This is a genomic window from Bradyrhizobium sp. 195, assembly GCF_023101665.1.
In the GTDB taxonomy this organism is placed as follows: Bacteria; Pseudomonadota; Alphaproteobacteria; order Rhizobiales; family Xanthobacteraceae; genus Bradyrhizobium.
This window is the reverse complement of the sequence record NZ_CP082161.1, coordinates 7,049,571-7,105,441: the sequence shown is the minus strand read 5'-3', so window position 1 is coordinate 7,105,441 and position 55,871 is coordinate 7,049,571. Positions and strand designations below refer to the sequence as shown.

At 64.6% G+C, this 55,871-nt stretch carries 54 protein-coding genes and 1 tRNA gene (1 of these 55 only partly in view); 33 read left to right on the top strand and 22 right to left on the bottom strand.

Annotated features, from left to right (window positions below; all coding sequences use genetic code 11):
* Together IVB26_RS33095 and IVB26_RS33090 are read right to left on the bottom strand one after the other, a co-directional pair.
* Positions 1-329, bottom strand: the 5' portion of a protein-coding gene (locus tag IVB26_RS33095; protein WP_246930204.1) for a nuclear transport factor 2 family protein. The gene continues 112 nt to the left of window position 1, outside the view; 329 of the gene's 441 nt are visible here — the first part of the coding sequence; it begins with the start codon at positions 327-329; its stop codon lies beyond the left edge, outside the window.
* 233 nt (positions 330-562) lie between these two features.
* Positions 563-1,009, bottom strand: coding sequence for a nuclear transport factor 2 family protein (locus IVB26_RS33090; RefSeq protein ID WP_247969181.1), 447 nt, complete (start codon positions 1,007-1,009; stop codon positions 563-565).
* Positions 1,010-1,556: 547 nt separating this feature from the next.
* Between IVB26_RS33090 and IVB26_RS33085 the strand changes: the two genes are divergently transcribed.
* Complete coding sequence (locus tag IVB26_RS33085) at positions 1,557-1,943, top strand: hypothetical protein (RefSeq protein WP_247969180.1); 387 nt, start codon at positions 1,557-1,559, stop codon at positions 1,941-1,943.
* A 91-nt stretch (positions 1,944-2,034) separates the two neighbouring features.
* On the opposite strand, the gene uvrB is transcribed toward IVB26_RS33085, so the two are convergent.
* From uvrB to IVB26_RS33065, 4 genes are all read right to left on the bottom strand, one after another.
* On the bottom strand, positions 2,035-5,004 hold the full coding sequence (gene uvrB, locus IVB26_RS33080; RefSeq protein ID WP_247969179.1) for an excinuclease ABC subunit UvrB: 2,970 nt from the start codon (positions 5,002-5,004) through the stop codon (positions 2,035-2,037).
* 93 nt (positions 5,005-5,097) lie between these two features.
* Positions 5,098-5,328: a hypothetical protein gene (locus IVB26_RS33075; RefSeq protein ID WP_247969178.1), complete on the bottom strand. Its 231-nt coding sequence runs from the start codon at positions 5,326-5,328 to the stop codon at positions 5,098-5,100.
* A 42-nt stretch (positions 5,329-5,370) separates the two neighbouring features.
* Positions 5,371-5,595, bottom strand: a complete 225-nt coding sequence (locus tag IVB26_RS33070) for a hypothetical protein (RefSeq protein WP_247969177.1) — start codon at positions 5,593-5,595, stop codon at positions 5,371-5,373.
* 111 nt (positions 5,596-5,706) lie between these two features.
* Positions 5,707-6,624: a LysR substrate-binding domain-containing protein gene (locus tag IVB26_RS33065; protein ID WP_247973332.1), complete on the bottom strand. Its 918-nt coding sequence runs from the start codon at positions 6,622-6,624 to the stop codon at positions 5,707-5,709.
* A 163-nt stretch (positions 6,625-6,787) separates the two neighbouring features.
* Between IVB26_RS33065 and IVB26_RS33060 the strand changes: the two genes are divergently transcribed.
* Positions 6,788-7,567 carry a sulfite exporter TauE/SafE family protein gene (locus tag IVB26_RS33060; RefSeq protein ID WP_247969176.1) on the top strand — a complete coding sequence of 260 codons (780 nt, stop codon included), beginning with the start codon at positions 6,788-6,790 and terminating at the stop codon, positions 7,565-7,567.
* Complete coding sequence (locus IVB26_RS33055) at positions 7,564-7,794, top strand: hypothetical protein (RefSeq protein ID WP_247969175.1); 231 nt, start codon at positions 7,564-7,566, stop codon at positions 7,792-7,794. The genes IVB26_RS33060 and IVB26_RS33055 overlap by 4 nt, the downstream gene beginning before the upstream one ends.
* A 26-nt stretch (positions 7,795-7,820) precedes the next feature.
* Here IVB26_RS33055 and IVB26_RS33050 read toward each other — a convergent pair whose 3' ends face one another.
* Positions 7,821-8,645, bottom strand: coding sequence for an outer membrane protein (locus tag IVB26_RS33050; RefSeq protein WP_247969174.1), 825 nt, complete (start codon positions 8,643-8,645; stop codon positions 7,821-7,823).
* 230 nt (positions 8,646-8,875) lie between these two features.
* On the opposite strand from IVB26_RS33050, the gene IVB26_RS33045 reads away from it, so the two are divergent.
* The gene (locus IVB26_RS33045; RefSeq protein WP_247969173.1) at positions 8,876-9,574 is read left to right on the top strand and encodes a glutathione S-transferase family protein; all 699 of its coding nucleotides are present in this window, start codon (positions 8,876-8,878) and stop codon (positions 9,572-9,574) included.
* A 125-nt stretch (positions 9,575-9,699) separates the two neighbouring features.
* Here the strand turns inward: IVB26_RS33045 and IVB26_RS33040 are convergent, their stop codons facing one another.
* Complete coding sequence (locus IVB26_RS33040; protein WP_247969172.1) at positions 9,700-9,897, bottom strand: cysteine-rich CWC family protein; 198 nt, start codon at positions 9,895-9,897, stop codon at positions 9,700-9,702.
* A gap of 114 nt (positions 9,898-10,011) precedes the next feature.
* Between IVB26_RS33040 and IVB26_RS33035 the strand changes: the two genes are divergently transcribed.
* The 3 genes from IVB26_RS33035 (at position 10,012) to IVB26_RS33025 (ending at position 13,186) form a co-directional block, all read left to right on the top strand.
* The gene (locus tag IVB26_RS33035) at positions 10,012-11,562 is read left to right on the top strand and encodes a DUF1800 domain-containing protein (protein WP_247969171.1); all 1,551 of its coding nucleotides are present in this window, start codon (positions 10,012-10,014) and stop codon (positions 11,560-11,562) included.
* Positions 11,559-12,782 carry a DUF1501 domain-containing protein gene (locus IVB26_RS33030; protein WP_247969170.1) on the top strand — a complete coding sequence of 408 codons (1,224 nt, stop codon included), beginning with the start codon at positions 11,559-11,561 and terminating at the stop codon, positions 12,780-12,782. The genes IVB26_RS33035 and IVB26_RS33030 overlap by 4 nt, the downstream gene beginning before the upstream one ends.
* An 80-nt stretch (positions 12,783-12,862) precedes the next feature.
* A complete protein-coding gene (locus IVB26_RS33025; RefSeq protein ID WP_212080358.1) occupies positions 12,863-13,186 on the top strand; it encodes an antibiotic biosynthesis monooxygenase family protein in 324 nt (107 codons plus the stop codon).
* Positions 13,187-13,202: 16 nt separating this feature from the next.
* Here the strand turns inward: IVB26_RS33025 and IVB26_RS33020 are convergent, their stop codons facing one another.
* The 6 genes from IVB26_RS33020 to IVB26_RS32995 form a co-directional block, all read right to left on the bottom strand.
* On the bottom strand, positions 13,203-14,144 hold the full coding sequence (locus IVB26_RS33020) for an aldo/keto reductase (RefSeq protein ID WP_247969169.1): 942 nt from the start codon (positions 14,142-14,144) through the stop codon (positions 13,203-13,205).
* A 254-nt stretch (positions 14,145-14,398) separates the two neighbouring features.
* Entirely contained in the window at positions 14,399-14,854 is a 456-nt protein-coding gene (locus IVB26_RS33015) for a GNAT family N-acetyltransferase (protein ID WP_246931521.1), read from the bottom strand.
* A gap of 84 nt (positions 14,855-14,938) precedes the next feature.
* Positions 14,939-15,748: a PAS-domain containing protein gene (locus tag IVB26_RS33010; RefSeq protein WP_247969168.1), complete on the bottom strand. Its 810-nt coding sequence runs from the start codon at positions 15,746-15,748 to the stop codon at positions 14,939-14,941.
* Positions 15,749-15,876: 128 nt separating this feature from the next.
* Positions 15,877-16,035: a hypothetical protein gene (locus IVB26_RS33005; protein ID WP_247969167.1), complete on the bottom strand. Its 159-nt coding sequence runs from the start codon at positions 16,033-16,035 to the stop codon at positions 15,877-15,879.
* 73 nt (positions 16,036-16,108) lie between these two features.
* Positions 16,109-16,285: a hypothetical protein gene (locus IVB26_RS33000; RefSeq protein ID WP_247969166.1), complete on the bottom strand. Its 177-nt coding sequence runs from the start codon at positions 16,283-16,285 to the stop codon at positions 16,109-16,111.
* A gap of 156 nt (positions 16,286-16,441) precedes the next feature.
* Positions 16,442-17,092 (bottom strand): glutathione S-transferase family protein, encoded by a 651-nt coding sequence (locus IVB26_RS32995; protein ID WP_247969165.1) that lies wholly within the window; start codon positions 17,090-17,092, stop codon positions 16,442-16,444.
* Positions 17,093-17,742: 650 nt separating this feature from the next.
* Here IVB26_RS32995 and IVB26_RS32990 point away from each other — a divergent pair.
* The 7 genes from IVB26_RS32990 to IVB26_RS32960 all read left to right on the top strand — a co-directional run bounded on the left by IVB26_RS32990 (position 17,743) and on the right by IVB26_RS32960 (position 26,051).
* Positions 17,743-18,945 carry a pyridoxal phosphate-dependent aminotransferase gene (locus tag IVB26_RS32990; RefSeq protein ID WP_212080379.1) on the top strand — a complete coding sequence of 401 codons (1,203 nt, stop codon included), beginning with the start codon at positions 17,743-17,745 and terminating at the stop codon, positions 18,943-18,945.
* Between the two features lie 318 nt (positions 18,946-19,263).
* On the top strand, positions 19,264-19,746 hold the full coding sequence (locus IVB26_RS32985; protein WP_247969164.1) for a DUF992 domain-containing protein: 483 nt from the start codon (positions 19,264-19,266) through the stop codon (positions 19,744-19,746).
* 190 nt (positions 19,747-19,936) lie between these two features.
* Positions 19,937-21,985: an elongation factor G gene (locus tag IVB26_RS32980; protein WP_247969163.1), complete on the top strand. Its 2,049-nt coding sequence runs from the start codon at positions 19,937-19,939 to the stop codon at positions 21,983-21,985.
* Between the two features lie 317 nt (positions 21,986-22,302).
* Positions 22,303-22,575 carry a helix-turn-helix domain-containing protein gene (locus IVB26_RS32975; RefSeq protein ID WP_026201995.1) on the top strand — a complete coding sequence of 91 codons (273 nt, stop codon included), beginning with the start codon at positions 22,303-22,305 and terminating at the stop codon, positions 22,573-22,575.
* 112 nt (positions 22,576-22,687) lie between these two features.
* Positions 22,688-24,430, top strand: a complete 1,743-nt coding sequence (locus tag IVB26_RS32970) for a SulP family inorganic anion transporter (RefSeq protein ID WP_247969162.1) — start codon at positions 22,688-22,690, stop codon at positions 24,428-24,430.
* Between the two features lie 98 nt (positions 24,431-24,528).
* Positions 24,529-25,368, top strand: coding sequence for a shikimate dehydrogenase (locus IVB26_RS32965; protein WP_247969161.1), 840 nt, complete (start codon positions 24,529-24,531; stop codon positions 25,366-25,368).
* A 56-nt stretch (positions 25,369-25,424) separates the two neighbouring features.
* Complete coding sequence (locus IVB26_RS32960) at positions 25,425-26,051, top strand: hypothetical protein (protein WP_247969160.1); 627 nt, start codon at positions 25,425-25,427, stop codon at positions 26,049-26,051.
* 149 nt (positions 26,052-26,200) lie between these two features.
* Here IVB26_RS32960 and IVB26_RS32955 read toward each other — a convergent pair whose 3' ends face one another.
* Positions 26,201-27,337 (bottom strand): alpha-hydroxy acid oxidase, encoded by a 1,137-nt coding sequence (locus IVB26_RS32955; protein WP_247969159.1) that lies wholly within the window; start codon positions 27,335-27,337, stop codon positions 26,201-26,203.
* Between the two features lie 115 nt (positions 27,338-27,452).
* On the opposite strand from IVB26_RS32955, the gene IVB26_RS32950 reads away from it, so the two are divergent.
* The 12 genes from IVB26_RS32950 to IVB26_RS32895 all read left to right on the top strand — a co-directional run bounded on the left by IVB26_RS32950 (position 27,453) and on the right by IVB26_RS32895 (position 40,969).
* On the top strand, positions 27,453-27,620 hold the full coding sequence (locus tag IVB26_RS32950) for a hypothetical protein (RefSeq protein ID WP_246923528.1): 168 nt from the start codon (positions 27,453-27,455) through the stop codon (positions 27,618-27,620).
* 219 nt (positions 27,621-27,839) lie between these two features.
* Positions 27,840-29,183 (top strand): phosphoglucosamine mutase, encoded by a 1,344-nt coding sequence (gene glmM, locus IVB26_RS32945; protein WP_246923532.1) that lies wholly within the window; start codon positions 27,840-27,842, stop codon positions 29,181-29,183.
* 265 nt (positions 29,184-29,448) lie between these two features.
* On the top strand, positions 29,449-30,696 hold the full coding sequence (locus IVB26_RS32940; protein WP_247969158.1) for an MFS transporter: 1,248 nt from the start codon (positions 29,449-29,451) through the stop codon (positions 30,694-30,696).
* 227 nt (positions 30,697-30,923) lie between these two features.
* Positions 30,924-31,778: an outer membrane protein gene (locus IVB26_RS32935; protein WP_247969157.1), complete on the top strand. Its 855-nt coding sequence runs from the start codon at positions 30,924-30,926 to the stop codon at positions 31,776-31,778.
* Between the two features lie 168 nt (positions 31,779-31,946).
* Complete coding sequence (locus IVB26_RS32930) at positions 31,947-32,807, top strand: outer membrane protein (RefSeq protein WP_247969156.1); 861 nt, start codon at positions 31,947-31,949, stop codon at positions 32,805-32,807.
* A gap of 72 nt (positions 32,808-32,879) precedes the next feature.
* Positions 32,880-33,470 carry a glutathione S-transferase family protein gene (locus IVB26_RS32925; RefSeq protein ID WP_247969155.1) on the top strand — a complete coding sequence of 197 codons (591 nt, stop codon included), beginning with the start codon at positions 32,880-32,882 and terminating at the stop codon, positions 33,468-33,470.
* A 15-nt stretch (positions 33,471-33,485) separates the two neighbouring features.
* Complete coding sequence (locus tag IVB26_RS32920) at positions 33,486-33,950, top strand: GNAT family N-acetyltransferase (protein ID WP_247969154.1); 465 nt, start codon at positions 33,486-33,488, stop codon at positions 33,948-33,950.
* A gap of 158 nt (positions 33,951-34,108) precedes the next feature.
* Complete coding sequence (locus IVB26_RS32915; protein ID WP_247969153.1) at positions 34,109-34,315, top strand: hypothetical protein; 207 nt, start codon at positions 34,109-34,111, stop codon at positions 34,313-34,315.
* 81 nt (positions 34,316-34,396) lie between these two features.
* Positions 34,397-35,569: a phosphoserine transaminase gene (locus tag IVB26_RS32910; RefSeq protein ID WP_247969152.1), complete on the top strand. Its 1,173-nt coding sequence runs from the start codon at positions 34,397-34,399 to the stop codon at positions 35,567-35,569.
* Between the two features lie 169 nt (positions 35,570-35,738).
* The gene (gene serA / locus IVB26_RS32905) at positions 35,739-37,328 is read left to right on the top strand and encodes a phosphoglycerate dehydrogenase (protein ID WP_247969151.1); all 1,590 of its coding nucleotides are present in this window, start codon (positions 35,739-35,741) and stop codon (positions 37,326-37,328) included.
* 247 nt (positions 37,329-37,575) lie between these two features.
* Complete coding sequence (locus tag IVB26_RS32900) at positions 37,576-38,748, top strand: thiolase family protein (RefSeq protein WP_247969150.1); 1,173 nt, start codon at positions 37,576-37,578, stop codon at positions 38,746-38,748.
* A gap of 247 nt (positions 38,749-38,995) precedes the next feature.
* Positions 38,996-40,969: a methyl-accepting chemotaxis protein gene (locus IVB26_RS32895; RefSeq protein ID WP_247969149.1), complete on the top strand. Its 1,974-nt coding sequence runs from the start codon at positions 38,996-38,998 to the stop codon at positions 40,967-40,969.
* Positions 40,970-41,182: 213 nt separating this feature from the next.
* Here the strand turns inward: IVB26_RS32895 and IVB26_RS32890 are convergent, their stop codons facing one another.
* Positions 41,183-44,560 carry a sensor histidine kinase gene (locus IVB26_RS32890; protein WP_247969148.1) on the bottom strand — a complete coding sequence of 1,126 codons (3,378 nt, stop codon included), beginning with the start codon at positions 44,558-44,560 and terminating at the stop codon, positions 41,183-41,185.
* 679 nt (positions 44,561-45,239) lie between these two features.
* Here IVB26_RS32890 and IVB26_RS32885 point away from each other — a divergent pair.
* The 4 genes from IVB26_RS32885 to tenA all read left to right on the top strand — a co-directional run bounded on the left by IVB26_RS32885 (position 45,240) and on the right by tenA (position 48,141).
* Positions 45,240-45,674: a phasin gene (locus IVB26_RS32885; RefSeq protein WP_247969147.1), complete on the top strand. Its 435-nt coding sequence runs from the start codon at positions 45,240-45,242 to the stop codon at positions 45,672-45,674.
* 194 nt (positions 45,675-45,868) lie between these two features.
* Positions 45,869-45,945, top strand: a tRNA-His gene (locus tag IVB26_RS32880).
* A 463-nt stretch (positions 45,946-46,408) separates the two neighbouring features.
* Positions 46,409-46,972 (top strand): Abi-alpha family protein, encoded by a 564-nt coding sequence (locus tag IVB26_RS32875; RefSeq protein WP_247969146.1) that lies wholly within the window; start codon positions 46,409-46,411, stop codon positions 46,970-46,972.
* A 494-nt stretch (positions 46,973-47,466) separates the two neighbouring features.
* Positions 47,467-48,141 (top strand): thiaminase II, encoded by a 675-nt coding sequence (gene tenA, locus IVB26_RS32870; RefSeq protein ID WP_247969145.1) that lies wholly within the window; start codon positions 47,467-47,469, stop codon positions 48,139-48,141.
* A 59-nt stretch (positions 48,142-48,200) separates the two neighbouring features.
* Here the strand turns inward: tenA and IVB26_RS32865 are convergent, their stop codons facing one another.
* The 3 genes from IVB26_RS32865 to IVB26_RS32855 all read right to left on the bottom strand — a co-directional run bounded on the left by IVB26_RS32865 (position 48,201) and on the right by IVB26_RS32855 (position 50,086).
* Entirely contained in the window at positions 48,201-48,605 is a 405-nt protein-coding gene (locus IVB26_RS32865; RefSeq protein ID WP_247969144.1) for a nuclear transport factor 2 family protein, read from the bottom strand.
* A 357-nt stretch (positions 48,606-48,962) separates the two neighbouring features.
* The gene (locus IVB26_RS32860; RefSeq protein WP_247969143.1) at positions 48,963-49,901 is read right to left on the bottom strand and encodes an AEC family transporter; all 939 of its coding nucleotides are present in this window, start codon (positions 49,899-49,901) and stop codon (positions 48,963-48,965) included.
* A 5-nt stretch (positions 49,902-49,906) separates the two neighbouring features.
* Entirely contained in the window at positions 49,907-50,086 is a 180-nt protein-coding gene (locus IVB26_RS32855) for a hypothetical protein (protein WP_247969142.1), read from the bottom strand.
* A 277-nt stretch (positions 50,087-50,363) separates the two neighbouring features.
* On the opposite strand from IVB26_RS32855, the gene IVB26_RS32850 reads away from it, so the two are divergent.
* Positions 50,364-51,503, top strand: a complete 1,140-nt coding sequence (locus IVB26_RS32850; protein ID WP_247969141.1) for a helix-turn-helix transcriptional regulator — start codon at positions 50,364-50,366, stop codon at positions 51,501-51,503.
* A gap of 112 nt (positions 51,504-51,615) precedes the next feature.
* Here IVB26_RS32850 and IVB26_RS32845 read toward each other — a convergent pair whose 3' ends face one another.
* Both IVB26_RS32845 and IVB26_RS32840 read right to left on the bottom strand, forming a co-directional pair.
* Positions 51,616-52,539 carry an HpcH/HpaI aldolase/citrate lyase family protein gene (locus tag IVB26_RS32845; RefSeq protein ID WP_247969140.1) on the bottom strand — a complete coding sequence of 308 codons (924 nt, stop codon included), beginning with the start codon at positions 52,537-52,539 and terminating at the stop codon, positions 51,616-51,618.
* Positions 52,540-52,541: 2 nt separating this feature from the next.
* Positions 52,542-53,708, bottom strand: a complete 1,167-nt coding sequence (locus IVB26_RS32840) for a CaiB/BaiF CoA transferase family protein (protein ID WP_247969139.1) — start codon at positions 53,706-53,708, stop codon at positions 52,542-52,544.
* Between the two features lie 506 nt (positions 53,709-54,214).
* Between IVB26_RS32840 and IVB26_RS32835 the strand changes: the two genes are divergently transcribed.
* Complete coding sequence (locus tag IVB26_RS32835; RefSeq protein ID WP_247969138.1) at positions 54,215-54,559, top strand: hypothetical protein; 345 nt, start codon at positions 54,215-54,217, stop codon at positions 54,557-54,559.
* Positions 54,560-54,906: 347 nt separating this feature from the next.
* Positions 54,907-55,584, top strand: a complete 678-nt coding sequence (locus IVB26_RS32830; RefSeq protein WP_247969137.1) for a ParA family protein — start codon at positions 54,907-54,909, stop codon at positions 55,582-55,584.
* A 78-nt stretch (positions 55,585-55,662) separates the two neighbouring features.
* Here IVB26_RS32830 and IVB26_RS32825 read toward each other — a convergent pair whose 3' ends face one another.
* Entirely contained in the window at positions 55,663-55,842 is a 180-nt protein-coding gene (locus IVB26_RS32825) for a hypothetical protein (RefSeq protein WP_246918746.1), read from the bottom strand.
* Positions 55,843-55,871 lie beyond the last annotated feature (29 nt).

Genomic DNA, 55,871 nt, shown 5'->3' with positions numbered 1-55,871 from the left:
TGGGCGAACTGCGCGACCCGCAGGCTGATCGGCTTGTTGGAATCCATCGCCGTCAGCGAGTAGCGCACCATCGAGGCGGCGGAATCGACGCCGAGCATGATGCTCTCGCGGTCGAAGCGGCGGACCTGGAAATTGTCGGCGAGCTGGCGGATGACCTCGATCACGGCGTCCTTGCCCTGACGCGCGCCGAGGAATGGAAACATGTCGATCGGGCCGTAGAGCGCCCATTCGACGTCCTCGTCGATCAGGGCTTCGATATCAGCGAAATGCCGGTCGTTGATCGCGCGGTGCAACGCACGCGAGAAACGCCAGAGGCTGTGCTCTGTCATTTTGGGCAGTCCTGAAGCTGGCTAGCGAAAGAAAAAACGGAAAACAACCCCATGCACAGCCAGGTGCGGGGGCTCAATTCGTTTGTATACGAACAAATTACCTGATTTCGGCCAAAACGCAATTCACGTTTTCGCAATGCACAATTGATGGCGGAATGTGAGATTTACAACAGAGCCCCGTAATTTCCCGGTTCCGAGGCCAGTTCCGACGCGGGTTCGCCGGGAAAGGAAGATCAATCCGCCCGCGCGCCCATGATCAGCGGCCCGATCTCGCGCTCCAGCACCTGCTGCACCAGATCGTAGGAGTCGATGATCTCGCGGATCTGCGCCACCAGCCCGCCGCGGAAGGTGTAGAACACCGCCATGTCGAACTGCACGACGCGGTCGTTGCTGCGCTTCCTGAAGTAAGCGTGCATGTAGGTCGCGACCTCCTCGCCCTCGGCAAGAATGTGCGGCGCCTTGTAGCGGATCTCCGAATAGCGCGACCAGATCGTCTGCCAGAGCTCACGCAGCTCGGCCTTGCCGTGGCGCGGCACCATGTGCGGCAGCACGTCGATCGGCGCGTGGCTGAGGAAGTCGACGTCCTCGGTGCAGCACGCCAGCGCGGCCTCGAGATCGCCGCGCGCGAAGGCGTCCAGCAGATGAAGCACGCGTTGCCTGTTCAGCGATTCAACCGTCATGCTGCTCCCGCCCTCGTCGGCCGTGGATTGCGAACGCTACCGCGGGCCTCGCGGGTGCATCAATCCGCAAAAAGCACAGGGTGCTTGCAGGTTATGACGCGCCAGCGCCATGCCGCGTTCATGGGGTGCAATTGCGGTTGCGCACCACACAGGCTTTTGCATCTTGCGATGACGCCGCACGCCTATCGGCGGGCGCGTCTGGCCGGGTGCTAGGCAAGGGAACCCGAACCCATCCGCGCCCCTTGAGAGCCCAACATCGCATGCCCAGGCCAGTAAGGGGGCCACCGCTCTCTCACTGCCTCCCCCCTCGCGGGGGAGGGGCGGGGAAGAGGGGTAGCCACGAACTCAGACCTTTCCCGGAGCCACCCCTCTCCCTAACCCTCCCCGCAAGGGGGAGGGAACGAAGCGGAGCGGGCGGCATGTTCAACACCACAAACCAGGACCATTTCTCGCTCTTTGTTTGGCGTCGAAAAGCGCGTGACCCATCTCACATCACCCCCGTGCCGGCGCAGCTAACGTCATCCCAATGTCATCAGGGAGACGTGCCATGGCCGCCATCGCCACCGCCAGAAAGTCCCGCCTGCACAACGCGCTCGAAGGCCTCGCGCTGACCACGATCCTGCAGAGCTTCCCGACCTTCGCCGCCGCCGCCTTCCTGCTCAAGCTCGCCGGCAACCATGACCTCTCCGGCGACCCCGGCGTCGCCATCTTCGTCGCCATCGCCTCGCTGGCCCACGCGCTGCTCGCGGTGACTTTCGGTCCGAGCTTCCCCGCCTTCTTCAAGACTGTCTATGAGCCAAAATTCTTCGAGGCGCATCTGTCGCTGTCCGACAAGATCACGGCATGGCGCACCCAGCCCGTCGCCTCGCTCCAGCTCGTCACCATCGTGCTGCTGCTGTCGGTGATGGCCGTGGTGACGGCCAGCGTCGGATGAGGGGGCGCAAATCTCTCCGTGTCATTCCGGGGCGCCGCAAAGCGGCGAGCCCGGAATCCATACCCACGAACGGCGCTACCGACTCCAGGCCCTATCTCTTCTTCCACCCGCCCCTTCGCCCCGGCTGCCCACCCGTCGACTTCGGCGCCGGCCCGAACTCCGGGCCCGACTGCCGTGAATCCGTCGGCTGGATGATCCGGCTGGTGGTGCCGAATGGCTTTGCCGGCAGCGTCTGCTTCTCGCGATAGGGCAGCGATTCCGGACCGTGCATCTCGTCGAGATGCGGCTTGTGCACCTTCGAGCCGCCACCGCCGCCGCTCGCTTTCAGCGCGGAGCCCACGGTTTTCTTCTTCATCGCGCTGACCGGCAAATTCGCGGCATCGCCGTACTTCTTGGTGCCGGCATAGGCGCCGGCCTTGCCAGCGACGGCGCGCTGCTTCGCCGTGGGGTCGTCGACCACGGCGAGCTCGGTGGCGCGCAGGCGCTTGACCTCGTCGCGCAGGCGCGCGGCTTCCTCGAAGTTCAAATCGGCGGCGGCCTCGCGCATCCGTGTTTCGAGATCACCGAGCACGGCTTCGAAATTGTGGCCGATCGAGATGACGTCGTCGGTCATGTCGTGGCCGCCGACCTCCACCAGCACGTGGTCGCGCTCGTAGACGGAGTTGAGGATGTCGCCGATCTGCTTCTTCACGCTCTCCGGCGTGATGCCGTTGGCATTGTTGTACTCGACCTGTTTTTCGCGGCGGCGGTTGGTCTCGGCGATGGCGCGCTCCATCGAGCCCGTCATCTGGTCGGCGTAGAGGATCACCTTGCCGTCGACGTTGCGCGCGGCGCGGCCGATGGTCTGGATCAGCGAGGTCTCGCTGCGCAGAAAACCTTCCTTGTCGGCGTCGAGGATCGCGACCAGCGCGCATTCGGGAATGTCGAGGCCCTCGCGCAGGAGGTTGATGCCGACCAGCGCGTCGAAGGCACCGAGGCGCAAATCGCGGATGATCTCGATGCGCTCGATGGTGTCGATGTCGCTGTGCATGTAGCGGACGCGGATGCCCTGCTCGTGCAGATATTCGGTCAGGTCCTCCGCCATGCGTTTTGTGAGAACCGTGATCAGCGAGCGATAGCCGGCCTGGGCTGTGGCGCGGACTTCGCCGACGAGATCGTCGACCTGGGTGCGAGCCGGGCGGATATCGACGGGCGGATCGATCAAGCCGGTGGGGCGAATGACCTGCTCGACGAACACGCCGCCGCTCTCGTTCAGCTCCCAGCCGCTCGGCGTCGCCGACACCGCGACGGTCTGCGGCCGCATCATGTCCCACTCCTCGAAGCGCAATGGGCGGTTGTCCATGCACGACGGCAGGCGGAAGCCGTACTCGGCCAGCGTCGCCTTGCGGCGGAAGTCGCCGCGGAACATGGCACCGATCTGCGGGATGGTGACGTGGCTTTCGTCGGCGAAGATCAGCGCGTTGTCGGGGACGTATTCGAACAGCGTCGGCGGCGGCTCGCCGGGGCGGCGTCCCGTGAGGTAGCGCGAATAATTCTCGATGCCGGCGCAGCTTCCCGTCGCCTCCATCATCTCGAGGTCGAAAGTCGTGCGTTGCTCCAGCCGCTGCGCCTCCAGCAGGCGGCCTTGATTGTGCAGCTGGTCGAGCCGCTGCTTCAGCTCTGACTTGATCGACTTGATCGCCTGCACCAGCGTCGGGCGCGGCGTCACATAGTGCGAATTGGCGTACATCTTGATGAATTCGAGCTCGTCCTGCTTGTGGCCGGTGAGTGGATCGAACTCCTCGATCGTCTCGATGCTGTCGCCGAACAGATTCACGCGCCAGGCGCGATCCTCATAGTGCGCCGGAAAAATGTCGATGACGTCGCCGCGCACGCGGAACGTGCCGCGGGTGAAATCGGCCTGGGTGCGCTTGTACTGCAAGGCGACGAGGTCGGCGATCAGCTGGCGCTGGTCGATGCGCTCGCCCTTCTTCAGCGCGAACGTCATCGCGGTATAGGTCTCGACCGAGCCGATACCGTAGATGCAGGACACCGAGGCGACGATGATGACGTCGTCGCGTTCGAGCAGCGCGCGCGTCGCCGAATGGCGCATGCGGTCGATCTGCTCGTTGATGGACGAGTCCTTCTCGATATAGGTGTCGGTGCGCGGGACGTAGGCTTCCGGCTGGTAGTAGTCGTAATAGGAGACGAAATACTCGACCGCGTTATCAGGGAAGAAGTTCTTGAACTCGCCATAGAGCTGGGCGGCGAGCGTCTTGTTCGGCGCCAGGATCAAGGCGGGACGCTGCGTCTTCTCGATCACCTGCGCCATCGTGTAGGTCTTGCCCGAGCCGGTCACGCCCAGCAGTACCTGCGAACGGTCGTTGCGATTGATGCCCTCGACCAGCTCGGCAATCGCGGTCGGCTGATCGCCGCGCGGCTCGTAGGACGACTTGATCTCGAAGCGCACGCCGCCTTCGGACTTTTCCGGGCGCGGCGGCCGGTGCGGCGTCCACACTTTCGTCGAGCCGTCGTCCTTGCGGAACTCCGGACGGCCCTCGCGAATCAGCGACTCCAGCGCATCGGCGGTCGCCTTGACGCCGAGCGCCTCCATCTTGCTGCGCGGCGGACGCGCCAGCGCCTCGGCATCGTCCTCCTCGGTGGGCAATCCGAGCTGCCGCGCCAGTTCCGGATCGAGCGTCGGGATGGTGGCGGCGGTTCCGTAATTGGCCTGCGGTGCCTCGTCGAAGCCCTCGGCCGATACGCGGGCGCCCGGCGGCTGCGGGTTGGTGCGCAGCGGCATGGGCCGCGTATTATCCTGCGGAAAGTCCTTCGGCGTCGAGGCCCGCGCCCGATGCGCCGCGGCCTCGCCGCCGGATCGCCGGTCGCGCGAATTGTCCGGCGGCGGCTGCAGGCCGGTGCCGGATCCCAGCCCGGCATCGCCGCGATTGATCGCGGGATTGAGCAGCTCGGCCAGCGCCGGCCCGATCGGCTGCACATCGGGGCGATGCGCCTTCGAGTTCGGAGCCTTGGTCTTCGGAGATTTGCCGGATTTTTCGGAGGATGCAGGTTTCTTCGCCATGAGGCGAATATGGGACGAGTCCGCCCCGCAATAAAGGGCGAATGCCCGTCGTTATGCAGCCTGCTGACAGCAGGTTGGCAGCAGCCTCGAGGCCTACGCCGCCGGCAGCGGCCCCTCGTCATCCTCCGCCGTGACATTCGGCTTCAGGATGTCGAGGTGGATGCCGCCGCAATCGGTGCAGCGCATGGTCCAGTACTCGCATCCGGCGCGCCCGCCGATCACGCGGAGCACCGAGAGATCGCCGTCGCATTCCGGGCAGTTGGAGAGCACGGCGCGGCTGTAGATCCTCGGCCCCGAGGTGTCTTCGATTTCGATGACTGACATGACCGGTTGCCCCTTGGCCTGGTTCGCTTGCGTCCTGCTCTCCTATTCGTCGTCGCTGTCGGCCCGCCGTCGGAAGCGGTCGATGTGGTGCTTGGCGTCGGCGATCGCGGCGTTCTGATCGGGCCAGGCGAAACCGACTTCCATGGCCGGAAACAGGACGCCATCGATGGCGAGGGGGCTGAGATCGGCGCGGCGGATGCGGGCGTGCCAGAGGCCTTTGCCAGCCTCGAAGGATTCGATGTCAAAGCCGTCGTAGAGGGTCGCCATGGTAGTCCCCAAAGTGTTCCGTACGTGTCTTGTTGGAGGGTCAGGGGACCACGATTGCGTAATTTGGGATGTGAAGCCGTTCACAAGCGGCCGGCTTTTTTGCTTCGGGCGTCAGTTCCGAGCGGCGATACGGCCGATCCGCTTCACAGGCCGGGCCGCGGGTTCCGCCGCCGCGCGCATGATCCAGCGGCGGAACGCGGCAAAGTCGCGCTGCTCGGTCTGGAAGCTGCGATAGAGCAGGTACCAGCGCATGCCCTTGGGTACCGAGAGGTCAAATGGCGCGACCAGCCGGCCGGCGGCGAGGTCGTCGTCGATATAGGGGCGGATGCCCATGGCGATGCCGAGCCCGTCGGCCGCGGCCTGCAGCGCCTGGCCGTAGAACTGGAACTCCGGCCCGCGCGCGTTGATCCGCGCGAGGCCCGCGGTCTTCAGCCAGATCGGCCAGTCCTCGGGTGAGTGCGCGACGCGGATCAGGCTCGGTCCCTTCAAGTCGGCCGGGCGCTTCAGGCCACTCGCGAGGCGGGGCACACAGACAGGAGTGAGGTCACCGGCGAACAGCGGCTCGGCGACGAGCCCGGGCCAGTCACCGGTGCCGAGCTTGATGCCGCAGCTCCAATCTTCGCCGAACGGCACCGACGCGCCGCCGGTGGTGAATCGCACCTCGATGTCGGGCTCCTCGTTGCGGAACTCCGACAGGCGCGGGATCAGCCAGCGCATCGCAAAGGTGTGGCCGACGCCGATGGTGAGCACGCGCACGCTGGCCGGCGCCGTCACCTGCGCGGTGAGGCTGGCCAGCGCATCGAAGATCGGCGTCAGCCCGCTTTGATAAGCGCGGCCGGCCTGCGTCAGCACCAGGCGATTGGCCTTGCGCTCGAACAGCGCAACGCCGAGCCGCTCTTCCAGCAGATGAACCATGCGGCTGACGGCGGCCGCCGACACGCTCAGCTCGAGCCCGGCCGCAGCAAAGCTGCCGGTCCGCGCCGCCGCCTCGAATGCCTTGATGCCGTTGAGAAACAGCAGCCGACGCAAATTCAAGACCCTTATGCAAGACCCTCAGGAAAGCTGATGCCAGGCCAAGATAACTCAGTTTGCGCGAATTGGGCAAGCGAGGCACGTTTTCCTTCGCCTCTCCCGCAAGCGGGGCGAGGGAGACGAACAGTTTGCAGTCCCTAACTTTTGCGGAGATCCCTTCGTGACGCCCATCATGATTGCTGCCCTCGGATTGCTGATGGTCGCCACCGCGTTCCTGTCGGGCCTGTTCGGCATGGCGGGCGGGCTGATCCTGATCGGCGTGCTGCTGGCCCTGATGCCGCTGCCGACCGCGATGGTGTTGCATGCGATCACGCAGATGGCCTCCAACGGCTGGCGCGCGTTTCTGTGGCGGGCACATATCCGCTGGCGGCCGGTCGCGAACTATCTGGTCGGCGCCGCCGTCGCGCTCGCGGCCTGGTCACTCACCCGCTACGTGCCGGACAAGCCGATGGCGTTGCTGCTGCTCGGCATCACCCCGTTCATGGCGCGGCTGTTGCCGGCGAACATCAAGCCGGATCCTAATAGGCTCTGGCAGGGCACAGTCTACGGTACGATCTGCATGGGCCTGATGCTGATGACCGGCGTTTCCGGTCCGCTGCTCGACACCTTCTTCCTCGGCGGCGATTTCGGCCGGCGCGAGAAGGTCGCGACCAAGGCGATGTGCCAGCTCGTCAGCCATTTCACCAAGCTGATCTATTTCGGCGGCATCATCGACCAGGCGGCGAGCCTCGATCCCGTGCTTGCTGCCGTTGCGATCGCGGCCTCGATGCTCGGCACCACGCTGGCGCGGCGCATCCTGGAAGCCATGACCGACCAGCAATTCATCGCGTGGTCGAATAAGCTGATCACCACCATCGCCTGCTACTACATCGCCTATGGCGGCTGGCTGATGCTTCGTGCGCCGGTGCTGGCCGCGTTCGACAAAGGAGGTTTGCAATGAGCGAGACAGCCGATCCGCTGGTGCTGGACTTCGTCGAATGGGTCGCGCGCGAGCCGCGCGCCTATGCCGAGGTGATCGCGACCTGGAAGACCTCGTGCCCGCGCCTCACCATCTGGGAAGACGCCGCCGAGCGCGGTTATGTCACGCGCGAGAATCTGCCCGGTGTCGGGCTGATCATTGCGGTGACGGATGGCGGCGAGAGGCTGTTGCGGACGAACGGGCGCTGACGTACGTTCACCCCGCCCTGGACAGATCAGAACTTGTAGGCGAGGCCGAGGCGCCCGATATCGCTGCGCAGCTTGGTTGAGACGTTGAATGTCGCGGTGGCCGCGTTGCCTGTCGTGACCGGGGCTGAGGTCGAGACCGAGCCGAGATCCACGTGCAGATATTCGCCGCTCACGATCCAGTGCGGTGTGATCGCGTAGTCGATGCCGGCACCGGCAGTCCAGCCGACGCGCGTCTGGCTCACGGCGGCCGCCTCGAACTCGAAGCCGGCGCCGAGCGGAGAGAAGCCCACATAATTGTTCGAATATTTGACGTCGCCGATGGCGACACCGCCGGTGGCGTAGAACAGCGCCTTGTCGACCGCGTAGCCGACGCGGGGGCGAATGGTCGCGAGCCAGTTGGACGAAACGCTGGTCGAGAACGCCGCGGTCCCGCCGGGGAAGGTCAGGAACGGACTTCCGAAAGTTGCGGCGGTCCTGTCGAAATGGAACCACGAAATGTCGCCTTCGATGCCGGCGACGAAGCTGCCCCATTGCTGATTGTAGCCGGCCTTGGCGCCGACGATTGCGTTGGTCGCCGACAGGCCGGGCGAACCGATGGCGGTCAGTCCGGGAATGTCGGCGGGAAAGTACAGCGGAACGGCTCCATTGACGGCGCTGAGCCCCGTATCAGCCTTGGTCCAACCGGCGCCGGCGGTGCCGCCGACATAAAAGCCCGTCCAGCTGAACGGTGCGATCGCGGACGGGGCCTTGTAGATCGGAGCCCGCATGTCCGCAGCCGATGCTGCGGTGACCGACGCCATTCCGCCGATGGCAGCCAGAACCGCAAGCAGGGAGAAGCCAAATCGTGCCATGGGAAAGCTCCGGACAATAAATCTCCTGTTTTCATAGCAAGTCTCTCGCTCATTGCGTGTACCTTGAATGCCACATCGCCCCCCAAGGCAGGTGTCTGCAGCGACGTCGAGGCTGTCGTGATGATGCTTGTGGCGACATCGTTATTGCGAGCGCCAGCGAAGCAATCCAGAATGTCTCCGCGGCGTTAGATTGGATTGCTTCGCTGCGCTCGCAATGACGGAACAGCTTCATGCCGCTCAAACTCTTCGAACTCGTCGGCACCGACTCCGCGCGCCCCTTCAGCCCGTATTGCTGGCGCACGCGGATGGCGCTTGCTCATAAGGGACTGTCGGCTCAATCGCTGCCCTGGCGCTTCACGGAGAAGAGCGCGCTTGTGCCGCACGGCTCCGAGAAGGTGCCGGTGCTGCTGCATGACGACAAGCCGGTGGTCGATTCCTGGACGATCGCGAATTATCTCGAGGACAATTTCTCGGACCGTCCGTCGCTGTTCGGCGGTGAGGGCGGCCGCGCCATGGCGCGCATGCTCAACGCCTTCGGCGACATCGCCATCGTCGGCGGCATCTTTCCGCTGATCGTTGCCGACATCCCGAAAAATCTGGACGAGATCGACGCTGCCTATTTCCGCAAGTCGCGCGAGGCGCGCTTCGGCGGCAAGAGCCTGGAAGAGGTCATGGACAGCCGCGATACCGGCGTGGTGGCCTTCCGCAAATCGCTCGAGGTGATGCGCCAGACCCTGAAAAAGCAGCCCTATCTCGGCGGTGAGGCGCCGAACTACGCCGACTACATCGTGTTCGGCGGTTTCCAGTGGGCGCGCGTGGTGAGCCCGTTCAAGCTGCTGGAAGCGGACGATCAGGTTTATGCTTGGCGCGAAAAACTGCTCGACGCGTTCGACGGCGTGGCGCGGAAGTCGCCGGGATACGCAGTCTAGGCTTCGTAGGGTGGGCAAAGGCGCAAAGCGCCGTGCCCACCATCTTTCGCTGTATGCAAGGATATTGGCGGGCACGCTTCCGCCTTCGCGCTGCGAGCTACGGCGGACAAGTCGGTCTGCCCACCCTACGATACTGCCTCCTCCGCCGCCTTGCGCAAACACGCGCGGCACAGGCAATCCTCGCCCTTGACCGGCATCGGCAGCTTTGCGGTTTCCTCCGCGCACCAGCAGGTGCCCGAGAGGTCGCAAGCAAACTCGGTGCCGCAGCGCGAGCAGGCGAGGCGGCGTGGTTCCTGCGATGAGGAGTCTTTCGGATTTGTCATGATTTACGTCGAAGCTTCGCCGTGATTTTCATGTCGGGTTCATCGGTCATTGCGGTATATTAAGCCTCGCGCGCGGACTCGGAAAGCGGCTCCCGCCACGCGAAGGACAAATCGATGGCCCGCGATTCGCAAGCCGCGCTCGTCGCGCTCAACCGTTTTGGCTTCGGCGCCCGCGGCGGAGCCTCGGGCGATCTCGTCAACGCAAGCTCCGATCCGCGCGGCTTCGTGAAGGCGGAGCTCGCGCGCGCAAGCGGCGTGCTGCTGGAGGCGCCCGGTCTGCAATCGACGCAGCAACTCGGGCAGGCCGTGTTCGCCTATCAGGATCAGGTCAAACAGGCCCGCGAAGCCGCGAAGGCCGCCGCGCCCGCCGAGACGTTGGTGCCGGCCGAACAGAAGCCCGCCCTCCGCCGCAATCTCTCGCTGAACGCGGCAGCAACCGAGATCGCCGGCCAGATGACGGAGGCTAAGCCGGCGGACGATGCGGTAAGGCCAGAGGCGATGCAGCCCAATGCGGCCGCGCCGCCGGCCGCAAAGCCGGCCCCGCAGCCGCTCAACGTCATCCAGAAGACCTTTCGCGCCGAGGCGCTGGCGCGGTTGCAGCGCGCGACCCTTGTCGCGTGCGGCTTCACCGAACGTCTCGTCGTGTTCTGGTCCAACCACTTCTGCATTTCCGCGAGCAAGGGCGAGCTGGCGCGGATATGGGCCGGCGCGTTCGAGCGCGAGGCCATCAGGCCTCACGTGCTCGGGCGCTTCGCCGACATGCTCCGGGCCGTCGAGCAGCATCCGGCGATGCTGTTCTTCCTCGACAATCAGCAATCGCTCGGTCCGGATTCGCGCGCCGGCCAGAATCGCAAGCGCGGGCTCAATGAGAATCTTGCGCGCGAGATCATGGAGCTGCACACGCTCGGCGTCGGCGGAGGCTACACGCAGGACGACGTCACCTCACTCGCGCGCATCATCACCGGCTGGACCTTCGCGGGCCGGCAGGCGCAGCTCGGGCCCCCCGGCTCCTTCGTGTTCAACATCAATGCGCACCAGCCCGGTCCGCAATTGCTGCTCGGCAGGACCTATGAGCCGACGGGGCTCGCGCAGGGCGAGGCCGCGCTCGCCGACATCGCGCGGCATCCGTCGACCGCGAACTTCATCGCCACGAAATTCGTCCGCCACTTCGTCGCCGACGATCTGCCGCCGGCGCTGGTTGCGCGCCTGCGTGATGTCTTCGTCAAGACCGACGGCGACCTCAAGGCGCTTGCCATGGCGCTGGTCGATTCGGATGAAGCGTGGCAAGCGCCGCTGACCAAGATGCGCAGTCCTTACGATTTCCTCGTCGCGAGCGGACAGCTGCTCGCGCGCGTGCCGGAGGACCCGAGCCGCTATCTCAACGGCCTCAATTTGCTTGGGCAACCGCTGTGGTCGCCGGCCGGGCCCAACGGCTTTCCCGACACCAATGCAGCCTGGGCCGCGCCTGAAGGCATGAAGCTCAGGCTCGACATCGCGGCCCAGATTGGCTCGCGGCTCGGCAGCAATATCGATCCGCTCGACCTCCTGGAATTCGCGGCGGCGGATGCGGCCTCCATCGAGACGCGGCGAGCCGTCGAGCGCGCGGAGTCGCGCCAGCAGGCGCTGGCGCTGCTGCTGATGTCGCCGGAAATGCAGCGGAGATGACGATGATCGATTGCGTCGAGAACCGGCTTCTCACCTCGCGGCGCGGCCTGCTGCTCGGCGGCGCCTCGTTCGCGGCCTGGGCTCACCTGCCGAAATTCGCGCGCGCCGCCGACGGGCGCGATCCCCGGCTGATCGTGGTGATCCTGCGCGGCGCGCTCGACGGGCTTTCGACCGTCGCGCCGCTCGGCGACCCCGACTATGCCGGCCTGCACGGCTCGATCGCGCTCGCCGCGGACGGCGCCCATCCCGCGATCATGCTCGATTCCTTTTTCGCGCTGCATCCGGCGATGCCGGAATTTTCTCGCATGTACCGCGACAGGCGTGCCGCGGTGATCCACGCGGTGGCGACGCCCTATCGCGACCGCTCGCATTTCGACGGCCAAGACGTGCTCGAAAGCGGCTATGCCGGGCCGGGCCGCGTGCAATCCGGCTGGCTCAACCGTGCGCTGGAAGCGCTGCCGCGCGGCGAGCGCGTATCGAGCGGTCTTGCGATCGGGCCCACCACGCCGCTGGTGCTGCGCGGCAATGCGCCGACGGTCGGCTGGGCGCCGGTCGCGCTGCCCCAGGCTGACGACGACACCGCGATGCGCCTCGTCGATCTCTACCGTCACCGCGATCCCGCGTTGGCCATGGCGCTGTCGCAAGGCCTCCAGCTCGACAAGGCCGCGAGCGGCGACGACATGAAGCGCAAGCCCGGCAATGCGGTGACGCAGATGCGGCAGGTGGCGCGTGGCGCGGCCAAGCTGATGGCGGCGGACGATGGCCCGCGCATCGCCGCACTCGCTTTCGACGGTTGGGACACGCATGCCAATGAAGGCGGCCCGGTCGGTCGTCTTGCCTTCCTGCTCGGCGGGCTCGACGGCGCACTCGCCGAATTCGAAAGCGGCTTGGGCGATCGCTGGCGCGACACCGTCGTCGTCGTCGCCACCGAATTCGGCCGCACCGCGCGCATCAACGGAACCGACGGCACCGATCACGGCACCGGCACGATCGCGCTGCTCGCCGGCGGCGCCGTGAAGGGCGGCCGCGTCATCTCCGATTGGCCGGGTCTCAAGCTCGCCAACCTCCATGAAGGCCGCGACCTCAAGCCCACCACGGATCTGCGTTCGGTGATCAAGGGCGTGCTGCAGGACCAGTTCGGCCTGTCCGAACGCGTGCTGGCGGAAACGGTGTTTCCGGACAGCGCCAGTGCGAAGCCCATGAAAGGGCTACTTGCCTAAGCGCCGTCATTCCGGGGCGCGCCTCTTGGCGCGAGCTCGGAATGACGAAATAATTGGCTGAGCATCAGGAGACCACACCCATGTACATCGCCATGAACCGCTTCCGCGTCGCCAAGGGCTCCGAGGCCGCCTTCGAGCAGGTCTGGCTCAGCCGCGATACGCATCTGGACAAGGTGCCGGGCTTCGTCGAATTCCATCTGCTGCGGGGCCCCGAGCTCGAGGACCACACGCTGTACGCCTCGCACACGGTGTGGGCGAACCATGCGGCGTTCGAGGCCTGGACCAAGTCGGAAGCATTTCGTGCCGCGCATCACCGGGCCGGCGACAACAAGCCGCTCTATCTCGGTCATCCCCAGTTCGAAGGCTTCGAGGTGATGCAGACCGTCGGACGCGGCGCGAAGTAGCGCCACGCCTCGCACGTCAGACCTGAGTGATCTTGTCGATCTCCGCCATCTCCTCCGCGCTGAGCTTCCAGGCAATCGCTTTGACGTTCTCCTCGATCTGCTCGACGCGCGTGGCGCCGGCGATCACGCTCGACACCTGCGGTCGCGCGGCGAGCCAGGAGAAGGCGAGCTCGAGCATGCTGTGGCCACGGGCCTTGGCAAAGGCGTGGAGCTTCTCGACGATGTCCTCGTTGCGCGGCGTGACGTAGCGGTCGCGCAGCCGCGGCACCTTGCCGAAGCGGGTATCGTCAGGCGCGGCCTCGCCCTTCCGGTACTTGCCGGTCAGAAGTCCGCTGGCGAGCGGGAAGAACGGCAACAGGCCGAGGCTGTATTCCGTTGCTGCCGGCAGCAGGTCCTTCTCGATATCGCGCATGATGAGTGAATATTCGTCCTGGCAGGAGACGAAGCGGCTGACATTCATCGCGCGTGCGACATGCTCGGCTTCAGCGACGCGCCAGGCCGGAAAGTTCGAATTGCCGATGTAGCGAACCTTGCCTTGGCGGACGAGATCGTCGAGCGCGCGCAGGCTCTCCTCGATCGGCGTTAGCGGGTCATAGTCGTGCTGCTGATAGAGATCGATGTAGTCGGTCTTCAGCCGCTTCAGGCTGGCCTCGACGGCGTCCATGATGTAGCGGCGCGAGGCGCCCTGCTTGGTGCCGTCCTCCGCCATCGGCTTGGAATATTTGGTCGCCAGCACGATGTCCTTGCGACGGTCGCCAAGGACAGCTCCGAGCACGTTTTCCGAGCCACCCATGTTCGAATAGATGTCGGCGGTGTCGAACAGCGTGATGCCGAGATCGAGCGCGCGATGGATCACCTTGCGCGAGGTCTCCAGATCCGTGCGCTGGCCGAAATTGTTGCAGCCGAGCCCGACCGCAGACACCCGAAGGCCGGAGGCGCCGAGATTGCGAATTTCCATGGGAGATCCTGTCAGAGATGAGCAGCCACTCATTGTGACCACCGTGCGCCGCGCCAGCAAGGCGCTCGCCGCGCTGCTGCCATGCTGACAAGGCGGACAAAAAAATGCGGCCCCTATCAGACGCGGCGACTGACGGGGACCGCTTTGGGGCGCTTGATCGGTGACGGGGGGCCAGATCAGACGCAGGTGCAACCTAGCCGCGCTATGTTACGCGCGGGTGACAGCGGGAGTTATCCACAGGGTGCGCGCGGGCATCAGAACAGCTTGCGATAGACGATGAAACCGGACCGCTCCGCGACCTTGTCGTACAGGCTCTGCGCCGTGAGATTGGTCTCGTGCGTCTGCCAATAGACGCGCGGCGATCCCGCGAGCTTTGCGCGTTCGTAGACGCCATGGATCAGCGCCGAGCCGACGCCCTTGCCGCGGGCGCTCTCGGACGTGAACAGGTCCTGCAAGTAGCACGACGGCTCGATCGCGGTGGTGCTGCGATGAAACAGATAGTTCGTCATGCCGAGCAGCTTGCCGTCGCTCTCGGCGACCAGCCCGTGCACCGGCTCATAGGCGTCGAAGAAGCGCTGCCACGTCACCTTCGTGATCTCGGGAGCGAGCGCGGTCGGGCCGGAGCGGCCGTAGAAGGCGTTGTAGCCGTCCCACAGCGGCAGCCATTGATCGTAATCCTGCCTGGTGACGGAGCGAATGGTGAGCGACATGTGGATTTCCGCGATCTCGGGGGCACGACAAAGAGATGTCCTTCATACGTGATGATCGCATTGCCGATCAATCGCGTCGTTGCATCACTCCGCGACCCGCAGGTAGCGGATCAGCTTGCGGCCCGCGGGATCGCGCAGCGAGCGGTAATAGTCGGCGCGTGACGGCGTGTCGGTGTGGCGCACGAGGTCGGTCACCGGTGTGTAGCTCAGCATCCGGCCGCCGTCGGGCAGGGCGGCGCAAACGAAGCGCAGCACCTCGCCGTTGCGCAAGGCGATGTTGATCGGCGTGGCATCGCCGATCCGCACCATCTCCATGCGCTGCGCGATGAAAATGCCGAGCTCGTCCTCGGGCAGTTCGAACGCGCCGGTGTCGCGGCTGTGATACATCAGCGCGATGAAGGGCGGCTTGCCGTCGGCGATCTCGTCCGGCACCGCAAAGTAATCGCGGAACGCGCGGTTGATGAACTCGGCCCGCGTCTCGGCATCGAGCAGGACGATGCCGATATCGACCTGGTCGAGCGCGGCCGACAGCCGCGCGGCGGTGGCGTGACTTCGGCGCTCGGCCGCGAACGTGCCGAGCAGCCGCTCGCGCATCAGGCCGGTGATGCCGGCGGTGCCGGCAGCCGTGAAGGCCAGCAGGCCGAGCCGGACCAGATCGGCGGCAGAGGGGGGAATGCCGTGGCGGCTCAGGAAGAACAGCGCCGCACCGATCACCGCGACGGCTGCGCTGGTAATGGCGGAGGCGAGACCCGACAGCGCGCCGGCAAGGGCCACGATGCCGATGAGCAACGGTGCGGGCGAGGGAGTGGGGATAAAGCGATCGAGGAGCGTCGCCAGCAGCAGGGTTGCTGCCGTCAACACCGGACCGGAGATCGCACGCCATCCGAACCGCATGGACCAGTCTCGCTCCTCCCGACCGAGGTAAGACCGCAACTTTGACCGATCGTTGCGTGACTGCGATGCGTTTTTGCGTGGTGTGCCTAAGGCGCGCTTGCTTGCAAGCGTAAGGCTTTCGGATGATTTTAAACGAGGTGCGCGTGCTTGACGCGCTGTTGCTGCGCAGGCGCGTTCAGCGTCGACGTCCCCGGGCCCTTGCGGGTGCCGACGACAATCAGCAGTGACGCCGCGACCAGGATCGCCGCGGTCAGTGTGATTGCAACGACTACCACAGGTGATTTCATCGACGTCCTGTTGCGATGCCGGTGGGCGCGGGGCATGCGTCGCCTTGACGGCTGGACCAGGATGAAACGGGTGTCAGACCGGCAGGCCCATCGCCATGGTCGCCTTGGTCGACAGCACCGTCAGGGTGACGATCAGGCAGAGCGAGAGCGCGGCGACGGCGAGCGAGGCCGCGACCGCATTGGCCAGTCGGGAAGACGCGACGGTCTCGGGATGGCCGTGAAAGCCTGCCGTGCCGGACGCCCGTATCATGGTCTAAATCCCTCAACGCGCGAGCGAATCACCCGCGACTTTCCACAATTTCCCAGTTTCAACCGGCAATATTGCGGCGGCCCTCGCGACGAAAATGGCCAGATTGCGGCAAATATTACCTTTATACCCGCTATTCCCTAGAGCAGAGCGGCGCCGTCAGGCACTGGCGGCGATGCTGGCGGGATCGTCGATGTCGGCCGGCCGCCAGTCCATCGACACGAAGCCGGGCGCGGCTTCCACCCGCTTCAGCCAGTCCCGGATCGCAGGGAAGGCCTGGAGGTCGAAGTCGCAGCGGTCGGCCAGGTGGGTGTAGCCGTACAGCGCGATGTCGGCGACCGTGAGCTGGCGCGCGGCGAAATAGGCGTTGGTCTTGAGGTGGTTCTCCATCACCTGGAGCGCGCCATAGCCGCGCTCCATCCAATCTTCCAGCGAATGGGTCTGGAGGTCGCGGCCGCCCTTGACCAGCGATAGCCAGAAATAGGCGGCGCCGATGTTCGGTTCGAGCGCGTGCTGCTCGAAGAACATCCATTGCAGCGCCTCGGCACGGTCGATGCGGTTCTCGGGCGCAAGCGGGGTGCCGACGGCGACGTACCAGAGGATGGCGTTGGACTCCGCGAGATAGCGGTCGTGGCCGACCTCGAGCAGCGGCACCTGTCCCGACGGGTTCTTGGTCAGGAAGTCCGGCGTGCGGCTCTCGCCGCGCAGAATGTCCACCTCGATCGCTTCGTAAGGCAGGTTGAGCAGCGCCAGCGCAAGGCGGACCTTGTAGCTGTTGCCCGAGCGTTGCATCGAATAGAGCTTGTACATTCTGGGAAGTTCGAATCCTGGGACGGGAATACGCGGCGCTCGTGACCCCGCGACGCGGCTAAACAATGATGCCGATGCGAATCCGCCGCAAGGGCCGGCCAATAGAAAAACTCGAAAACCCTACCGCAGTGCAGTGCCGCGGAAGATCATTTTCGCGCGACGCTGCAAATCAGATCACGCTTGCGTCAACGCGTCGTAGCTTTGCTCTGCGGGATCCTGCAGCGGGTAGGGCATCGTATCGACTATCGAGGACAGTCCAAGCCTCAGCATCCTTGTGGCCGGGCTTGTCCCGGCCATCCACGTGTTGCCACACGGCACGAAGAACGTGGATGCCCGGGCCTTCGCCTCGCCGAAGCGGCTTCGGCCGCGCAGGCGGGCCAAGCCCAGGCATGACGACGAGCGGTTTTCGTCGCAGCACCAAACACGCAAAATTGCTCCGAGGACACGCCTTGCCGGATATGAGCAAATCCGGAGGCAAAGTTGCGGAAAATTGCGGGAAATCGCGCCTCGAAACGCGTCCCCATCCGTAAGTTTTTCCCGGATCGGGCCGAAGTTTCTTGCGATGCAGCGGCTCACGTTTTAGGGTAGCTGCATTCCCACAATCGGAGTCGTGAGACGAAAGGCTTCACGACGCTTGTCAGGAGATGACGATGTCCTTCCTTGCCGCTGCGCTCGACCGTGTGAAGCCGTCCGCGACCATCGCGGTCACGGATAAAGCACGTGCGCTGAAAGCGGCGGGCCGCAACGTCATCGGCCTTGGCGCCGGCGAGCCCGACTTCGACACGCCCGCCAACATCAAGTTGGCCGCGATCCACGCCATTGAGGCCGGCAAGACCAAGTACACCGCAGTCGACGGCATTCCCGAGCTGAAGGACGCGATCATCGCCAAGTTTCAGCGCGAGAACGGTGTCACCTATAAGCCGAACCAGATCATCGTCGGCACCGGCGGCAAGCAGGTGCTCTACAACGCGCTGATGGCCACCATCAATCCGGGCGACGAGGTGATCATTCCCGCGCCGTACTGGGTCAGCTACCCTGAAATGGTGGCGCTTGCCGGCGGCGAGCCGGTGCCGGTGGTCTGCACCGCCGCGACCGGTTTCAAGCTCCAGGCCGAAGCCCTCGAGCGCGCGATCACGCCGAAGACCAAATGGGTGATCCTGTGCTCGCCGTCGAACCCGACGGGAGCTGCCTACACGCGTTCGGAACTGAAGGCGCTCACCGACGTGCTGGTGAAGCATCCCCACGTCTGGGTGATGACCGATGACATGTACGAGCACCTCGTCTATGACGACTTCCAGTTCACCACGGTCGCGCAGGTCGAGCCGAAGCTCTACGACCGCACGCTCACCGTGAACGGCGTGTCGAAGGCCTATTGCATGACCGGCTGGCGCATCGGCTATGCCGGCGGCCCCGCGCAGCTGATCAAGGCGATGTCGACCATTCAGTCGCAGTCGACCTCGAACCCGTCCTCAATCGCGCAATGGGCCGCGGTGGAAGCACTGAACGGTCCGCAGGATTTCATCCCCGCCAACAACAAGGTGTTCAAGGAGCGGCGCGACCTCGTCGTCTCCATGCTCAACCAGGCCAAGGGGATCGAATGCCCGCGTCCCGAGGGCGCCTTCTACGTCTATCCGTCCTGCGCCGGCACGATCGGCAAGACCGCGCCGTCGGGCAAGGTGATCGGCAATGACGAGGACTTCGTCACCGAGCTGCTTGAGACTGAAGGCGTCGCGGTGGTGCAGGGTTCGGCCTTCGGCCTTGGCCCGGCGTTCCGCATCTCCTACGCGACCAAGACCTCGGATCTCGAAGACGCCTGCAAGCGCATCCAGCGCTTCTGCGGCAATCTGCGGTAAGGGCTGTCGCGACGAGCGGTGTCCTCTTCCCGCTCTTGTGGGATGGGAGTTCTCTCCGCGAGTTTGGATCGTAGGGTGGGCAAAGGCGCACTTGCGCCGTGCCCACCATCTCTCTCGATCGCAAAAGAACGCGTGGGCACGCTTCGCTTTGCCCACCCTACGACATCTGCGAAAAGGGCCCGCCTCCGGCGGGCCCTTTTCGTTGTTTGCACGCTAATCCCCATGCACAATCTGGCACCGTCACGGCTCTTGTGGCATAGACGCGCATCGCGGGTGGGGCGCTCTTTGCTCGCATCACATCATTGCCGGAGATATTTCATGCGCCGTTCGTTCATCCTCGCAGGGCTCGCCGCCGCCAGTCTCGTTGTCTCCGTCGCTGCTGCCGGCGCGCAGCAGCAGCGGATGGCGCGGGTCGGTGTGCTCGAATGCCGTGGCGGCGCCAGCGTCGGCTTCATCGTGGGATCGGTGACCCATCTCGGCTGCGTGCTGCGCGCCGACGGCTTGCCCGATGATCGCTACGTCGCGACGATCCGCAAGGTCGGTCTCGATATCGGCATCACCCAGGAGACGGCTTTGGCGTGGGGCGTGTTCGCACCGGTCGATCGGCTCGGCCCCGGCGATCTCTCCGGCAACTACGCGGGCGCGCAGGGCAGCGCTTCGATCGGCGTCGGCCTTGGCGGCAACGTGCTGGTCGGTGGCTCCAACAATTCGATCGCGCTCCAGCCGCTCAGCGTGCAGGGCCAGGTTGGCCTCAACATCGCCGCCGGCCTCGAGAGCCTGGAACTCCGTCCGGGCCGTTGAGCGCCCGACGACGGCGGTGTGGGTTCACCTCTTCCCGCTGGGGAGAGGTGGAACATTGGGCTGTTAAGACTTGATCTAACGGAAGACGCACCGCAGCGACGTTTGATGCTTGCCAAATCTCGGGGACGGGCAGAGCATCTGCGTTTGCCGACCCAATCATGGGCCGAGCTCCACACCAAGGAGGCGGCGAATGGGACAAGACGTCAGAAGTCCCCGAGGTCCCCGGTGCATCGCGCTGGTGGGCCCTTTCCAAAGCGGTAAAACCACACTTCTCGAAGCAATACTGGCGCGAACGGGCGCAATCCCGCGCGCTGGCAGCGTCGACGCCGGAACTTCCGTCGGCGACGCTACCCCAGAGGCCCGTCATCACAAGATGACTGTCGGGCTCACTGCCGCCACCACGAGTTTCATGGGCGACAGCTACACCTTCCTCGATTGTCCCGGTTCCGTTGAGTTTGCCCACGACATGCGCGCCGCGCTGCCCGCGGTCGATGCCGCCATCGTGGTCTGCGAGGCCGACGAGAAGAAGCTGCCGCAGCTTCAGATCATCCTGCGCGAGCTGGAGGAGCTGAAGATCCCGCGTTTCCTGTTCCTCAACAAGATCGACCGTGCGAGCCAGCGCATCCGCGAGTCGCTCGCCATGCTGCAGCCCGCTTCCCGCGTGCCGCTTGTGCTGCGCCAGATCCCGATCTGGAAGGACGAACTGATCGAGGGCTTCGTCGATCTCGCGCTGGAACGCGCCTTCGTCTATCGCGAGCACAAGGCCTCCGAGGTGGTCGCGCTCGAAGGCGGCAATCTCGATCGCGAGAAGGAAGCCCGCTTCTCGATGCTGGAGAAGCTCGCCGATCACGACGATGCGCTGATGGAGCAACTGCTCGAGGACATCCAGCCGCCGCGCGATGCCGTGTTCGACGATCTCGCCCGCGAGTTGCGCGAGGGTCTGATCTGTCCTGTCCTGTTAGGAGCTGCTGCGCGCGAGAATGGCGTGCTGCGTCTGATGAAGGCGCTGCGTCACGAGGCGCCGGGCATTTCGGAGACGGCAAAACGTCTCGGCGTTCCCGAGACCAGGGACGCGCTCGGTTTCGTCTTCAAGACGCTGCATTCGCAGCACGGCGGCAAGCTGTCGCTGACGCGGCTGCTCGCCGGTCGTCTCGAGGACGGTGCGACCTTGCAATCCTCGTCCGGCGGAGCGGGCCGCGTCTCCGGCATTCTTGCCGTCAACGGCGCCTACGACACCAAGCGCGCGGCGGCGGAAGCCGGCGACACGGTGGCGCTCGCCAAAGTCGATCCGATCAAGACCGGTGACACGGTCTCGAACGGCAAGACCCCGCCGGCGGCGCTCGCCGCCGCTGAACCGACGCCGCCGGTGCTCGCGATCTCGGTTGCGGCCACCGACCGCAAGGACGACGTCAAGCTCGGCCAGGCGCTGACACGGCTGCACGAGGAAGATCCCTCGCTCGTCATCGTGATGAACGCCCAGACCCACGACACCGTGCTGTGGGGACAGGGCGAGATGCATCTGCGCGTCGCCAGCGAGCGGCTGCGCGACCGCTTCGGCGTCAAGATCACCTCGCATCCGCCTGCGATCGGCTACCAGGAGACCATCCGCAAGCCGATCGTCCAGCGCGGCCGCCACAAGAAGCAGTCCGGCGGCCACGGCCAGTTCGGCGACGTCGTGCTCGATATCCGGCCGCTGGCGCGCGGCGAGGGGTTCAAGTTCGCCGAGAAGGTCGTCGGCGGCGCCGTGCCGCGCAACTACATCGGCGCGGTGGAAGAAGGCGTCGTCGACGGATTGACGCGCGGTCCGCTCGGTTTCCCCGTCACCGATGTGCAGGTGACGCTGACCGACGGCTCCTATCACAGCGTCGATTCCTCCGACCTCGCCTTCCGCACGGCGGCGCGGGTCGGGCTCAACGAAGGTCTGCCGCAGTGCCAGTCGGTGCTGCTGGAGCCGATCCACGTGGTCGAGATCGTCTGCCCGACCGACGCCACCGCCAAGATCAACGCGATCCTGTCGGCGCGGCGCGGCCAGATCCTCGGCTTCGACACCCGCGACGGCTGGAGCGGCTGGGACTGCGTGCGCGCCATGATGCCGGAAGCCGAGATCGGCGAGCTGATCGTGGAGCTGCGCTCGGCCACCGCCGGCGCCGGTAGCTTCACGCGCCAGTTCGACCACATGGCCGAAGTCACCGGCCGCGCCGCCGACCAGATCATCGCCGCACATCAACACGCGGCGTGATCGGTTTCGCGCAGTAAGGGGCACCGCTCTCTCACTCCCTCTCCCCGTTCTTCACGGGGAGAGGGAGAGTGGGGAGCTGTGTCCGCGCATGCCGCGTTTCATGTAGGCCTCGCCCTCTCCACGCGTCATTGCGAACGAAGCGAAGCAATCCAGAGACTGTCTCTGCGGAGGTAGCCTGGATTGCTTCGTCGCAAGGGCTCCTCGCAATGACGGCGGAGACAGACGGTCAGCCACTTGCGTCCAGCCCCGAATGATGTATTTTACATCATTGTATATGTCTGAGATATCATTTATAAGTGCTGGTAAGTGAGGCCAAGGTGATCACGTCGTTCCAGATGCGGGCAGCCCGCGCGCTGCTCGGCATTGACCAGAAAACCCTGGCCGAGCTCGCCGGCGTTTCGCTGCCGACCATCCAGCGGATGGAAGCCAGCACCGGCAATGTGCGTGGCGTGGTCGAGACCCTGATCAAGGTGGTCGAGGCGTTCGACCGGGCCGGCGTCGAGCTGATCGGCGAGCAGGTCCGCAGCGACAGCGGCGGGCGTGGCGTTCGCCTGAAGGAGCCGGGGCCGCCGCGCCGCGTCGGAGCATGATCGAACGGTGATCGTGCTCGGGATCAAGATGGGCTAGCGCATCGTCGCACCTCGGCAACACGGGACGCACGATGCTTCGGAGCATCGAGGGGCAGCGGAGCACTTGGCCGAGATGAGCATCACAAGCGATCACGCCAGCCGGCTGCATCAGCTGCGTCAGCCGACCTTCGCCGAACTGTATCTGCCAAAGCTCCTCACCGTCTGGCGTGAAGGCTACGGCCTATCGGATTTCCGCGCCGACGTCTTCGCCGGCCTGACGGTTGCGATCGTGGCGCTGCCGCTGTCGATGGCGATCGCGATCGCCTCGGGCGTGACGCCGGACCGCGGCCTCTACACCGCCGTCGTCGGCGGCTTCATCGCCTCGCTGCTCGGCGGCAGCCGGTTCCAGATCGGTGGACCTGCCGGCGCGTTCATCGTATTGGTCGCGGCGACCGCGGAGCGTCACGGTGTCGACGGCGTCATTCTCGCCACCATGATGGCGGGTCTGTTTCTGATCGCCGCGGGCCTGCTGCGGGTCGGCACCTACATCAAGTTCATTCCCTATCCGGTCACGGTCGGCTTCACCGCCGGCATCGCCGTGATCATCTTCGCCAGCCAGCTCCGCGATCTCTCAGGCATCACGCTCGCGGGGAAAGAACCCAGCGAGTTCGTTCCAAAGCTCGTTGCGCTTGCCGGCGGCCTCAACACCGTCAATCCGTCCGCCGTCGCGGTCGCCATCGTCAGCATCGCCATCATCGCGACCTTGCGCCGGTGGCGGCCGTCCTGGCCCGGCATCCTGATCGCCGTCGTGTTTGCTGCGGTCGCCAGCAGCGTGCTGGCGCTCCCGGTCGAGACCATCGGCTCGCGCTTCGGCGGCATTCCGCGCGAATTGCCCTCGCCAGCCTTGCCGGCGTTCTCGATTGCGAAGGCGACCGCCGTGCTGCCGGATGCGATCGCATTCGCACTGCTGGCCGCCATCGAATCGCTGCTGTCGGCGGTGGTCGCCGACGGCATGACCGGGCGTCGCCATCGCTCCAATTGCGAGCTGGTGGCGCAAGGCGCCGCCAATATCGGCTCCGCGCTGTTCGGCGGCATCTGCGTCACCGGACTGATCGCGCGCACCGCGACCAACATCCGCGCCGGTGCGCGCGGGCCGCTCGCGGGCATGCTGCATTCGGTCTTCCTGCTGCTGTTCATGCTGATCGCTGCGCCGCTCGCAAGCTACATCCCGCTCGCCGCGCTCGCCTCGGTGTTGGTCGTGGTGGCCTGGACCATGGCGGAGAAGCACGAATTCGCGACGTTGCTGCGCTCGTCATGGGGCGATGCAATCGTGCTGCTCGCGACCTTCCTGCTGACGATCTTCCGCGATCTGACCGAAGGCATCCTGGTCGGCTTCGCGCTCGGCGCGGTGCTGTTCATCCATCGCATGGCGGAGATGACGGGCATCGAGGAACGCTCGCCATTGGTCGCCGGTGACCGTCCCGACGACGGCAATGGCGATCGCGTTCCCTACGATCCTGCGCTTGCGGTTGATCGCGACGTGCTGGTCTATCGCATCACCGGCGCGTTCTTCTTCGGCGCGGCCTCCGCGATCGGGGGCGTGCTCGACGGGGTCGCCGACAAGCGCAAGGCCTTCGTGGTCGATTTCGCCGCGGTGCCGTTCCTGGATTCGACGGCGGCCAATGTGCTTGGCCGGGTCGCCGCCAAGGCGCACCGCCAGGGCATCCGGCTGTTCATCACGGGGGCATCGCCCGCGGTCCGCCGCGCGCTGCTCACCCATGGCGTGACGCCGCCGCGTGCGCGCTATCGCCAGAGCCTCGAGCGCGCGATTGCCGACATCAAAGGCGGCGCGGTCGAGGAGGCGGCCGCGAGCTGACAGCGAGCCATTCTCTCGCCGCCACCGCGGCGCCTGCGCTTGACAGAGCGGGCGCGACGCGAAATGGATCGCCTCGGGAATACGACCCCGAGGGAAAGATGACCGCGTCCAAAGCTCCTGCAGCCTGTCTGGTCGGATGGCCGGCCGCGCATTCGCGCTCGCCACTGATCCATCATTACTGGCTCCGCACGCTGGGCATTGAAGGCGGCTACGTCATCGAGGCGGTGCCGCCCGACGATCTCAGGGATTTCGTGCTGCGGCTGTCGTTGCGCGGCTTCGTCGGCGCCAACGTCACCATCCCGCACAAGGAAGGCGTGCTGGCGCTGTCGACGCCCGATGCCCGCGCAAAGGCCGTGGGCGCGGCCAACACCCTGTGGTTTGCCGACGGCGAACTCCACTCGACCAACACCGACGTCGAAGGCTTTATCAACAATCTCGACGCCAGCGCGCCCGGCTGGGGAGCGGCCGAGGAAGCGCTGGTGCTTGGCGCCGGCGGTTCCTCGCGCGCGGTCGTGTTCGGGCTGCTCGAACGCGGCATCAAGCGCGTCCATCTCGCCAACCGCACCGACGCGCGGGCCGAGGCGCTGGCAAGGCAGTTCGGGCCCAGCGTGTGTCCTGTGACGTGGGACGGCATCGACGACGTGCTGCCACGCGCAAAACTTCTCGTGAACACGACCTCGCTCGGCATGCACGGCCAGCCATCACTCGATGTTGATGTCGCGCGCCTGCCGCCGGCGGCGGTCGTAGCCGACCTCGTCTATGTCCCGCTGGTGACGCCGCTGCTCGCTGCCGCAGCGGCGCGTGGCCTGAAGACCGCCGACGGGCTCGGCATGCTGCTGCATCAGGCGGTGCGCGGCTTCGAGCTGTGGTTCGGCCGGCGGCCAGAGGTCACGGCCGAGCTGCGGGCGCTGGTCGAGGCCGATCTCACAAAGACTTGAGAGAATAGCACGCGTGGTCCGGAGTTCTCCATCCGTGGGGATAACCGGAGACCGTCATGTCTGTTCAACGTGCAACTTTCACACGTCCGCTGATCGCCGTCGCGATGGTGGCCGTCTCGACTTATTGCGCCTTCGCCCAGAAGGCGCCGGTGCCGACGCGCGTGCGTGGCACCATCGAAGCCGTCAATGGCGACACCATGCAGGTGAAGTCGCGCAGCGGCGAGGACGTCAAGCTGCGTATCGCTCCTGACGTGAACGTCTCGGGCATTACAAAGATCTCGCTCGCCGACATCAAGCCGGGTTCGTTCATCGGCGCGACCACCGTGCCGGGGCCGGAGGGCGGCCAGAACGCGGTCGAGGTGCATGTGTTTCCGGAAAGCATGCGCGGCACTGGCGAGGGCTCGCGGCCCTATGATCTCAAGCCCAACTCCAGCATGACCAATGCGACGGTGGCGGAAAGCGTCGTCGGCAATGACGGCCATACGCTGCTGGTCAAGTACAAGGACGGCGAGAAGAAGGTATTCGTGGCCGACAACACGCCGGTGGTGACCTTCGTGCCCGGTGACAAATCCGACCTGAAGGCCGGCGCCAAAGTCATCGCCTTCATGAAGCAATTGCCGGACGGCTCGTTCGAGACCAACCGCGTCAGCGTCGGCCGCGACGGCCTGACGCCGCCGATGTGAGGGGCGAAGCGGAGGACGTGTAGGGTGGGTTAGGCGAAGCGTAACCCGCCATGCTTCCGAAAATGCGGACGGAGATGGTGGGTTACGCTCAGCGGACTGCGCTTTGCGCATCCGCGGACCTAACCCACCCTACGGCACCGTCTCTGCGGTCACATCGCAATGATATGATCGTCGATCTCGTCGATCCGGTTGACGCCGCACAAACCCATGGTGGTGAGCAGCTCTTTCTGGATGATGTCGATCGCCTTGGCGACGCCGGCCTGACCGCCGGCCCCCAAGCCATAGGCGTAGGCGCGGCCGAGCATGCAGGACTTTGCGCCGAGGGCGAGCGCGCGCATCACGTCCTGGCCGGAGCGGATGCCGCCGTCGAACATGATCTCCATTTTGTCACCGACCGCGTCGGCGATCTCCGGCAGCACCTCGATCGATGACGGCGCGCCGTCGAGCTGACGGCCGCCATGGTTGGAGACGACGAGGGCCTGCGCGCCGGTCTTGGCCGCTTCCTCGGCATCCTCGACGTCGAGGATGCCCTTGATGATCAGCTTGCCCGGCCAGATGCTGCGGACCCACTCGACGTCCTTCCAGCTCAGCGAGGTGTCGAACTGCGACGCCGTCCATTCGGCAAGGCGGTTGAGATCCTCGGTGTTCTTCACGTGACCGGCGATGTTGCCGAAGGTGCGGCGCTTGCCTTGAAGCACGCCGGAGACCCAGGCCGGTTTGCTGGCGAAATCCAGCAGCTTCGACAGCGACCACTCGGGGGGCACCGTCATGCCGTTCTTGATGTCGGCATGGCGCTGGCCGATCACCTGGAGGTCCACGGTCAGCACAAGCGCGCTGCACTTGGCCGCGATGGCGCGCTCGATCAATTCCTTGATGAAGCCGCGGTCCTTCATGACGTAGAGCTGGAACCAGAACGGCTTCTCGACATTGGCGGCGATGTCCTCGATCGAGCAGATCGACATGGTCGACTGCGTGAACGGGATACCGGCGGCCTGCGCGGCGCGGCAGGCGTGGATCTCGCCGTCGCCATGCTGCATGCCGAGCAGACCGACGGGCGCGAGCATCAGCGGCATGGTCGAGGGCTCACCGAGGATCGTGGTCGAGGTGTCGCGCTTGGAGACGTCGACCAGGATGCGCTGGCGGAACTTGATCGCCTGCATGTCCTCGCGGTTGGCGCGCAGCGTTTCCTCGGCATAGGAGCCGCGGTCGCAATAGTCGAAGAACGCCTTCGGCACGCGGCGCTTATGCAGGGCGCGAAGATCGTCGATACAGGTAATATGCTTCATGCTCGTTTCCCCGGCCCGTCTGACTCGGAAGTCTTGCATCGCAAGATTTCGAGGTCATCTAGCATGGTTGGATGCACAGCCAAATCGTTTGCAGAACGTTTTGCAGGAGAGCGCCATGACGAGGCCGCACGCTGGACCTTCCCCGGAAGAGATCAAGGAGAAGCGCGATCTCGAGGCCGCGCTGGAAGAGGGGCTGGAGGAGACCTTTCCGGGCTCCGATCCCGTCAACGTCACCCAGCCGGCGCCGAGCCGCGGGGATGGCCATGTGAAGCGCTCGGACTGAGGGCGGGTTCCCTCGTCTTTTCCGGCTCGCGCGGGAAGCATAATGTTAACAACACGTTATCAGATCAATGCGGCGCGGTTCCGTAATGATTCATCATATTTTTTGAAGCCAAGTTAGCCGCACAGGCATTATAACAGCCCAAGCAAATCAGGGATGCGGGGCCCGTTCGGGCAGCCCGTGGTTGCAATGGGGATCCCTGGTTGTTGCTCGGGGGACGATATGAGTCGCAAATATTTCGGGACGGACGGGATTCGGGGCCGCGCCAACGGACTGATCACGCCGGAGCTCGCGCTCAAGGTCGGCCAGGCCGCAGGCCTCGCATTCCAGCGCGGTGATCATCGCCACCGGGTGGTGATCGGCAAGGACACCCGCCTGTCCGGCTACATGATCGAATACGCGATGGTCGCGGGCTTCACCTCCGTCGGCATGGACGTGCTGCTGGTCGGGCCGATGCCAACGCCGGCGGTGGCGATGCTGACCAAGTCGATGCGCGCCGATCTCGGCGTGATGATCTCGGCCTCGCACAATCTGTTCGAGGACAACGGCATCAAGCTATTCGGCCCGCAGGGCTTCAAGCTGTCCGACGACGTCGAGCGGCAGATCGAGCAGCTGCTCGACGAATCCCTCGACAAGAGGCTCGCACAAAGCGCGAGCCTGGGCCGCGCTCGCCGCATCGACGGCGTGCATGACCGCTACATCGAATTCGCCAAGCGCACGCTGCCGCGCGATCTGTCGCTGGACGGCCTGCGCGTCGTGGTCGATTGCGCCAATGGCGCTGCCTACAAGGTAGTGCCGGAGGCGCTGTGGGAGCTGGGTGCCGACGTCGTGCCGATCGGTGTCGAGCCCGACGGCTTCAACATCAACAAGGAATGCGGCTCGACCTCGCCGGAAGCCCTGTCGAAGAAGGTGCGCGAGATGCGCGCCGACATCGGCATCGCGCTGGACGGCGACGCCGATCGCGTCATCCTTGTCGATGAGCGCGGCCATATCGTCGACGGCGACCAGCTGCTCGCCGTGATCGCGCAGAGCTGGAAGGAAGACGGCCGGCTGTCGCGGCCGGGCATCGTCGCCACCGTGATGTCCAATCTCGGCCTCGAGCGTTTCCTGAACGGGCAGGGGCTCGATCTCGTGCGCACGCCGGTCGGCGACCGTTACGTGCTCGAGCAGATGCTGAACGGCGGCTACAATCTCGGCGGCGAGCAGTCCGGCCACATCATCCTGTCCGACTACGCCACCACCGGCGATGGCTTCGTTGCGGCATTGCAGGTGCTGGCCGTGGTGCAGAAGTTGCGCCGGCCGGTGTCCGAAGTCTGCCACCGTTTCGATCCGCTGCCGCAGATCCTCAAGAACGTCCGCCACAAGGGCGGCAAGCCGCTCGACGATTCCGACGTCAAGTCGGCGATCTCCGACGGCGAGAAGCGTCTCAACGGCCATGGCCGCCTCTTGATCCGCTCCTCCGGCACCGAGCCGGTGATCCGCGTCATGGGCGAGGGCGAGGACCGCCTCCTGGTCGAGGACGTCGTCGACACCATCGTCTCCGCGCTGGGCCACGCCGCGGCGTGAGGTTTTCAAGCACGAGCGGGGTGGGTGATCTCACCTCACGGGCAGCAGCGTAGGGTGGGCAAAGCGAAGCGTGCCCACGCTCCGTCGCCGTCTCGGACAGATCGTGGGCACGGCGCAAATGCGCCTTTGCCCACCCTACGATTCCGGACTCGCGGGAATTGGGTAAGACACGCGCATCCCAGCCATAAGCGATTGGCGGTGGTTCGAGCGCCGCGTGCATCGTAACGATCAGATCGCGGCAATCTGCCGCGCCGGGATCGCTGCTTTGAACAAGCCTGTCGTCGTCTCAGAGGGAACGCTGACCGAGTCCGTCGTTGTCGCCGACGTGGCACCCGCTGCCAAAGCGGCAGGGCCGGCTTATGTCGTGCTCGCCGGCATCAGCGTCTCGCACTTCCTCAACGACACCATGCAGTCGCTGATCGCCTCGGTGTATCCGATCCTGAAGGACACCTACGCGCTCGACTTCGCGCAGATCGGCATGATCACGCTGGCCTTCCAATTCACGGCCTCGCTGCTCCAGCCGGTGGTCGGCCATTACACCGACAAGAAGGCGCAGCCCTATTCGCTGGCGATCGGCATGGCCTCGACCTTCTTCGGCCTGCTGCTGCTCAGCGCCGCGCAGCAATACCTCGTCATTCTCGTTGCCGCCGCGCTGGTCGGCCTCGGCTCGGCGGTGTTTCATCCGGAATCGGCACGCATCGCGCGGCTCGCCTCCGGCGGCCGCTACGGCTTTGCGCAATCGGTGTTTCAGCTCGGTGGCAGTTTCGGCACATCGATGGGGCCGGTGCTGGCTGCGCTGATCGTGGTGCCGTTCGGGCAGGGCAGCATCGCCTGGTTCTCCTCGATCGCGTTCCTGGCGATCCTTATCCTCTGGCGGATCGGCCGCTGGTATGCGCCGCAGATCAAGGCGAAGAAGACGGCGGCACTTCAGTCCCATCCCGACGCGCCGAGCTCGCGACGCGTCGCCGTTGCGCTGCTCGTGCTGGTCGCGCTGCTGTTCTCAAAGCAGCTCTACGTATCGAGCCTGTCGAGCTACTACATCTTTTACCTGATCGACCGCTTCGGCGTCTCCACGCAGGCAGCGCAGATGTATCTCTTCATCTTCCTCGCGGCGAACGCGGTCGGTGCGTTTCTGGGCGGTCCCTTGGGTGATCGCTTCGGCCGCAAGATCGTGATCTGGATTTCGATCCTGGGCGCGCTGCCGTTCACGCTGGCGCTGCCTTATGCCGGGCTCGTTGCGAGCGCTGTGTTGTCGGTCATCATCGGCCTGATCATCTCCTCGACCACGTCATCGATCATCGTATTCGCGCAGGAGCTGGTGCCGCACAGATTCGGCATGATCTCCGGCGTGTTCTTCGGCGTCGCCTTCGGCATCGGGGGCCTGGGGGCTGCCGTACTCGGCAAGCTCGCCGATCGCACCTCGATCGAGTTCGTCTACCAGGTCTGCGCCTATCTGCCGGCGATCGGCCTGCTTGCGGTGTTCCTGCCCAGGTTGCCCCAGCACAAGCGTTAACAAATCTCGCTTCGCCGCATTGCGGCTTCATCAATCGTTAGCAATTGCGGCGCGCGACCGCCGCATTTTGGCAACGCTCCAGCCGCATCCGCGTGTGAGGTGAGAAAAAATCAACCTTAAAAATTAGGGTTAAGTGGCGCTTAAACATTTGCTGGCATCGTCCGCTCCGTGAGTTTCCAGAACGTGAGGCCTGCGTATTTGCCTCACCGGCCAAAAGGACGAAGCCAATGCGTAGCGTTAAGTCTCTCCTTGCCGCGGGTGCGGCAACCCTGATCTCGTCGATGGCATTCGCCGCCGACATGCCGATCGCGGCGCCCCCTCCCATGTACGCGCCGCCCGCTCCGCCCGCCGATTTCGGCGGCTGGTATCTCCGTGGCGATATCGGCTTCAGCAATCAGAAGACGAGCGATTTGCACTACGGTCGCGAGTCGGCTTATTCGCAGCTCACCTCGTTTGATCAGAAGACCTCGTTCGATGCGGCCGGCATCTACGGTCTGGGCGTCGGCTACCGGTTCAACAACTGGTTCCGGGCCGACGTGACCGGGCAGTACCGCGGCAATTCAAACTTCAAGGGAACGGATCGTTTCACCGGAACCGCGGGCGGCGTACCTTACAGCGGCATCGACAATTACAGCGCCAGCAAGTCCGAATGGCTGGTCTTGGCCAACGCGTATGTCGACCTCGGCACCTGGTGGTGCATCACGCCGTTCATCGGCGCCGGTGTCGGCGGTGCGCGCGTTTCGATCGCGAACTTCACCGATACGGGCATCAACAACCTGGCAGTCGGAAACACGAGCTTCGCGAGTGCACCGACTGGCTCGAAGTGGAATTTCGCCTGGGCGGCCCATGCCGGTCTCGCCTATAAGGTCAATCCCAACCTCGTCCTCGAACTCGCCTACAGCTACGTTGACCTGGGACCGGGACAGACCGGAGTCCTGTCGGACTACACCGGCGGCACGACCAACAACGTTTTCAAGTTCAAGGACATCACCTCGCACGACCTGAAGTTTGGCGTGCGCTGGAATCTCGACAGCGCACCGGCCTACATGCCGCCGCCGCCGCCGCTGGTCACCAAGGGCTGATCAGCCAGCTGATCGGTTAGGACTTCTTAACGGCGCGGGATCATCCCGCGCCGTTTTGCTTTGCGGATTTTTCATGGCCTGGTCGCGACGAAAGCGGCCGACGCAACCATTGGTTAAGGTTAACAGGCGATGATCATCGCAACAGTTCGAGTCCGATGGAGCGTTGCGATGCGTAGGCTGATGTTGGCGGCAGCGATGTTGGGGACGGTGTCTGCCGCGCACGCGGCCGACATGCCGGACCTGCCGATCCTGCGCGGCGGCTTCACCGATGGCCTGTCGAAGTCCTCGGTCAATTGGGACGGCTTCTATGTCGGCGGTCAATTCGGTTTCGCCACGACCGAGATGGACTTCAGCCGCGCTCCGAAATCGATGACGGATTTCATGCTGCGCGACAGCATCCTGCAGGCACCTGTTGGTGGTTGGTCGCTGCTGCCCAAGAACCACGTTCAGAGCACGGGATTCGGTGCCTATGTCGGCCGTAATTGGCAGTTCTATGACGCCGTGATGGGCGTCGAAGCCAACTACAGCTACATGAACAATCTCGGGAGCAGCGCGAGCGATTCCATGACGCGATTGATCCCAGGTGAAACCGCGCCCACGGATCACGTCTATTCCTATACCACGACGCTCGGCGGCGGCGCCGCGTTGCAGCTCAAGGACTACGTGACTTTCCGAGGCCGGGTTGGTTGGTCCGGCGGAGACTTCATGCCTTATGCGTTCGGCGGCCTCGCGATCGGACGCGCCGACGTGTCGAGGTTTGCGACGGTGTCGTATCTGAAGAACGACGACTACACCGACCCCAACACCGGCGTCACGACGCGCACGAATATCGGGTCGGGTACGATGACGCAGACCGAGCGGCGCGCGAACAGCTTCATCTACGGATGGACGGGGGGCATCGGTATCGAATACGCACTGCTCGACTGTTTGATCCTCCGCGGCGAATGGGAGCATGTCGGGTTCTCGAACGCCAAGAACATCTCGGTCAATCTGAACAATTTCCGCGTGGGTGCCGGCTACAAATTCTAAGCCCGCGTTCGCAGCCGGTTGACACGGCTTCGTCGTCCTGATGCTCTGTCGCTCCAAAGCGGGGCGGCAGCGATGAAGATCTACGGCGACAGCAATTCCGGCAATTGCCTCAAGGTGAAGTGGGTCTGCGATCATCTCGCATTGCCCTACCGCTGGATCGAGATCGACACGAGCAAGGGCGAGACGCGCACGCCGCAATTCCTTGCCATGAACGGTGCCGGCCAGGTGCCGACAATCGCCTTCGATGACGGCCGCTCGCTGGCGCAATCCAATGCCATCATCCGCTACCTCGCCCGCGACAGCGCGCTCGTTCCGCGGAATGCCTTTGCTGCGGCCAAGATGGATGAATGGCTGTTCTGGGAGCAGTACAGCCACGAGCCCTATATTGCTGTGTGCCGCTTCCTGCTCGTCTATCTCGGCAAGGACGCCTCCGAGCTGGATCCTGAAAAGGTCAAGCGCGGCTATGCGGCGCTCGACCGCATGGAGCAGCAGCTGGCGGCCAGCCGTTTCTTCGCCGGCGAGGACGTTTCGCTCGCCGATGTCTCGCTGCTCGCCTATACCCGCGTCGCGCATGAGGGCGGCTTCGACCTCGGCCGTTATGCTTCCGTCCGCCGCTGGATCGGCGAAGTCGAAGCGTTTCTCGGCCTTCCGCCGGCGCGCTGAGTTGGAGTTTTCGCCATGAGCGCCGAATCCGTCTCCATCCGTCCCGCGCGCCGCGACGACGTTCCCGCGATCGTGGCGATGCTCGCCGACGATCATCTCGGCCGCGCGCGCGAGCGCGTCGAGGATCCGTTGCCCGCCGCCTATTACGACGCATTCGCGCGGGTCGAGCGCGATCCGAATCTGACGCTCGTGGTGGCCGAGAGCGAGGGCAGGGTGGTCGGCTGCCTGCAGCTTGCGGTTCTGCCGGGCATCAGCTCGCAAGGTGGCGTGCGTGGCCTGCTCGAAGACGTGCGCGTTGCCACTGATTGTCGCAGCCGCGGCATCGGCGAGCGTTTGGTGCAATGGGCAATCGCGGAAGCAAAGGCGCGCGGCTGCAATCTGGTCGAACTGCTGACGCATCAGACGCGCGTCGATGCGCAGCGTTTCTACAAGCGGCTCGGATTCACAGCGAGTCACGTCGGTATGACTGTCCGCTTTTGAGCCAACTGCTTGCGGACCTTGCGCAATCAGCAAATTCAGGTCGCGCATTCGTTCATGTTAAGAGCCGGTAAACTACCCGTCGGTCGTTCACGTTGATGAAGGAACGATCGGTGCTACGCGGCGTCTGACACCGGGCTCGCCTCGGTTCGGGGATTTCGATGACAAGCTATTCGATGATCAAGGTCGGCAACGATTACGTTGTGCAGGCCGATGACAAATGCATTTTGAAAGTCAGCAGCCGCCGCCGGGCCGCGCAATTGATCAGCGAGGCCACGGGCTTGCTGAATGCGCTCGCGGTCGTTGAATCCCCTGGTATCGCAGCGGAAGCACCGTCAAGCCGCCGTGAGGCGCCGGAACTTCCTTGACTGCTCTGCCCGATTCCCGTATCAGCCGCGGCGGGACACCTCCCCCCAACGGGAGGCTGACTATCTGGAAGGGTAGATATTATGACTGTAGCGAAGCCCGCTTCGCGGCCGAACGTGCCGCATTTCTCCTCCGGCCCCTGCGCCAAGCGCCCCGGCTGGAACGCTCAAAATCTCAAGGACGCAGCACTCGGCCGCTCGCATCGCGCGAAGGTCGGCAAGACCAAGCTCAAGCTCGCGATCGATCTGACGCGCGAAGTGCTCGAGGTGCCCGCCGATTACCGCATCGGCATCGTGCCGGCCTCCGATACCGGCGCGGTCGAGATGGCGCTCTGGTCGCTGCTCGGTGCGCGCCCCGTCACCACGCTCGCCTGGGAATCCTTCGGCGAGGGCTGGGTCAGCGACATCGTCAAGGAATTGAAGCTCAAGGACGTCACCAAGCTGAACGCGGCTTACGGTGAAATCCCCGACCTGTCGAAGGTCGACCCCGCGAGCGACGTCGTCTTCACCTGGAACGGCACCACCTCAGGCGTGCGCGTGCCGAACGCCGACTGGATCAAGGCGGATCGCAGCGGCCTGACCATCTGCGACGCGACGTCGGCCGCGTTCGCGCAGCCGCTCGACTGGGCGAAGCTCGACGTGGTCACCTTCTCCTGGCAGAAGGCGCTCGGCGGCGAGGCTGCGCACGGCATGCTGATCCTGTCGCCCCGCGCCGTGGAGCGACTCGAGACCTACAAGCCGGCCTGGCCGCTGCCGAAGATTTTCCGCATGACCAAGGGTGGCAAGATCAACGAAGGCATCTTCGTCGGCGAGACCATCAACACGCCGTCGATGCTCTGCGTCGAGGACTATCTCGATGCGCTGAACTGGGCCAAATCGATCGGCGGCCTCAAGGCGCTGATCGCGCGTGCCGACGCCAACACCAAGGTGCTCGCCGACTGGAAGGCGAAGACGCCGTGGATCGACTTCCTGGCCAAGGATGCCGCGATCCGCTCCAACACCTCGGTGTGCCTCAAGTTCACCGATCCCGCGATCACCTCGCTGTCCGAAGATGCGCAAGCCGACTTCTCGAAGAAGCTGGTTGCCCTCGTCGAGAAGGAAGGCGCCGGCTACGACTTCGCCTATTACCGCGATGCGCCAGCTGGCCTGCGTATCTGGTGCGGCGCCACCGTCGAAGCCAAGGACGTCGAGCTGCTGACGCAGTGGATCGACTGGGCCTTCGCCGAGACCAAGGCGGCTCTGCCTAAGGCGGCGTGAGTTCTTGCCCTCCCCTGGAGGGGGAGGGTCGACGCACCGTCAGGTGCGGCGGGGTGGGGTGATCTCTCCACACGGCGCACCGGCGAATTTCGAGTTTGCAGCTTCACCCCACCCCGGCGCTGCGCGCCGACCCTCCCCCTCCAGGGGAGGGTGTGAAGGACACATCCCCATGACCAAACCCAAAGTTCTCATTTCCGACGCGCTCTCGCCCGCCGCCGTACAGATCTTCAAGGATCGCGGTGTCGAGGTCGACTTCCAGCCCAATCTCGGCAAGGACAAGGACAAGCTCGCCGAGATCATCGGCAATTACGACGGCCTTGCGATCCGCTCCGCGACCAAGGCGACCGCAAAGATTCTCGACAAGGCGACCAACCTCAAGGTGATCGGCCGCGCCGGCATCGGCGTCGACAATGTCGAGATCCCCGCCGCCACGGCCAAGGGCATCATCGTGATGAACACGCCGTTCGGCAATTCGATCACGACCGCCGAGCACGCCGTCACCCTGATGCTGGCGCTCGCCCGCGAGATCCCGCAGGCCGACGCCTCGACCCAGGCCGGCAAGTGGGAGAAGAACCGCTTCATGGGCGTCGAGATCACCGGCAAGGTGCTGGGCGTCGTCGGCTGCGGTAATATCGGCTCGATCGTTGCCGACCGCGCGCTCGGCCTGCGCATGAAGGTGATCGCGTTCGATCCGTTCCTGTCGCCCGAGCGCGCCAGGGACATCGGCGTCGAGAAGGTCGAGCTCGACGATTTGCTCAAGCGCGCCGACTTCATCACGCTGCACACGCCGCTGACCGAGAAGACGAAGAACATCATCGACGCGGCCGCAATCGCCAAGATGAAGAAGGGCGTGCGCCTGATCAACTGCGCCCGCGGCGGTCTCGTCGACGAGCAGGCGGTGGTCGATGCGCTCAATTCCAAGCACATTGCGGGCGCCGCCTTCGATGTCTTCGTCGAGGAACCCGCGAACGCGAACGTGCTGTTCGGCCATCCCAACGTGATCTGCACGCCGCATCTCGGGGCGTCCACGACCGAAGCGCAGGAGAACGTCGCGCTCCAGGTCGCCGAGCAGATGTCGGATTACCTGCTCACCGGCGCGATCTCGAATGCGGTCAATTTCCCCTCGATCACCGCGGAAGAGGCGCCGAAGCTGAAGCCGTTCATCTCGCTCGCCGAGAAGCTCGGCTCGTTTGCCGGCCAGCTCACCGAGAGCGGCATCCTCAAGGTCGAGATCACCTATGAGGGCCACGTCGCCGAGATGAAGATCAAGGCGATCACCTCCGCCGTGCTGTCGGGACTGCTGCGGCCGATGCTGGGCGAGGTCAACGTGGTGTCGGCGCCCGTCGTCGCCAAGGAGCGCGGCATGGTGGTCGACGAGATCGTTCGCGCCGCCCAGAGCGATTATGAGAGCCTGATCACCGTCACGGTGGCGACGGAGCGCCAGGAGCGTTCGGTCTCCGGCACCGTGTACCATGACGGCAAGCCGCGATTGGTCGACGTCAAGGGCATCCGCGTCGACGCCGAATTCGGCAAGTCGATGATCTACATCACCAACGAGGACAAGCCGGGCTTCATCGGCCAGTTCGCGAGCCTGCTGGGCGATGCCAAGATCAACATCGCCACCTTCCATCTCGGCCGCGTCGCCCCCGGCAGCGATGCCATCGCGCTGGTCGAGGTCGACGGCGCGGTGCCGGCTGATCTGCTCGCCAAGGTGCAGGCGCTGCCGCAGGTCAAGCAGGCCAAGGCGCTGACGTTCTGAGGCCGGCGTCATTCCGGGGCTCGCGAAGCGAGAACCCGGAATCTCGAGATTCTCAGGTGCGCAAGGGCGCACCCCGGTTCGATGCTTCGCATCGCCCGGAATGACAGCGATCTAAATTCCGACCCGCGGAACAACGCCGCCTCCATCACCTGGAGGCGGCGTTTTTATTTCTCCCGCAGCCTTCCAACTTTGTGTACCAATGGGGCCAGGACGCTCCGTTCAAAATCGTTCGACAAGGGAGAAACACATGCGTGAAGCCGTCATCGTTTCCTATGCACGTACGGGCCTCGCAAAGTCAGGCCGCGGCGGGTTCAACATCACGCCGCCGATGTCGCTCGCGGCCCATGCCATTCATCACGCGGTCGACCGCGCCGGCGTCGACAAGGATTATGTCGAGGATTGCTATCTCGGCAATTGCGCCCATGGCGCGCCGAACATCGGCCGCCAGGCCGCGCTGCTTGCCGGCCTGCCGAAGACCACGGCCGGCGTCTCGGTGAACCGGTTCTGCTCCTCGGGACTGCAGACCATCGCGATGGCCGCCAACTCGATCCGCTCGGACGGCGCCGACTGCATCGTCGCCGGCGGGGTCGAGAGCATCTCGATGCCGGGCGGCGGCACGCCGAAGGAATCGATCGATCCTGAATTGCTCAAGGTCGCGCCCGATATCTTCATGGCGATGATCGACACCGCCGACATCGTCGCCGAGCGCTACAAGCTCAGCCGCGAATACCAGGATGAGTTCTCGCTGGAATCGCAGCGCCGCATGGCGGCATCGCAGCAGGCGGGCAAGTACAAGGACGAGATCGTCCCGATGAAGACCAAGATGAAGGTCGTCGACAAGCAGACCAAGGCGGAGTCGATCGTCGATTACGTCGTCGACCGCGACGAATGCAATCGCCCCGAGACCACGATGGAGGGCCTCGCCAAGCTCGAGCCGGTGAAGGGCCCCGGCAAGTTCGTCACCGCCGGCAATGCCAGCCAGCTCTCGGACGGCGCCGCGGCGGTCGTGCTGATGGAAGCCAAGGACGCCGAGAAGCGCGGCCTCAAGCCGCTCGGCCGCTTCGTCGCCTGGGCCACCGCCGGTTGCGAGCCGGACGAGATGGGCATCGGTCCAGTGTTCGCGATTCCGAAGCTGCTCAAGCGCACCGGCCTGAAGGTCGACGACATCGATCTGTGGGAGCTCAACGAAGCCTTCGCCAGCCAGTGCCTGTACTGCCGCGACCAGCTCGGCATCGATCCCGCCAAGTACAACGTCAACGGCGGCTCGATCGCGATCGGGCATCCCTTCGGCATGACCGGCGCCCGTCTCACCGGCCATCTGTTGCAGGAAGGCGCGCGCCGCAAGGCCAAGTGGGGCGTGGTGACGATGTGCATCGGCGGCGGCCAGGGCGGCGCCGGGCTGTTCGAAATCTACAGCTGAACCGGACCGTCATCGTAACCTGAAGACACGACAGCACGGCGCCACGAGCGCCGTGTTTTTTTGACCGCGCCTGCTCATCTCACCGTGCATGATGTGCCGGCATAAACCTGCCGTTGGGACTCCGTTACCTCTCGTATGACGTGTATCGTGCATAAGCACGTATTCATACGTGTCCGCAAATTAACGGAAGTTTTCTCGCAAATGGCGCTCCATAACCGCATCAGCAACAACCCATTTTGAAACCAAGATGCGATTTCTCTCCCTTCGTCTCACTCACAAGATCACGGCAATCGGCGTGATCGGCGTCGTCGGCGTCGTCCTGATCGGCGGCATCCATCTCTATGGCGAGCGCGCGATGGCCGTCTATCGCGATGCGGCCGAGAACGCGCGCACGATCCAGGAGCTCAACAGCAGGATCGCGATTGAACTGCTCGAGGCCCGCCGCGCCGAGAAGGATTTCCTGCTGCGCAATGACGCCGGCAAGGCGCAGCGGCAGGTCGAGATCGGCCGGGAGGTCGCGGTCGACATCGAGAAGCTGCGCGGCGGGATCGCCGCCCTCGGCAAGCCGGACCTGACGCGCCAGGTCGACGCGATGAGCGCCTCGCTCCGGGATTATCAGGCGCATTTCACCGCCGTGGTCGAGACCAAGCAGCGGCTTGGGCTCGACGAGAAGTCCGGCCTCGAGGGGCGACTGCGCGCCTCCGTGCACGACATCGAAGCCAGGGTCGATCAATTGCACAATGCGCCGCTCCGCGTGAGCATGCTGATGATGCGCCGTCACGAGAAAGATTTCATGCTGCGCCGCGACGCCAGATACGGCGAGGACATGAAGAAGCGCGCGGGTGAATTCCTGTCGGGGGTCGATGCTGCCGATATGTCCGATGCCGCGAAGACGGAGCTGCGGGCGAAGCTTGCCGATTATCAGCGCGATTTTTCAGCGTGGATGGACGCCGCGCTGACGCTCGCGGCCCGGCAGAAGGCGATGTCGGAAGCGTTTTCCGCCGTCGAGCCGGTCATCGAGCAGGTGTCGAAATCGGTCGACCGGATCCGCATCGAAGCCGACCGGCTGAACGATGTCGAGCGCGACGGCATTCAATGGTGGATCGGCGTCGCCATCGCGCTGATTGCATCCGCCGTGCTCGGCCTCGGCGTGTTCATCGGGCTGTCGGTCTCCAGGCCGCTGTCCGCGATGCGGGTGGCGATGATCGAGCTCGCCAACGGCAATTTCGCCATCGTTCTTCCCGGGCTCGGCCGTCCCGACGAAATCGGCGAGATCGCGCAGGCGGTCGAGACGTTCAAGATCAATGCCGAGCGGAAGGCGCAGGAAGAAGCCGAGGAGAAGATCAGGCAGGACAAGCTCGCCGCCGAGCGCCGCCGCGCCGACATGATCAGGATGGCCGACGATTTCGAGGGAGCGATCGGCGAGATCGTCGAGACGGTGTCGTCGGCGGCCAACGAGCTCGAGGCCTCGGCCACGTCTCTGACCACCACCGCCAGCCGGTCGACCGAGCTCGCCACGTTGGTGGAGGCTGCCTCGGAAGAGGCCGCGACCAACGTGCAGTCGGTTGCTTCCGCTGCGGAAGAGCTCACCGCCTCCGTCAACGAGATCAGCCGTCAGGTGCAGGCCTCCGCGCGCATGGCCGGCGACGCCGTCAGCCAGGCCGGGCAGACCAACGATCGCGTCAGCGAATTGTCGAAGGCGGCCGCGCGCATCGGCGACGTGATCGAGCTCATCAACGCCATTGCGGGTCAGACCAACCTGCTGGCGCTGAACGCCACCATCGAGGCCGCGCGCGCGGGCGAAGCCGGGCGCGGCTTTGCCGTGGTGGCCTCGGAAGTGAAGGCCCTCGCCGAGCAGACGGCGAGGGCGACCGGCGACATCGGTCAGCAGATCTCGAGCATCCAGGTTGCAACGGAGGATTCGGTCGGCGCCATCAAGACCATCGGCGGCACGATCGAACGGCTGTCGGAGATTTCCTCCACCATCGCCGCCGCGGTGGAGGAGCAGGGCGCCGCGACCAGCGAGATCTCGCGCAACGTCCAGAACGCCGCCGCCGGCACCACGCAGGTCAGCGCCAACATCTCCAGCGTGCGCCAGGGCGCGACCGAGACCGGCTCGGCCTCCTCGCAGGTCCTCTCCGCGGCGCAGTCGCTGTCGAACGACAGCAGCCGGCTGAAGATCGAGGTCAGCAGATTCCTGGAGACCGTGCGCGCGGCGTGAAGCAAGCTGCGAACTGGCGATGGAGTAGCTTCACGTGCCGCGGGCCTAGCCTCTCCCGCTTGCGGGAGAGGTCGCGCCGAAGGCGCGGGTGAGGGCTCTCTCCTCAAGGGGATCGTCCCGTCGCGGAGGCACCCTCTCCCCGACCCTCTCCCGCAAGCGGGAGAGGGAGCGGCAGCCTGGATTGCTTCGCTGCGCTCGCAATGACGGTAGAGGCTACGCCCCCGCCAGCGCGGGCGCGAACACCAACTCGATCAGCGTGCCGTGGCCGGCGCTCTTGATGTTGAAGCGGGCGCGGTTGGCTTCGACCAGGGCCTTGGTCAGTGACAGGCTGAGCGCCGCGCTGTCCGCGGCGTCGCCGGGCGGCGGGGTGCGGAACGGCTCCATCGCGGCGGCGACTTCGCGCTCGGTGAGGCCATGGCCGGTATCGCGGATGCGCAGCGCAATCTCGCCGCGGTCGGACAGCGCGGTCGAGACGATGACCTGGCCGCCGGCGCTGGCGAGCCGGATCGAGTTCGAGATCAAATTCATGGTGATCTGCCGCATCGCGCGCGCGTCCACGCTGACCTGCGGCAGCGCATGGGCAAGCGAGGTGCGGATGATGATGCGCTCGCGATTGGCCTGCGGCTGCATCACCGTGACGCAGGCTTCGACGAGGTCGTTGAGGTTGAGGTTGGCGAAGTTGAGGTCGAGCTTGCCGGTCTCGATCCGCGACAGCTCCAGCAAATCGTCGATGATGGCGATGACGCGCTCGCCGGAGGCGCGGATGTCCTTCATGTATTCGCCGTAGCGCTCGTTGCCGAGCGTGCCGAAACGTTCGGAGATCATCACCTCGGCAAAGCCGATGATGGCGTTGAGCGGCGTGCGGATCTCGTGGCTGATCCGCGCCAGCATGTCGGCCTTCGCATTGGCCGCACTGTGGACGAGGCGGCGGGCCTGCGTCAGCTCGCTCTCGCCCTTCTTGCTCTGGGAGAGGTCGCGGAACACGGCGAAGAAGTTCGGACCGTCGGGCCGCGTGCGGCCCATGATCATCGCGAGCGGAATGACGCCGCCCTTCTTCTCGCGTCCGAGCACCTCGCGGCCGTGGTCGAGCAGGCTCGCAATGTCCTGGCTCTTCAGGCTTTCGAAATAATCGGCGACGATCTGCTGGCTCTCGGGCGCGAACAGCGTCGCCAGATTCTGCTCGAGCAGCGCCGTGCCGTCATAGCCGAACAGCGCCTCGGCGCTGCGGTTGCAGGCGTGGATGTTGCCTTCGGCATCGAACATCACGATGCCCTCGGCCGTGGTGTCGAGGATCGCGGCGAGATCTTCCGCCTCGGCTTCGCCGGCCGCGGGCTCGATTTCGTAAGGGAAGGATTCCGGGACAATGGTCTCGGCGGCAACGGCCTCGGTGATGGCGGGCTCGGCAATGCCGGGCGCGGTGACGACAGGTGCAGCCTGCGGCAGCGCGCAGATCAGCGCGTGCGCGCTCTCGCCGTCCCAGTCGATCGTGTGCAGATGCGCTTCGGTGCTCGCAAGCGGCGCTTCGCCGTTCGCGACCGTCGCGCTGATCGTGACAGGCGTGCCGGCTTGCGAGGTGCTGCTGGCCGAGGACACGCCGGGCTCGACATAGAGCGCATCGAGCCCGCCGGCATGCTCCAGCGCATTGATGCTGGCATAGCCCATGCGCGCGAGAAACGCCGTGTTGGCGTAGAGCAGGCGGTCGAGCTGGTAGATCAGGATGCCGGTCGGCAGCAAGTCGAGCAGCGTGCGGTCGCGCGCGCTGGCGCCGCGTGGCGGTGGCGCGGGCTCGGTCAGCCATTGCGCCGGCGCGTGCGGCGGCTCGGGCTCGGGCGCCGGTGGCTCGGCAAGGATATCCGCCGCCGGCTCGGGGCTATCTGCCGCGATCGTCTCGCGCTCGCGTTCGAGCCGTTCGGACAATTGCCGCGCGAGCTCGTTGAACGCGCTGTTCTCGACCGGCGTCAGCGTCGGCGATCTCTGGTCACCTTGTGACCTGGCATCGCCATGCGGGCGGAACGGCACGACATTGGGAGGCGTTTCCAAGGGAGGCTCCACGGGCGTTTCCACTGGCGTGTCCGGTTCGGTTGGATGTGAATTCGCGTCGCTTGTGGGTTCGGGCAGGTCGGGTTCGCGGGTTGGCTCGGGTGCGGGCGGCTCGATCGGCTGTGCCGGCGGTTCGGCCAGCAGCTCGAAACGCCTGAGCGAATCGAGCCGGTTGAGGGCGTCGAGATCGCGGCAGACGCCGAAGCCTTTGAAGCCGGCGAAATTGCGCGACTGGTCGTAAGTTGGCAGGCCCGCGAGCTCGACCGGCAGAGGCGCGCCGCCGTCAGTCGGCCAGTTCACGGTGATCCCGGCCCAGGTGTCGTGGCTCGCCAGCGCCTGGGCGACGCGACCATCAGTGTCGAGCGAGAATGTTTCGGCGATCTCGCACCAGGGCCGGCCGAAGCCGGCGGCGGTGCGCGCGCCGATCAGGCGGATGAAGTCGTCGGAGAGAAGCACAAAGCGGCCCTCTGCATCCATCTGCCAGAGGAAGCGCAGCGGATGCTGACGCGGTGCGGGCAGCTCTTGGCCCGACGAGTCCTGGCCCGACGGCGGCTCAACCATGCCGATAGTGATCGGCGCAGCCTGCGGCGACACAAGGGCTGCTGGCGGGTTTTCAACCGGAGTTTTGGCCGCGGCTTCGCTGGTCGGGTCGTGCGCCGGCTCTCGAACAGTCGCCTCGACCGCGTTCCGAATCGTTGCAGCTTGTTGCGGTTCGCCCGCGATCGTCGCACTGGTCGCGGGCATCTCGACCGGCTCCGCGAAGGCGTCGAACATGGCGATGCCTTCGGGGGCGTGCGATCGCGGCGGCTCGCTTGGCATCGCCGCGGCTGGTTGCGCGAATTCGGCCGGCGGCTCGCTTGGTGCGCGCTCGGGCACGGCCTCGGCAGGCGCAGCTTGCGCAGCGGCCGGCTCGATCAGCGCGACCAGGCCGACATCGGCGCCCGTGCCGACCCGTTGCAGCACCATCTGGCCGATCCCGATCGGCGTCTCGGCGCGGCCTTCGCGCAGCGCATCGCTGCGGGCACGGTCGAGGCCGGCCTCGCCGAGATCGCGGAAGCCGAGCAGGTGGCGGGCGGCCTCGCTGGCGCCGACGAACAGGCCGTCGGGCGCGAACGCCGCCATCGGCACCTTTGCGCCGTCGACCAGACGAAGCAGCCGCTCGATCAGCGGCATGCTGCGCAAGCTCGGGTCCATCGCAGTGACGAGCACCGCATGACTGCCGTCGGCAAAGTCGAGCCGGGCGCAGGCGCAGGTCATCAGCGTGCCGAGCCGGGCGCCGAAACCGCGCAGGCGTTCGAGCCTTACGGAGCCATTCGCCGGCAGCTGCCGGGCGAGCCGGGCGACTTGGCGGCGATGGCTGTCCGCCGGGCCAAACATCCTGTCCGCTAGTGCTGCGCTATTTGCCGCGCCGAACAGTTTTGCGCCGACCGGATTGGCCCACAGCACGCGCGCGCCATCGATCGACCACAGCCAGGCGGGCAGCTGAGAGGTCGCATGCACGGCCAGCCGGGGATCGCCCACACCTCGCAACTGGAAATCCGAACTCGTCATCCGACCGGCTGTATCTCGCGCATGAGGGGTGGCGGCTGCCGGAATGACAGCCTTAAGAAAGGGTTAGTATCGCCCGCGGCCGCGGGCAGGTCCACGGCCCGGCCCATCAGGAGCGCCCCCTAAGCCGCGATAACCTTAATCTGGCCAAACCCGCAAGCGGCAGCCCGCTTCATCCAAGGGATTCGCGACCGACATCACGCGATGAGACGCGCTGACTGCTCCGACAAAGGTCCGTTCCCTCCCCCCTTGTGGGGGAGGGTTAGGGAGGGGGTAGCCCAGCAAACGGTGCCGGTTATCGGTGAAGCACCCGAGCCAGTGCTCGACGGAGAGAGTCCCCGTGTGGCACCCCCCTCCCTGCCCCCCCCCCACAAGGGGGAGGGAACGGAGAGAGCAGTGCTTGCGGTCGACTCAAGCCATCCCCCGTCTCCCGCGACCTCAACCCCCGGTTCCCCACCCGGGGAACCTCGCCCTAACCTAGATTAAATTATCGCGGCGCACCCTCTTGGCGCGTTGCGATGCACAATGTTGACATGATAGGCAGCCATAATCCCAAGCACTGGGCGAGCCACATCGTTTGTTTCGCGTTTCCAGTCTTCGTTCCCGCCATCAGATGGCCCCGGTTGGCCGGCGGGCGCGCCAGAAGGCTCACTCCATTTTTTCATTATCGTGAGGGACGACCATGACAGGTGCGACTGATCCGTTTTCTGCCTCGATCATTCCGTTCGAGGTTCCCGAGCAGATGCGTGCGTTCGCCGAAAAGGGCGTGTCGCAGGCCCGCGAAAGCTACGCCAAGTTCAAGGACGCGGCCGAGACCCACAACGGCACCGTCGAGGCCGTGTTCACCTCGGCCTCCAAGGGCGCGAGCGAGTACACCGCCAAGCTGGTCGAGTTCATGAAGGCCAACAGCAACGCCCAGCTCGACTTCGCCCAGCAGCTGTTCGGCCTGAAGTCGCCGGCCGAAGCGATGGAGCTGTGGACCGGCCACACCCGCACCCAGCTCGAGACCTTCCAGGCCCAGGCCAAGGAGCTGGTCGAGCTGACCCAGCGCGTCGCCGCCGAGACCGCCGAGCCGATCAAGGCCAGCGCCTCGAAGTTCTACAAGCCCGCCGCCTGATCTGGCCGGCTGGTTATCGATCAGAAACCCGGGCTGAAAGGCCCGGGTTTTGTTATGGAAATAACGTTGATCGGGGAGCGATTTGGGCGTCCTGCGGCCTTGCCAAAAACGCCCGTTGCACCTAGTTTCCGCCCCGTCCAGCCCCCTCAGGTCGCCGGCCTTTTCAGGCCCGCTATGGGGCGGCTCGCCAGGATGCAGTTGTAGCTCAGTTGGTTAGAGCGCCTGTCTGTGGAACAGGAGGTCGGTGGTTCGAGCCCACCCAACTGTACCAGTGATTCAAGTGTTCGTCGGCAATGCAATGCGGCTGCAGTAGCGACCGCGAATCGCCCTGCAGAGTTGGCCGCGTAGGTGCCTTTACGCGTCGACTAGGCCCTTCACACTGCCCTGTGTCGATGTAGCGCGAACCTAGACTGAGGACATATCGCTTCGCCTCGGCAATGGTCGGAAAGCAAGGCACAGGATACGGCGGCTGCCAATAAGTTGGCCCGGTCCCTTTGTCTTGATTCTCCATGCCTTGTCCGTCCCGGCAGAACTTGCAGCTCGCTTCGTGAATTCGCGCCCGACCGCTCGGGGGAATGACCTTGACGTGATATGCCATAGCGCCACCTACTTCCCATAAAGAGCACAACCTATTGCGCTAACGTCGGTGCCAGGGGAGGGCAAGCCAATGACGGCGGGGAGAGCGGCAGGACGAGACGGACTTGTGTTTCGCTCCAACGCTACCTGAGCAAGCAATGAGCACGGAAGCAAAGCCGCCAAGTGCGCCATACGAAAAGGCCATCGAAGAAAGTGCTAAGGCTGTCCAGAAGGCCACTGAAGCCGGGCGTGAGTTGGGAGCATTCGTCAAGCTCATATTAGGCCCGGGTTTTGCTGAGCTAGGTGGTGCATTCGCAGACTGGGCTGCAGTCTACAGGTATGAGCGTGCCGTTGAACTTGCGCACCGCGTCAAGCGCATACACAAGCGCCGAGGAATTGAGGGGCGCACCGTCTCCATCCCGCCGCGTCTCGGCATTCCCTTACTTCAGCAGGCCACATTAGAAAATGACGACGTTCTGGTCAGCATGTGGTCGGCGCTGATTGCCAATGCTACTGATCCTAACAGGATGACCGAAGCTCGAAGGTCGCACTGTGGCCTTTTGAGCTCGATAGAGCCGTTGGACGCCTTGGTCCTCAGGGAAGTGCAGAGGTGGCGAGAAGCTCATTCGGACAGAGACACTGCAATTCCATCAAGCGGATTAGATGACTATCAAATAGAGGCGCTCCGCTCCAAGTGGCCAAACTTTGGAAGAGAATCTTGACGTTCCGAAAAGCAGTTTGGCTCTCTCTCTCTCTCTCTCTCTCTCTCGAAAATCTTGAAAGGCTCGGCTTGATTTTCGACTATGTGCCGCGACATGACGATGAAGTTGGTGGGATCGTAATTCCCAGTCAAATGGTCCCTGTCACGCACGGTCATGCGCTGATTGACCTTACGCACACGGGGATTGCTCTGATGGTTGCTTGTAGTGAGTAGTCGTGATGGGCCGCAAAGCTGAAAATGGTGCCAAGCGAATTACAGTGATGCTAGAGCCGAGGCTACCGCCCATGCTGTTGCTTCAGACAACAAGCATTGGCCACAGCAGGAGCAGAAAGATTATAGCCGGGAAACAGTGCACCAAACTTTCGTAGATGACCCCATCCGCAACGCTGCTCAAAACCAGCTTTGTGCGCGGTCACCGTAGCTCACCGGTTCGCAATGCGATATCGGTAGTGAGCCAAAGACGTTCATGGACAAGCAAGCCAGGCGGAAAAGATCGTGAGTTTCTTCGAGCGTCTCAAGACAGAAGCATCCGTTGAATGGCGGGCCTACACCGAACATCCCTTCACGAACGGATTGGCAGACGGCTCGCTCCCCGAAGCGGCGTTTCGTCACTACCTCGTTCAGGACTACCTGTTTCTCATCGAGTTTGCTCGCGCCTACGCGCTCGCGGTCTACAAGTCGCTCAGGCTTGCCGACATGCGTGAGGCAGCGGCCGGCCTGTCGGCCATCCTCGATGTCGAGATGAACCTGCATGTGAAGCTCTGTGCCGATTGGGGTCTATCCCCGGCCGACCTTGAACAGGCCCCTCCGGCGGCTGAGATGCTGGCCTATACACGCTACGTGCTCGACGCGGGAATGCGCGGCGATCTGCTGGCGCTCAAGGTGGCGCTTGCCCCCTGCGTGATCGGGTACGCGGAGATCGCAACGCGGCTCGCCTCGCGCCCCCATGCTGACGCTGCGACGAACGCCTATCGCGTCTGGATCGCCGAGTACGCCGGCGTACCGTATCAGGAGGTCGCTGCCAAGGCGCGGGAGCACCTGGAGCATCTCGCCGATCTCTACGCCACGCCGGCCCGCGAGGCCGAGCTGATTGCGATCTTCAAGGAAGCCACCCGACTTGAGGCAGACTTCTGGGAGATGTCCTGGCGCGCGGGCCAGCGCGTTCAATAGCCCTTTCGGCAGTCATCAGAATTACGGTGACAATGCACGATCTTACGCAGGCACGCCCCTCACGCAATCATCGCCTTGATCTGCGCCGTATCCGCAAACTCAATCAACTCCGCGATCTTGCCGTCCTGAAATCTGAACAGGTCGAGGATCTCGGTGCTGAAAGTTTTTCCGGTCGGGTGGTATCGCACGACAACCCGCGAATGGACGGCGACGCGATCTCCGTCGACCAGCTCGGCCAGGATCTCGCGGCCTTCGAAGCCGAAGCCGGCGATTAATTGACCGAAAGCTTCGCGCAGGGTCGGGTGGCCCTGCATGCTGCCCGTCAGCTCGAGCGCGCTCTTGTCGCCCATCAGGGTGAACGCGCCCTCGGGATGAAAAGCCGACACCAGGCCCTCGACGTCGCCGTCGCCACGCGCGGCGTAGGCGGCCCTGATCAATGCGAGCATGTCTTCGCGCTGTCCCATGTCACCCTCCCTGCAACACGCATCAGGGCAGCCTAGCGACCTTTGCGTGTAAAGGCAAAATCATCCGAAATCATGGGGGCGAGGGCTCAGCGCGCCATGAAGCAGCATCGTTCGCTTTCGTTCCCCGGGTTCAGGAGAAAACGCCAGCGAGCACCGGCGAACCTTTTCATGACCCCAGGGGTTTGTAGCTGCGGCAGGACGAACAACGCTAAGGGAGCTGAGACATGAACGGAATTATCTATCTGGTCGGACTCGTCGTCGTGATTGCTGCAGTGCTCTCGTTCCTGGGCCTGCGCTGATTGGCTATTTGTGCTCGGCGGCGGGGCGGTGCGGCGTCGCGCGCGAAGCTCGGACACCTCACCGCGCGACCATCAGCACCACCACCGGCAACGTCACCGCCGCCAGCAGCGTCCCCAGCGCCACTGCGCCCGACACCGGGTTCACCAGCCGCTGATATTGCACCGCGAAGATGTACGCATTCGCGCCTGTCGGCATCGCCGCGAACAGCACGACGACGCTGGCGGCCAACGGCGGCAGGTCGAGCAGCTTTGCCAGCACGAACGCCGCCGTCGGCATCGCCAGCAGCTTGAGCGCACACATCACCAAAATGCTCAGCTTCTCGCCTTTCACCTCGAAGCGAAACAAATTGATGCCGAGTGCGATCAGCGCCGTCGGCGAGCCCGCCTGCGCCAGCAGTTCGATAGTGCGGTCGACGACGGGCGTGAGGCCGAGGCCGGTGAAGCGCCAGATCACGCCAAAACCGATCGCCAGCATCAGCGGGTTGCGCGCGAGATCTGTCAGCACGGGCCAGATCACCGAGAGTGCCGAGCCGGTCCGCTTGCGGCTGACCAGCTCCATCTGCAGGATGCCGCAGAGCCAAAGCAGCGGCGTGTTCACCGACAGGATCAGCGCCATCGGTCCTGCGGCCTCGTTGCCCAGCGCGGAGAGCACAAGCGGAATGCCGAGCATCACGATGTTGCCGTAGACCGAGCCGATCGCGAACACGACGCCGTCCTCGTGGTCCTCGCGCCGCTGGCGCAGCAGCGCCGAGATCGTCAGCGCCGCGATCCAGATGATGGCGAGCGCGCCGTAATAGGCGCCCCACATCCTGACAGGGCTGACATCGGGGAATTCCGAGACGACGATGGTGCGGAAGAGGAGGGCAGGGATCGCGATGCTGAAGGCGAATTCGCTGATACCCTTGTGCGCGCTCTCCGAGACGAAGCGAAACAGCACCGCGGCATAGCCGGCCGCGATCAGCGCAAACACCGGCGCGACGATCAGCAACGTGGCCATGCGCCCTACGACCCCAGCCCGATGATCCGGCGCGCGATCCGCACATTAGCATAGTCGATCATCTTGCCTTCCAGCGTCACCGCTCCTGATGACGGTGGCAGTGCTTGATTCTGATGACGGTGCACAAAAACCGCAGAGCGCACGTTAGCCGCAACGCTGATCAAAGACAATTTGTGCACCGCCACCGTAACTGATTCTGAGGACGCCGCGACGATCTCTTCCCGCCACCACCAACAGGTTGATGTTGAGAGCGATCACGCCGCTCCGCCTGCGCAAAGTGCTCCATTGTCCTGTCGACGACGAGATCAGAGGCCGTCCCGGCCGCTCTTGCCCGCTGCAACCTGCAGCCCAGGACGAGTTTACGTAGAAATCCGGTAGAAGTCCCGGAAAAGCGGCCGGACGGCAATTGCTGGACGGCAATCTCGTGTAACCTGAATGCATTCTCTGATCGATCGGGACCCCATGGCCCTTGCCGCCGACCGTCTCCTCGCTGCCGTCGAAGCGATCTACGATACGGCAGCGAGCCCATCATTCTGGCCATCCGCTCTTGGCAAGATCGCAGACTGCTTCGATGACGCCGGCGCGATCCTGCAATGGCGAAGGGACGACGGGGCTTTCGGAGCCCTCGCCTCCGAAAGCCTCGCGCCCGCGCTCGCCGACTATGGGGCGCGTTGGGCGCAGCACGATTTCAAGGCCGAACGTTGCGTCTCGTCCGGCCTTTACGTCAGCGGCGAGCCCTTCACCGATCGACACATCGGCCCGATCGACGACGCCTACCTCAACCATCCGTTCAGCAGGGAATTCCTTGCAAGGCACGGTTTGGGCTGGTTCGGATCGATCGGAGTGTCACCCGACCCACGGATTCTCGTGGCGCTCAGCGTGCAGCGAGCCTTCGCCAAGCCGCAATTCTCCGAGGCCGAACTGGACCTGATAGCGACGCTCGGGCGCCACGCCGAGAAATCGTTGCGCCTGTCGATCAGGCTGCTTGATACCGAACTGGCCAATCTCGGCCTTGGCGACGCCCTTGCGCGGATCGGCATCGGCGTGTTTGCGCTGGACTCGTCGGCGCGTGTGCTGTTCGCCAATCCGGTTGGGGAGAGCCTTCTCGGCGAGGTGTTCGACCTCGTGAACGATCGTCTGCGTGTTCGCATGGCGGCGAGCCGGGCGCCGTTCGAGGCCGCTATGACGCAAACGCTCCGCGCCGAGGCGCGCGATCTGCTGGCCGAGCCGAGACCCATTCTCGTTGAGTCGAGTGCAACAGGCCGGCGTTTCGTCATCTACCTGCTCCCGATCACCGCCGGCGCACTTTCAGACAGCCATTTTCTGACCCGCACGCGAGCGATCGTGCTCGCGATCGAGCAGAAATCTGCCGAGCCGCCGGATCCCGCCATCGTGCGGGACATCTTGGGCTTGACGCTCGGGGAGGCCAGGATCGCCTCGCTGGTGGGTTCGGGCGTTCCGCCGAAACAAGCTGCGGGCCGGCTCGGCATTGCCGAAGACACGGCGCGCAATGTGCTGAAGCGCGTATTTCAGAAGCTCGGCATATCCAGGCAAAGCGAACTTGCGGCGCTGCTCGGCCGGCTCGTGTTGCGAGGGCCTTGAATCATCGGCCCTGCATCCTGGCGCACCTACCAACCCTCAGGCAATGAGCGGATGTTATCGGGAGAAAAATCAGGAGCGAAGGATGCGCGTCGGCAATGGCTTGTAAGCGCCGCTACGACCCCAGTCCGATGATCCGGCGTGCCATCCGCACATTGGCGTAGTCGATCATCTTGCCGTCGAGAGTCACCGCGCCCTGTCCTTTCGCCTCCGCCTGCTCCATCGCCTCGACGATCCGTCGCGCTTGGACCAGCTCTTCGGTTGACGGTGCGAACGCGCGCAGCGTCGGCTCGATCTGGTCGGGGTGAATGACTTGCTTGCCGTCAAACCCCATCGCCGCCGCTTTCTGCGCGCTGCTTTCGGTCAGCCTGGCATCGCGGAACGCACCGCAGGGGCCGTCGATGGCGATGAGGCCGAACGCGCGCGCGGCCACCAGCAGGCGCATCATGGGATAGGCGAACAGGTCGAGGGGAGCGGACGCGTAGCCGCTTTGCGCCGATCCCACATGGCGGTAGCCGTCCGGCGACACCCCGATGTCCGAGGAGCGGGCGCCGATCGACGCCGCGAAATCGCCGACGCCGAGATGAAGCGCGGCGACGCTGTCGTGACACGCGGCGAGCGTGTCGACATTGACGAGGCCAAGCGCGGTCTCGATCAACAATTCCAGCGCGACCGGCGAGGCGCGATCCGGCGCGGCGGCGCGCAGCTGATCGGCAATGGCAGCGATATCGCCAGCGCGCTCCGCCTTCGGCACGATCAACGCATCCAGTCTCGGCACTGCCGCCAGCGCGCGGATCTCCTGCGTGATGAAGGGGCTGTCGACGGCGTTGAGCCTCACAGTGACGCGCTTGTTGCCCCAGTCGAGCGCGGAGAGGGATTGGATGGCCTCGGTCAGTGCCAAGCCCTTCTCAGACGGCGGCACCGCGTCCTCGAGATCCATGAACACGGCATCGGCGGCAGAAGCCGCCGCCTTGGCGACGAGACGGGAGCGATGCGCGGGGACGGCCAGATAAGCCCGCGTTGGCCGCTGCTGTGCCATCGTCACGTCTCCTTGCCGAGGCCGAGTTCGCTGAGGATGGCTTGGTTGTGCTGTCCCACATCGGGTACCGGATCCATCCGCGGCGTCAGGCCCGGAATGGTCAGCGCGGGCAGGAAGCTCATCACCGGCCCGCACGGCGAGCCGACGCTCTGGACGCGCGAGCGCGCATGAAGCTGCTCATGTGCCAGAAAGGCCTCGACCGAATTCAGATGCGCGTTCGCGATCGCGGCTTCGTCGAGCAGACGCAGCACCTCCTCGCCGGTCATGGAGGCAAAGCGCTGCTCGATATGCGCCTGCAGGTCGTCGCGGTTCTGCATGCGCAGCGGATTGGTGCGGAAGCTCGGATGCTCGGCAAAGCCGGCATCGCCGAGGACGGTGCTGCACAGCGATCGCCATTCCCGATCGTTCTGGATGCCGAAAAAGATCGTGTTGCCGTCGCCGACCCGGAACGGGCCGTACGGCGCGATGGTCGCGTGCCTCGCCCCGGTTCGCGGCAGCGGCCGTCCCGTGCTTTGCGTGTAGAAGGCGGGATAGCTCATCCAGTCCGTGATGGAGTCGAACAGCGAGGCCTGGAAGGCCGTGCCCTTGCCGGTCCGCTCCCGGCGATACAGCGCCATCAGCACGCCGTTGAGGATGTACATGCCGGTGGCGATATCGACCACGGACAGCCCGACCTTGGCCGGCTCCGCCTCGGTGCCGTTGATGGCGAGAACGCCGGCCTCGCACTGGACCAGCAGGTCATAGGCCTTCTTGTCGCTGTAAGGACCGCCAGGGCCATAGCCCGAGACGTCGCAGGCGATGATGCGCGGATATCTCCGCACCAGCGATGCGGCATCGAGGCCGAGCCGCTCCGCAGCGCCAGGCGCGAGATTCTGGATGAACACGTCCGCCTGCGGCAGCAACGCGTCGAGCACCTTGCGGCCGTCCTCGCTCTTGATGTCGATGGCGAGACTCTCCTTGGAGCGGTTGGTCCAGACGAACTGGCTCGACATGCCGTTCATCACGTGGTCGTAGTCCCGGCAGAAATCCCCAGTGCCCGGCCGCTCGATCTTGATGACCCGCGCGCCCCAGTCCGCCAGGTGCCGGCTGGCCAGCGGCGCCGCGATCGCCTGCTCGAGCGAGACCACCGTGACGCCCGACAGCGGCAGCTCCGCCTCATTCCCGTCCATGCGACTTTCCTTTTCACGTGCGCTTTTCAACCAGCGCAGGAGACAAGCCGGCCACCCCACGCGCATCTTCTTGATGATGCCATGATGCCCCCGTTTTGCCCGACAAGTCAAACCCGGTTTCGTTAAATCCTAAGACGTGAAATGCTTTGGGATTACCGTGGCTTGGCTACTGTGCATGGGGTTGTTTTCGCGTTTTTGGTTGGACGAAGCCCCGGGCGAGGCTTGGCTGCTGTCTCTCCCCACCCACGACTGTCATCCTCCGCGAAAGCGGGGGATCCAGTACGCCGCGGCTTCTCCGGGAACGTCGACGCCTCTGGAATACTGGATCCCGCCTTCGCGGGGATGACAGCAGTGGGTGGGAACGACGCTGCTTCACGCGCCGCCCTTTCGCCGGCCGCCCGCCCTGTTGCCGAGACCGCACACGTCGCGGCTTTCGCATCCCTCTCAGTTGCCAACGAACCGCCGTTCACCCACTATTCCCTCCTGTTCGACATGTGGGGGAATCGATGCTGGCGCTTCGCTTCAAGACATCCTTGGCTGCTGCCACCCTCGGGATGGCGCTGGCCGTGCTGATCCAGCCCGGTGCCGGCTTCGCCTACACCCCGGAGGAGCAGCAGGCCTGCACGCCGGATGCGATGCGGCTGTGCGGTGAGTTCGTGCCGAACGTCGATGCCATCACCGCCTGCATGATCAAGAAGAAGGCGCAGCTCTCGCCACAATGCGCGGTGTTCTTCCGCCGCGGACCGGAGCCGGGCGAGGCCCGTGCCGGCAGGCCGACCAACATCGCGCCCAAAACCGCGAAGAAGAGCGCCAAGCCGGCGGTCAAGAAGAAAAAGACCAGCGACAGCTGAGCGGCACCCGCCTTCCTTTTGCGAAGCTTCGTAAGGTAACGGACTCCTTTTGTTCGCGCAGCTGGCGTGAGCTTGCGACGCAGGCCCGACGGAAAAGAGTCGGATATGGGTTTGCGCGGCGAGGTTGCATTCCGCTTTGTCCCGAAGGACTGCTCAAAAAACGCATACACGCTCGCGCACAGCGCTCGATTGCGGTTCTTGTCGCGCCTCGCACATCGCAGTGTGACTCAAAAGCCAGCACGCCTTGTTATTTCATGACCCCAGCGCAACTCTCGATAAATTTATCTTTCACGAATCAGCGTGGTGATTCATTTTCGTAGCCTAGGGTCAATCTGGAGGCCGAAGGTATGAACGTTATTGTTTTTGCATCGCGTAAAGGCGGCTCGGGCAAGAGTACCCTGGCTGCACATCTCGCCGCGCAGATCAAGGCGAGCAAGCAGGTCATGCTCGTGGACGCGGACCCGCAGGGCTCGCTCACGCTGTGGCACAAGCTGCGTGGCACCAACGAACCGCCGATCAAGGCGGCCGTGAACTCCGTCAGCGGCATCGTCTCCGCTGCCAAGCGCGACGGTTATGAATGGGTGTTGATCGACACGCCGCCGAACCTCTCGGCTGTCGTCGACGACGCGATCAAGAATGCCACCATGGTCGTGATTCCCGCCCGTCCCGGCGTGTTCGACGTCAACGCGGTGCAGGAAACCATCCAGATGTGCCGCGCGGCGCGGAAGCCCTACGCGGTCGTGCTCAACGGTGCGCCGGCCAAGCGCGACGAAGCGGAAAGCCCGATCGTCACCATCGCCCGCGAAGCGCTTGCCAAATTCCGTGCTCCGGTGTGGGGCGGCCAGATCACCAACCGTTCGGATCTCTTGATGGCGTTGAGCCACGGCGAAGGCGCGCGGGAGTACCAGGCCGAGAGCCGTGCGGCTCAGGAAATCGCAAGGCTGTGGGCGGCGATCGAGCGTTCAGTGAAAGCTATTCGCGGCACGGTGTCGGCATCCGGCGCAATGCACAAGCAGGCAGCATAATTTTTTATAATTCATTCCCCGGACGAAAAACGCGCGGAAGTCCGCGCGTTTTGCGTTTTCTGGATCGGTGGCGATGAGTTACGCCACCATCAGCATGTAGAACACGATGACCGGCGACAAGGTCAGGATCACCGACCAGATGCCGACGGCCCAGAGAATGTCCTCGGTGGTAAAGCTCTGCTGTCCGGCGTCGTAATGCGACGCCATCTCACTATGACTATTCACAAATGCCCCCGCGATTTCTTCGCTTATGGGCATGAACGATACGCGGGATGCTTTAAAATTCC

Coding starts and splice junctions, on each gene's coding strand:
- IVB26_RS33090 (WP_247969181.1), bottom strand. CDS start 1,009: ATGACGGTTGAATCGCTGAACAGGCAACGCGTGCTTCATCTGCTGGAC.
- IVB26_RS33085 (WP_247969180.1), top strand. CDS start 1,557: ATGGCCGCCATCGCCACCGCCAGAAAGTCCCGCCTGCACAACGCGCTC.
- uvrB (WP_247969179.1), bottom strand. CDS start 5,004: ATGGCGAAGAAACCTGCATCCTCCGAAAAATCCGGCAAATCTCCGAAG.
- IVB26_RS33075 (WP_247969178.1), bottom strand. CDS start 5,328: ATGTCAGTCATCGAAATCGAAGACACCTCGGGGCCGAGGATCTACAGC.
- IVB26_RS33070 (WP_247969177.1), bottom strand. CDS start 5,595: ATGGCGACCCTCTACGACGGCTTTGACATCGAATCCTTCGAGGCTGGC.
- IVB26_RS33055 (WP_247969175.1), top strand. CDS start 7,564: ATGAGCGAGACAGCCGATCCGCTGGTGCTGGACTTCGTCGAATGGGTC.
- IVB26_RS33050 (WP_247969174.1), bottom strand. CDS start 8,645: ATGGCACGATTTGGCTTCTCCCTGCTTGCGGTTCTGGCTGCCATCGGC.
- IVB26_RS33045 (WP_247969173.1), top strand. CDS start 8,876: ATGCCGCTCAAACTCTTCGAACTCGTCGGCACCGACTCCGCGCGCCCC.
- IVB26_RS33040 (WP_247969172.1), bottom strand. CDS start 9,897: ATGACAAATCCGAAAGACTCCTCATCGCAGGAACCACGCCGCCTCGCC.
- IVB26_RS33035 (WP_247969171.1), top strand. CDS start 10,012: ATGGCCCGCGATTCGCAAGCCGCGCTCGTCGCGCTCAACCGTTTTGGC.
- IVB26_RS33030 (WP_247969170.1), top strand. CDS start 11,559: ATGACGATGATCGATTGCGTCGAGAACCGGCTTCTCACCTCGCGGCGC.
- IVB26_RS33025 (WP_212080358.1), top strand. CDS start 12,863: ATGTACATCGCCATGAACCGCTTCCGCGTCGCCAAGGGCTCCGAGGCC.
- IVB26_RS33020 (WP_247969169.1), bottom strand. CDS start 14,144: ATGGAAATTCGCAATCTCGGCGCCTCCGGCCTTCGGGTGTCTGCGGTC.
- IVB26_RS33015 (WP_246931521.1), bottom strand. CDS start 14,854: ATGTCGCTCACCATTCGCTCCGTCACCAGGCAGGATTACGATCAATGG.
- IVB26_RS33010 (WP_247969168.1), bottom strand. CDS start 15,748: ATGCGGTTCGGATGGCGTGCGATCTCCGGTCCGGTGTTGACGGCAGCA.
- IVB26_RS33005 (WP_247969167.1), bottom strand. CDS start 16,035: ATGAAATCACCTGTGGTAGTCGTTGCAATCACACTGACCGCGGCGATC.
- IVB26_RS33000 (WP_247969166.1), bottom strand. CDS start 16,285: ATGATACGGGCGTCCGGCACGGCAGGCTTTCACGGCCATCCCGAGACC.
- IVB26_RS32995 (WP_247969165.1), bottom strand. CDS start 17,092: ATGTACAAGCTCTATTCGATGCAACGCTCGGGCAACAGCTACAAGGTC.
- IVB26_RS32990 (WP_212080379.1), top strand. CDS start 17,743: ATGTCCTTCCTTGCCGCTGCGCTCGACCGTGTGAAGCCGTCCGCGACC.
- IVB26_RS32985 (WP_247969164.1), top strand. CDS start 19,264: ATGCGCCGTTCGTTCATCCTCGCAGGGCTCGCCGCCGCCAGTCTCGTT.
- IVB26_RS32980 (WP_247969163.1), top strand. CDS start 19,937: ATGGGACAAGACGTCAGAAGTCCCCGAGGTCCCCGGTGCATCGCGCTG.
- IVB26_RS32970 (WP_247969162.1), top strand. CDS start 22,688: ATGAGCATCACAAGCGATCACGCCAGCCGGCTGCATCAGCTGCGTCAG.
- IVB26_RS32965 (WP_247969161.1), top strand. CDS start 24,529: ATGACCGCGTCCAAAGCTCCTGCAGCCTGTCTGGTCGGATGGCCGGCC.
- IVB26_RS32960 (WP_247969160.1), top strand. CDS start 25,425: ATGTCTGTTCAACGTGCAACTTTCACACGTCCGCTGATCGCCGTCGCG.
- IVB26_RS32955 (WP_247969159.1), bottom strand. CDS start 27,337: ATGAAGCATATTACCTGTATCGACGATCTTCGCGCCCTGCATAAGCGC.
- IVB26_RS32950 (WP_246923528.1), top strand. CDS start 27,453: ATGACGAGGCCGCACGCTGGACCTTCCCCGGAAGAGATCAAGGAGAAG.
- glmM (WP_246923532.1), top strand. CDS start 27,840: ATGAGTCGCAAATATTTCGGGACGGACGGGATTCGGGGCCGCGCCAAC.
- IVB26_RS32935 (WP_247969157.1), top strand. CDS start 30,924: ATGCGTAGCGTTAAGTCTCTCCTTGCCGCGGGTGCGGCAACCCTGATC.
- IVB26_RS32930 (WP_247969156.1), top strand. CDS start 31,947: ATGCGTAGGCTGATGTTGGCGGCAGCGATGTTGGGGACGGTGTCTGCC.
- IVB26_RS32925 (WP_247969155.1), top strand. CDS start 32,880: ATGAAGATCTACGGCGACAGCAATTCCGGCAATTGCCTCAAGGTGAAG.
- IVB26_RS32920 (WP_247969154.1), top strand. CDS start 33,486: ATGAGCGCCGAATCCGTCTCCATCCGTCCCGCGCGCCGCGACGACGTT.
- IVB26_RS32915 (WP_247969153.1), top strand. CDS start 34,109: ATGACAAGCTATTCGATGATCAAGGTCGGCAACGATTACGTTGTGCAG.
- IVB26_RS32910 (WP_247969152.1), top strand. CDS start 34,397: ATGACTGTAGCGAAGCCCGCTTCGCGGCCGAACGTGCCGCATTTCTCC.
- serA (WP_247969151.1), top strand. CDS start 35,739: ATGACCAAACCCAAAGTTCTCATTTCCGACGCGCTCTCGCCCGCCGCC.
- IVB26_RS32900 (WP_247969150.1), top strand. CDS start 37,576: ATGCGTGAAGCCGTCATCGTTTCCTATGCACGTACGGGCCTCGCAAAG.
- IVB26_RS32895 (WP_247969149.1), top strand. CDS start 38,996: ATGCGATTTCTCTCCCTTCGTCTCACTCACAAGATCACGGCAATCGGC.
- IVB26_RS32890 (WP_247969148.1), bottom strand. CDS start 44,560: ATGACGAGTTCGGATTTCCAGTTGCGAGGTGTGGGCGATCCCCGGCTG.
- IVB26_RS32885 (WP_247969147.1), top strand. CDS start 45,240: ATGACAGGTGCGACTGATCCGTTTTCTGCCTCGATCATTCCGTTCGAG.
- IVB26_RS32875 (WP_247969146.1), top strand. CDS start 46,409: ATGAGCACGGAAGCAAAGCCGCCAAGTGCGCCATACGAAAAGGCCATC.
- IVB26_RS32865 (WP_247969144.1), bottom strand. CDS start 48,605: ATGGGACAGCGCGAAGACATGCTCGCATTGATCAGGGCCGCCTACGCC.
- IVB26_RS32860 (WP_247969143.1), bottom strand. CDS start 49,901: ATGGCCACGTTGCTGATCGTCGCGCCGGTGTTTGCGCTGATCGCGGCC.
- IVB26_RS32850 (WP_247969141.1), top strand. CDS start 50,364: ATGGCCCTTGCCGCCGACCGTCTCCTCGCTGCCGTCGAAGCGATCTAC.
- IVB26_RS32845 (WP_247969140.1), bottom strand. CDS start 52,539: ATGGCACAGCAGCGGCCAACGCGGGCTTATCTGGCCGTCCCCGCGCAT.
- IVB26_RS32840 (WP_247969139.1), bottom strand. CDS start 53,708: ATGGACGGGAATGAGGCGGAGCTGCCGCTGTCGGGCGTCACGGTGGTC.
- IVB26_RS32835 (WP_247969138.1), top strand. CDS start 54,215: ATGCTGGCGCTTCGCTTCAAGACATCCTTGGCTGCTGCCACCCTCGGG.
- IVB26_RS32830 (WP_247969137.1), top strand. CDS start 54,907: ATGAACGTTATTGTTTTTGCATCGCGTAAAGGCGGCTCGGGCAAGAGT.
- IVB26_RS32825 (WP_246918746.1), bottom strand. CDS start 55,842: ATGCCCATAAGCGAAGAAATCGCGGGGGCATTTGTGAATAGTCATAGT.